This is a genomic window from Arthrobacter flavus, from assembly GCF_039526005.1.
Taxonomy (GTDB): Bacteria; Actinomycetota; Actinomycetes; order Actinomycetales; family Micrococcaceae; genus Arthrobacter_D; species Arthrobacter_D flavus.
The window spans coordinates 175,232-232,902 of record NZ_BAAAIJ010000051.1 but is presented as its reverse complement, the minus strand read 5'-3'; the positions used below and the strand labels follow the sequence as shown (position 1 = coordinate 232,902).

At 64.5% G+C, this 57,671-nt stretch carries 50 protein-coding genes and 2 tRNA genes (1 of these 52 cut by a window edge); 21 read left to right on the top strand and 31 right to left on the bottom strand.

Annotated features, from left to right (window positions below; genetic code table 11):
- The 4 genes from ABD059_RS13825 to ABD059_RS13810 form a co-directional block, all read right to left on the bottom strand.
- Nucleotides 1-619, bottom strand: partial view of a winged helix DNA-binding domain-containing protein gene (locus tag ABD059_RS13825; protein WP_343880999.1) — the 5' portion only. The gene continues 473 nt to the left of window position 1, outside the view; 619 of the gene's 1,092 nt are visible here — the first part of the coding sequence; its start codon is at nt 617-619; its stop codon lies beyond the left edge, outside the window.
- Between the two features lie 23 nt (nt 620-642).
- Complete coding sequence (heR, locus tag ABD059_RS13820) at nt 643-1,446, bottom strand: heliorhodopsin HeR (RefSeq protein ID WP_343880997.1); 804 nt, start codon at nt 1,444-1,446, stop codon at nt 643-645.
- A gap of 388 nt (nt 1,447-1,834) precedes the next feature.
- The gene (locus ABD059_RS13815) at nt 1,835-3,271 is read right to left on the bottom strand and encodes a glycosyltransferase family 2 protein (protein ID WP_343880995.1); all 1,437 of its coding nucleotides are present in this window, start codon (nt 3,269-3,271) and stop codon (nt 1,835-1,837) included.
- 47 nt (nt 3,272-3,318) lie between these two features.
- Nucleotides 3,319-4,170: a MurR/RpiR family transcriptional regulator gene (locus ABD059_RS13810; RefSeq protein WP_343880993.1), complete on the bottom strand. Its 852-nt coding sequence runs from the start codon at nt 4,168-4,170 to the stop codon at nt 3,319-3,321.
- Between the two features lie 111 nt (nt 4,171-4,281).
- On the opposite strand from ABD059_RS13810, the gene ABD059_RS13805 reads away from it, so the two are divergent.
- Together ABD059_RS13805 and ABD059_RS13800 are read left to right on the top strand one after the other, a co-directional pair.
- Nucleotides 4,282-5,307, top strand: coding sequence for an ornithine cyclodeaminase family protein (locus ABD059_RS13805; protein ID WP_343880991.1), 1,026 nt, complete (start codon nt 4,282-4,284; stop codon nt 5,305-5,307).
- A 5-nt stretch (nt 5,308-5,312) separates the two neighbouring features.
- Nucleotides 5,313-6,848, top strand: coding sequence for an aromatic amino acid lyase (locus tag ABD059_RS13800; protein ID WP_343880989.1), 1,536 nt, complete (start codon nt 5,313-5,315; stop codon nt 6,846-6,848).
- On the opposite strand, the gene ABD059_RS13795 is transcribed toward ABD059_RS13800, so the two are convergent.
- Nucleotides 6,793-7,812 carry a LacI family DNA-binding transcriptional regulator gene (locus ABD059_RS13795; protein ID WP_343880987.1) on the bottom strand — a complete coding sequence of 340 codons (1,020 nt, stop codon included), beginning with the start codon at nt 7,810-7,812 and terminating at the stop codon, nt 6,793-6,795. The genes ABD059_RS13800 and ABD059_RS13795 overlap by 56 nt on opposite strands.
- 167 nt (nt 7,813-7,979) lie before the next feature.
- Between ABD059_RS13795 and ABD059_RS13790 the strand changes: the two genes are divergently transcribed.
- Nucleotides 7,980-8,873, top strand: a complete 894-nt coding sequence (locus tag ABD059_RS13790; protein WP_343880985.1) for an amidohydrolase family protein — start codon at nt 7,980-7,982, stop codon at nt 8,871-8,873.
- Complete coding sequence (locus ABD059_RS13785; RefSeq protein WP_343880983.1) at nt 8,870-9,457, top strand: cysteine dioxygenase; 588 nt, start codon at nt 8,870-8,872, stop codon at nt 9,455-9,457. The genes ABD059_RS13790 and ABD059_RS13785 overlap by 4 nt, the downstream gene beginning before the upstream one ends.
- A 17-nt stretch (nt 9,458-9,474) precedes the next feature.
- On the opposite strand, the gene ABD059_RS13780 is transcribed toward ABD059_RS13785, so the two are convergent.
- Nucleotides 9,475-10,935 (bottom strand): aromatic amino acid lyase, encoded by a 1,461-nt coding sequence (locus ABD059_RS13780; RefSeq protein WP_343880981.1) that lies wholly within the window; start codon nt 10,933-10,935, stop codon nt 9,475-9,477.
- Nucleotides 10,936-11,076: 141 nt separating this feature from the next.
- On the opposite strand from ABD059_RS13780, the gene ABD059_RS13775 reads away from it, so the two are divergent.
- The 5 genes from ABD059_RS13775 to ABD059_RS13755 all read left to right on the top strand — a co-directional run bounded on the left by ABD059_RS13775 (nt 11,077) and on the right by ABD059_RS13755 (nt 15,577).
- A complete protein-coding gene (locus tag ABD059_RS13775; RefSeq protein WP_343880979.1) occupies nt 11,077-12,138 on the top strand; it encodes an ABC transporter ATP-binding protein in 1,062 nt (353 codons plus the stop codon).
- The gene (locus ABD059_RS13770; protein WP_343880977.1) at nt 12,135-12,782 is read left to right on the top strand and encodes an ABC transporter permease; all 648 of its coding nucleotides are present in this window, start codon (nt 12,135-12,137) and stop codon (nt 12,780-12,782) included. Before ABD059_RS13775 ends, ABD059_RS13770 begins: the two co-directional genes overlap by 4 nt.
- Nucleotides 12,782-13,507, top strand: a complete 726-nt coding sequence (locus ABD059_RS13765) for an ABC transporter permease (RefSeq protein WP_343880975.1) — start codon at nt 12,782-12,784, stop codon at nt 13,505-13,507. Before ABD059_RS13770 ends, ABD059_RS13765 begins: the two co-directional genes overlap by 1 nt.
- A gap of 31 nt (nt 13,508-13,538) precedes the next feature.
- Entirely contained in the window at nt 13,539-14,474 is a 936-nt protein-coding gene (locus ABD059_RS13760) for an ABC transporter substrate-binding protein (RefSeq protein ID WP_343880973.1), read from the top strand.
- Between the two features lie 86 nt (nt 14,475-14,560).
- Entirely contained in the window at nt 14,561-15,577 is a 1,017-nt protein-coding gene (locus ABD059_RS13755) for a YeiH family protein (RefSeq protein ID WP_343880971.1), read from the top strand.
- Between the two features lie 178 nt (nt 15,578-15,755).
- Here the strand turns inward: ABD059_RS13755 and ABD059_RS13750 are convergent, their stop codons facing one another.
- The 6 genes from ABD059_RS13750 to leuC form a co-directional block, all read right to left on the bottom strand.
- The gene (locus tag ABD059_RS13750) at nt 15,756-16,919 is read right to left on the bottom strand and encodes a D-alanine--D-alanine ligase family protein (protein WP_343880969.1); all 1,164 of its coding nucleotides are present in this window, start codon (nt 16,917-16,919) and stop codon (nt 15,756-15,758) included.
- 2 nt (nt 16,920-16,921) lie between these two features.
- Nucleotides 16,922-17,947, bottom strand: a complete 1,026-nt coding sequence (locus tag ABD059_RS13745; protein ID WP_343880967.1) for an NAD(P)H-dependent glycerol-3-phosphate dehydrogenase — start codon at nt 17,945-17,947, stop codon at nt 16,922-16,924.
- Entirely contained in the window at nt 17,944-18,699 is a 756-nt protein-coding gene (locus tag ABD059_RS13740) for a lysophospholipid acyltransferase family protein (RefSeq protein WP_343880965.1), read from the bottom strand. The genes ABD059_RS13745 and ABD059_RS13740 overlap by 4 nt, the downstream gene beginning before the upstream one ends.
- 17 nt (nt 18,700-18,716) lie before the next feature.
- Nucleotides 18,717-20,069, bottom strand: a complete 1,353-nt coding sequence (gene murA / locus ABD059_RS13735) for a UDP-N-acetylglucosamine 1-carboxyvinyltransferase (RefSeq protein WP_343880963.1) — start codon at nt 20,067-20,069, stop codon at nt 18,717-18,719.
- A 205-nt stretch (nt 20,070-20,274) separates the two neighbouring features.
- Complete coding sequence (gene leuD, locus ABD059_RS13730; protein WP_343880960.1) at nt 20,275-20,874, bottom strand: 3-isopropylmalate dehydratase small subunit; 600 nt, start codon at nt 20,872-20,874, stop codon at nt 20,275-20,277.
- Nucleotides 20,875-20,883: 9 nt separating this feature from the next.
- A complete protein-coding gene (gene leuC / locus ABD059_RS13725; RefSeq protein ID WP_343880958.1) occupies nt 20,884-22,362 on the bottom strand; it encodes a 3-isopropylmalate dehydratase large subunit in 1,479 nt (492 codons plus the stop codon).
- 120 nt (nt 22,363-22,482) lie between these two features.
- Here leuC and ABD059_RS13720 point away from each other — a divergent pair, with 120 nt between their 5' ends.
- Both ABD059_RS13720 and ABD059_RS13715 read left to right on the top strand, forming a co-directional pair.
- Complete coding sequence (locus ABD059_RS13720) at nt 22,483-23,202, top strand: IclR family transcriptional regulator (RefSeq protein WP_343880956.1); 720 nt, start codon at nt 22,483-22,485, stop codon at nt 23,200-23,202.
- 52 nt (nt 23,203-23,254) lie between these two features.
- A complete protein-coding gene (locus ABD059_RS13715; protein WP_343880954.1) occupies nt 23,255-23,785 on the top strand; it encodes a DUF1697 domain-containing protein in 531 nt (176 codons plus the stop codon).
- Nucleotides 23,786-23,999: 214 nt separating this feature from the next.
- On the opposite strand, the gene ABD059_RS13710 is transcribed toward ABD059_RS13715, so the two are convergent.
- From ABD059_RS13710 to ABD059_RS13675, 8 genes are all read right to left on the bottom strand, one after another.
- Complete coding sequence (locus tag ABD059_RS13710) at nt 24,000-25,643, bottom strand: GTPase (protein WP_343880952.1); 1,644 nt, start codon at nt 25,641-25,643, stop codon at nt 24,000-24,002.
- Nucleotides 25,640-27,451 carry a dynamin family protein gene (locus ABD059_RS13705; RefSeq protein WP_343880950.1) on the bottom strand — a complete coding sequence of 604 codons (1,812 nt, stop codon included), beginning with the start codon at nt 27,449-27,451 and terminating at the stop codon, nt 25,640-25,642. The genes ABD059_RS13710 and ABD059_RS13705 overlap by 4 nt, the downstream gene beginning before the upstream one ends.
- 83 nt (nt 27,452-27,534) lie before the next feature.
- Nucleotides 27,535-27,607: transfer RNA gene (locus ABD059_RS13700), tRNA-Glu, on the bottom strand.
- Between the two features lie 87 nt (nt 27,608-27,694).
- Nucleotides 27,695-27,766 (bottom strand) — tRNA-Gln (locus ABD059_RS13695).
- A gap of 70 nt (nt 27,767-27,836) precedes the next feature.
- Nucleotides 27,837-28,556, bottom strand: a complete 720-nt coding sequence (locus ABD059_RS13690) for an HAD family hydrolase (protein WP_343880948.1) — start codon at nt 28,554-28,556, stop codon at nt 27,837-27,839.
- 2 nt (nt 28,557-28,558) lie between these two features.
- Complete coding sequence (gltX, locus tag ABD059_RS13685) at nt 28,559-30,067, bottom strand: glutamate--tRNA ligase (protein WP_343880946.1); 1,509 nt, start codon at nt 30,065-30,067, stop codon at nt 28,559-28,561.
- Between the two features lie 164 nt (nt 30,068-30,231).
- Complete coding sequence (locus tag ABD059_RS13680; RefSeq protein WP_343880944.1) at nt 30,232-30,519, bottom strand: hypothetical protein; 288 nt, start codon at nt 30,517-30,519, stop codon at nt 30,232-30,234.
- Between the two features lie 11 nt (nt 30,520-30,530).
- Nucleotides 30,531-31,304 carry a fumarylacetoacetate hydrolase family protein gene (locus ABD059_RS13675; protein WP_343880942.1) on the bottom strand — a complete coding sequence of 258 codons (774 nt, stop codon included), beginning with the start codon at nt 31,302-31,304 and terminating at the stop codon, nt 30,531-30,533.
- Nucleotides 31,305-31,857: 553 nt separating this feature from the next.
- Here ABD059_RS13675 and ABD059_RS13670 point away from each other — a divergent pair.
- Entirely contained in the window at nt 31,858-32,904 is a 1,047-nt protein-coding gene (locus ABD059_RS13670) for a tetratricopeptide repeat protein (protein ID WP_343880940.1), read from the top strand.
- A 17-nt stretch (nt 32,905-32,921) separates the two neighbouring features.
- Here the strand turns inward: ABD059_RS13670 and ABD059_RS13665 are convergent, their stop codons facing one another.
- Nucleotides 32,922-34,496 carry a carbohydrate-binding protein gene (locus ABD059_RS13665; RefSeq protein WP_343880938.1) on the bottom strand — a complete coding sequence of 525 codons (1,575 nt, stop codon included), beginning with the start codon at nt 34,494-34,496 and terminating at the stop codon, nt 32,922-32,924.
- Nucleotides 34,497-34,802: 306 nt separating this feature from the next.
- On the opposite strand from ABD059_RS13665, the gene ABD059_RS13660 reads away from it, so the two are divergent.
- From ABD059_RS13660 to ABD059_RS13650, 3 genes are read left to right on the top strand one after another with little or no spacing between them, the layout of a single operon-like run.
- Nucleotides 34,803-37,127 carry a glycosyltransferase family 2 protein gene (locus ABD059_RS13660; RefSeq protein ID WP_343881091.1) on the top strand — a complete coding sequence of 775 codons (2,325 nt, stop codon included), beginning with the start codon at nt 34,803-34,805 and terminating at the stop codon, nt 37,125-37,127.
- Between the two features lie 53 nt (nt 37,128-37,180).
- The gene (locus ABD059_RS13655) at nt 37,181-37,558 is read left to right on the top strand and encodes a SpoIIAA family protein (RefSeq protein ID WP_343880936.1); all 378 of its coding nucleotides are present in this window, start codon (nt 37,181-37,183) and stop codon (nt 37,556-37,558) included.
- Complete coding sequence (locus ABD059_RS13650; RefSeq protein WP_343880934.1) at nt 37,551-39,089, top strand: putative bifunctional diguanylate cyclase/phosphodiesterase; 1,539 nt, start codon at nt 37,551-37,553, stop codon at nt 39,087-39,089. The genes ABD059_RS13655 and ABD059_RS13650 overlap by 8 nt, the downstream gene beginning before the upstream one ends.
- A gap of 65 nt (nt 39,090-39,154) precedes the next feature.
- Here ABD059_RS13650 and ABD059_RS13645 read toward each other — a convergent pair whose 3' ends face one another.
- Both ABD059_RS13645 and ABD059_RS13640 read right to left on the bottom strand, forming a co-directional pair.
- Nucleotides 39,155-40,261: a branched-chain amino acid aminotransferase gene (locus ABD059_RS13645; protein ID WP_343880932.1), complete on the bottom strand. Its 1,107-nt coding sequence runs from the start codon at nt 40,259-40,261 to the stop codon at nt 39,155-39,157.
- A gap of 11 nt (nt 40,262-40,272) precedes the next feature.
- Entirely contained in the window at nt 40,273-41,334 is a 1,062-nt protein-coding gene (locus ABD059_RS13640) for a 3-isopropylmalate dehydrogenase (protein WP_343880929.1), read from the bottom strand.
- Nucleotides 41,335-41,480: 146 nt separating this feature from the next.
- Between ABD059_RS13640 and ABD059_RS13635 the strand changes: the two genes are divergently transcribed.
- The 5 genes from ABD059_RS13635 to ABD059_RS13615 all read left to right on the top strand — a co-directional run bounded on the left by ABD059_RS13635 (nt 41,481) and on the right by ABD059_RS13615 (nt 47,463).
- Nucleotides 41,481-42,680 carry a sensor histidine kinase gene (locus ABD059_RS13635; RefSeq protein WP_343880927.1) on the top strand — a complete coding sequence of 400 codons (1,200 nt, stop codon included), beginning with the start codon at nt 41,481-41,483 and terminating at the stop codon, nt 42,678-42,680.
- Between the two features lie 2 nt (nt 42,681-42,682).
- Nucleotides 42,683-43,417, top strand: coding sequence for a response regulator (locus ABD059_RS13630; protein WP_377959673.1), 735 nt, complete (start codon nt 42,683-42,685; stop codon nt 43,415-43,417).
- Between the two features lie 119 nt (nt 43,418-43,536).
- Nucleotides 43,537-44,328, top strand: a complete 792-nt coding sequence (locus ABD059_RS13625; protein ID WP_343880925.1) for an ABC transporter ATP-binding protein — start codon at nt 43,537-43,539, stop codon at nt 44,326-44,328.
- A 3-nt stretch (nt 44,329-44,331) separates the two neighbouring features.
- A complete protein-coding gene (locus tag ABD059_RS13620; protein WP_343880923.1) occupies nt 44,332-46,851 on the top strand; it encodes an ABC transporter permease in 2,520 nt (839 codons plus the stop codon).
- Between the two features lie 78 nt (nt 46,852-46,929).
- Nucleotides 46,930-47,463, top strand: coding sequence for a hypothetical protein (locus ABD059_RS13615; RefSeq protein ID WP_343880921.1), 534 nt, complete (start codon nt 46,930-46,932; stop codon nt 47,461-47,463).
- 40 nt (nt 47,464-47,503) lie between these two features.
- Here the strand turns inward: ABD059_RS13615 and metG are convergent, their stop codons facing one another.
- Nucleotides 47,504-49,075: a methionine--tRNA ligase gene (gene metG, locus ABD059_RS13610; protein WP_343880919.1), complete on the bottom strand. Its 1,572-nt coding sequence runs from the start codon at nt 49,073-49,075 to the stop codon at nt 47,504-47,506.
- 72 nt (nt 49,076-49,147) lie between these two features.
- Between metG and ABD059_RS13605 the strand changes: the two genes are divergently transcribed.
- Complete coding sequence (locus ABD059_RS13605) at nt 49,148-49,903, top strand: DNA alkylation repair protein (RefSeq protein ID WP_343880917.1); 756 nt, start codon at nt 49,148-49,150, stop codon at nt 49,901-49,903.
- On the opposite strand, the gene serA is transcribed toward ABD059_RS13605, so the two are convergent.
- The 7 genes from serA to ABD059_RS13570 all read right to left on the bottom strand — a co-directional run.
- A complete protein-coding gene (serA, locus tag ABD059_RS13600) occupies nt 49,900-51,492 on the bottom strand; it encodes a phosphoglycerate dehydrogenase (protein ID WP_343880915.1) in 1,593 nt (530 codons plus the stop codon). The two genes, ABD059_RS13605 and serA, sit on opposite strands and share 4 nt — an antisense overlap.
- A gap of 189 nt (nt 51,493-51,681) precedes the next feature.
- Nucleotides 51,682-52,707 (bottom strand): ketol-acid reductoisomerase, encoded by a 1,026-nt coding sequence (gene ilvC, locus ABD059_RS13595; protein ID WP_343880913.1) that lies wholly within the window; start codon nt 52,705-52,707, stop codon nt 51,682-51,684.
- Nucleotides 52,708-52,778: 71 nt separating this feature from the next.
- Nucleotides 52,779-53,291: an acetolactate synthase small subunit gene (gene ilvN / locus ABD059_RS13590; protein WP_343880911.1), complete on the bottom strand. Its 513-nt coding sequence runs from the start codon at nt 53,289-53,291 to the stop codon at nt 52,779-52,781.
- A 1-nt stretch (nt 53,292) separates the two neighbouring features.
- Nucleotides 53,293-55,182, bottom strand: a complete 1,890-nt coding sequence (locus tag ABD059_RS13585) for an acetolactate synthase large subunit (protein WP_343880909.1) — start codon at nt 55,180-55,182, stop codon at nt 53,293-53,295.
- 306 nt (nt 55,183-55,488) lie between these two features.
- Nucleotides 55,489-56,433, bottom strand: coding sequence for a hypothetical protein (locus ABD059_RS13580; protein ID WP_343880907.1), 945 nt, complete (start codon nt 56,431-56,433; stop codon nt 55,489-55,491).
- Between the two features lie 6 nt (nt 56,434-56,439).
- Complete coding sequence (locus tag ABD059_RS13575; protein WP_343880904.1) at nt 56,440-57,111, bottom strand: DUF6318 family protein; 672 nt, start codon at nt 57,109-57,111, stop codon at nt 56,440-56,442.
- Nucleotides 57,112-57,268: 157 nt separating this feature from the next.
- On the bottom strand, nt 57,269-57,671 hold a 403-nt coding region (locus ABD059_RS13570; RefSeq protein WP_343880902.1), incomplete at its 5' end, for an HNH endonuclease signature motif containing protein.

Here is a 57,671-nt window from a genome sequence, read left to right as displayed (position 1 = left end):
GAACAAACCGGCCCAGCGCTTCGTCACGTTCCGGCTGGCCCTCATCCGGCACCCACTCGTCGAGCAGGACCAGTGCCTGCTGACCACCGACCGGCGGCCCCCAGCAGAGCGTGCCAGTCTGCGCGAGATACACGATCACGTGGTAGCCACGTTGGTTGGCCGTATCAATCCCTGCCGCACTGAGCGCCGCGAGGAACTCGTTGCGGACCATCTTCCTGCCGCCCGCCAGCACCGTCAGGGCCACAGCACGCGCACTCTCAAACGCCGTCTGGTCAAGCCCCAGCGCCCGATGCCGGGCGGCCGCGCCAGTAAGCACCCGGTGGGTGGTGAGCCCGAGCATCCAGCGAAGATCGGCTGGCAGCACAAAGTGCAGGGTCCCGCGCATGGGCCACGACCGCACAATGTCACCGCGTTGGAGCGCCGAGAACACGTCATCCCGGGTTGAGCCCGGTGACCGCAGACCGATCGCCCACAGGGCCTGGTTGAAATCCTGCGCCTGCATCGCCACCAGACGCTCGACCACGCCCCGGACGGCTGGCTTGGCGTCGTCGTCGTCCCGGATCAGCTGTGCGGCCAGGCGACACCGAAGCAGCCGCTCCCGGTCCACCGTGTTGCTCATCGTGTCCAGGGGCGGTTAGCGGGTCAGCCGGTCAGGGCCGGGATGATGGCGCCCGAGAATACCTGCCAGGCAAGGGCGGTCTTGGCAACGAGGCTGAGGGTGATGTACACCCGTTCGCCGTAGAGGTAGTTCCGCCATGGCCCCACCTGGCGGTACTGGAGCCACTGGTTGATCGCGAACGTGTTGAAGAAGACGAACAGCGAGATGATGATGCCGTAGACGAAGGCGGGCGGCTCGACCGTGCTGGTAGACCCGGGAGACAGGAAATAGATCAGGATGGCGATCCACGGCACCAGACCGACCAGGGACCCGAGGATGAAAGGCAGGAAATTGCCGCTTCCGGGTTGCTCATACTTTTCCTGCAGGGCTCCAAAGCCGATCATCGCCGCGTTGGCGGCAAACAATGAAATCAGTGCGGCGACGTCGGAGATCCCCGTCGTTTGAGCAATCAGCCAGATCATCACCGACGAACTGAGCGAGTACTCGACCCAACGGAAGTAGTTGCGGTTGGCCCTCAGCCCAGCACCGTAGCGTGGGAAGAACAGCGGCGACGCGACGGCAAAGTGGAACAGCGCGGAGAGTGCCAGGAACAGGACCACCCCGGCACCCACGTTCACGGCGAAGAGATCCACCCGTTCAGGAGGTAGCGGAAATCCGGGCGGACCTGCCAGGTAATCGGCAGTCACTCCGAAGGTGACCTGGGTATCCAGCATGAAGAGGATGACCGCGAAGGCGATGGCCTGCACCAGATGCAGGGAACCAGCCACCAGGTTGTACGGGCGAAGACGACGAATACTCTCGTCCGGTGTGCGGGTTGTGCGCGCCATGGGGATCTCCTCAACCAGTGGACGTTCACCGTCCGTGGTGATCACGGTAACACCTCTGGCTACCCGCTGGGGATGAATAGCCCTGAGGGACTAGGCGTTGCGAAGCGAGCGCAGCGCCGGGCAGGGCGCCGGCGACGACGTCGCCGCGGAGTGCAACTGGTTCACTCGAAGCCGGCAGGGTGAATACTGCGTGTTTCCGTCCGGCGGTTCCGCCCCCGAGTCCAATCTGAGGGATAGACCTTTGGCAGCACCTTAGCGGCGGCGAGCGCTGCATACATGACCGTATTGATAGCGACGAAAGCCGCCAGAACTGCGAACAACTCGGAGTGCACAACAGATTCCGGAAACAAAATTCCTGCGGGTACAACGGACATAGCCGACATGGGTGTTAGCCAACTTCCTGAGGTAGGTGAGGTTCTTCGTGGGTGACGTGCTTCCAGGTCGCCTGTCGACGGAACGCGATATCAAGAATCCCTTTGACATACACAACGTTGAGAACCATGTCGAAAAACAGCTCCGGAAACAGGGTGGCCGCCAATGCACGTGCGCGCCATCCTCCTTTCCAGACCGTGACAACCCGCTCAACCATGAAGAGCACGCCGAGGCCCAGCCAAAAAGGGAACCAGACCCACTCCTCCAGCGACAGCAACGTCACCAGGATCAGCACCAGGAAGGACCCCAGGGCGATAACGCCATACCCAATACCCAGTTGCTGCGCCCAGTACCGCATGGTTTGAGGCCTGACACCGTATGCACCCAGATTCTCCAGGGCGCCTCGCTGCCACCTCAGCCGCTGGGCCCACAGGGTTCGCCACCCTGGCATCAACTCGGTGACAACTGTGCACTGGCTGGGCGACACCATCTGGGCACCGAGTGATTTCAGCGCGATCGTCAACTCATTGTCCTCAGTCAGGGCAGCAGTGTCATACACCTTGCCCGGCTCCCCCGGGATCAGCACTCCACGGCTCTCCGCCACGGTCCGGAGGGCAAGGGGACGAAATATCGACGCCGTACCGGTCAGCACGAACACGCGACCTCGGCGTCGGCGAATCTCACGTCCGTACCTGATGTATTCGTTGCGTTGAAACTGGCCCAGCAACCCGTGGCCCTGCTCACCGTAGAAAAGGCCGCCAATAGCCATCAGCCCCCGGTCAGCGGTGAATCGCTGGATCGCTGCCTCAATAAAGCCGCCGTCCAGCCTGGTGTCGGCATCCATCACCATGACGACGTCGTTGTCCTGCTGGCCCGGAAGGAGCTGAGCCAGGGCCTGGTTTAGCGCACCGCCCTTTTTGTGCTCGTTGTCGACTGAGATGAACACCTCGACACCGGCCCCTCGGGCGACCTCGGGAGTCGAATCTGTGCAGTTGTCGGCCACCACGATCACTCGATCAGGGGGATGAGACTGTTCCAGAAGCGAAGCAATAGTAGCTGGCAACGAAACTTCCTCGTTGTGGGAGGGAATCAGAACGGTCACCGTGACCGGGCCCGCATACACTCCGCGGGTCGCCGCCATCACGATCTTCGGCGCCAGAGGACTCGCTGTCCCATCGTTTGAACGTCGTGACCTTGACGCGATACGCCGTTCCAATAACGCAACACCTACAGCGAGCAACAGCGCCATGGCAGCAGCCGTCAGGATCACGCGGAGCGACGGAGCTTCGGAATCGTAGAGGACCCGCCAGAAACCCAGGATCAGACCTTCTGTTGGCTCGTCACGTACCTGCGGATCTCCGCTGGCAACAGCAAACCAGAGAAGCGCCGCGGCGCTGCCTGCCAAAACCGCTATGAAAATGCCGACCCACCGCTGATACCAACTAGACACCATGAGGGGACGCTAACATAGCGGTCCCGAAAAATTGCTGACCACAGCCCTCATTGCTCGGCGTGGGCCCAGCGCTCGACCAGTTCCTCGTGGGATTCGAGTAGTTCCTGGGTGCGGTGCGGATCGCGGGCGGCGAGGGCATCCAGCAGCGAGATCGACAGAACGACGGCGGCGGCGTGGGAGTCGAACACGAGGTCGGTGCCGACCGGCGCGACCAGAAGGGCGTCGACGTCGTTGGCGAACGGCACCAGCGGGCTGTCGACGATCGCGACCGTAGCCATCCCGAGCGACCGGGCCTGCGCCAACGCCCGCACCGTCGCCGCGGGATACCGGGGCATCACGAACGCCAACACCGCGGTGGCGCCGTTCCGGTGCAACTGGAGGATCGCATCATCCATCGACGCCGCGTCCGACAGGACGTGGACATCCGGCAACACCCGGCGGGCAAAGTAGCCGAGATACTCTGCGAGCGCCGCCGAGACCCGCAGGCCGATGATTCCGAGCGGCTGGGTGCCGGCCAGGAGGTCAAGGGCACGCTCCATCTGCTTACTGGCCACCGTGCGTTCCAGTGCGCCGAGATTTTGCTGCTCGAATTCGAAAATGGTGGGCCGTTCCACCCCCTGGCCGTTCAGCGGAGCGGACGTGCCGCGGACGACGTCGCGAATGGCGCTGCGAAATTCGGGATAGCCGGGATAGCCGAGGGCGGTGGCCAGACGGGTGACAGTGGGCTGGCTGACTCCGGCCGCCTCAGCGACGTCGATGGTCGAGGCGAACGCCACATCCGGCAGTGAGGCAAGCATGTACTGGATCACGCGCCGCTGGGTAGGTGAGACCCGGTGCCGATGGGCCAGGTCCACCAGCCAGTCATGGGCGCGGTCCGCCGACGACTGGTCACTCAGCACGATCGGCCCCCGGTCTCGGTAACATCCTTGTTTGGTGATCCCGCTCACCATGAATAGCATGATACACAGTCGAATCATGTGCATGAAGCAATTCACTTGGGAGAGGTTTGAATGTCTCAGCAGGCTCAGCGCGAGATCTGGTTGAGGTTCCTCTCCGGCCCGGATATTGATTCGCTGCAGCTGACGCGCCCGGAGATCATCTCGGCCGTGGACGACGTCGTCGCCGCGCACGGCAGGGGTGAAACCGTCTTCGAGCCACGGATGCACCTGGTGCCCAACAACGGCGGCGTCGGCCACTTCAATGTGCTGCGCGGCCACGTGTCCAACCTGGGCGCCCACGGCGTCAGCGGCGTCAAGGTGGTGGGTGACTTTGTCCCGAACTACCTGCAGGGCCTGCCGAGCGAACTCGCGATGGCCACCCTGTATGACCCGACGACCGGCGTCCCACTCTGCGTCATGGACGCCACCCTGGTGACCGAGGTACGGACCGGTGCGATGACCGCCGTCGGCGCCAAACACCTCGCCCGGAAAGACTCGAAAATCCTCGGGCATGTAGGAGCCCGCGGCACCGCATTCTCCAACGTGACGATGCTGGACAGCCTGTTCGACTTCGACGAAATCCGGGTCACCAGCAAGCGACCCGAATCCCGCGAAGCATTCGCTGAGCAATTACGCGCCGAGATCAGCACCCCGGTACGGGTGGTGGACACCGCCGAGGAGGCCTTCGATAATGCCGACATCCTCATCGAGGCTTCCCGTTTGAACGAACCCACCCCGCTGTTGCGCACCGCCGCCGTCAAGCCGGGCGCCTTCGTGGTCCCCTATGGCACGGTGAGCGCCGTCGAACTCGACCTGCTGGATGTGATGGACAAGGTGGTGGTGGACGACTGGCGTGAAGCGCAATCGGGCAGGTTCGGCGCGCTGCGACCCCATGTGGATACCGGCCGACTCTCCCCCGAAACGCTGTACGCGCAGCTCGGTGAGATTGTCAGCGGCCAGAAGCCCGGCCGCGAGTCGGACGACGAGCGGATCCTGCTCTGGCACCGCGGTCTGTCGATCCTCGACGTCGCCGTGGCGCACCTGATCCTCACCAAGGCGGAGCAGACCGATACTGGAACCATGCTGAGGTACCGGTAACCCTCATGGATCTCACACAGACCACCGCCGCCAATTTCCCGGTGCTGCGGCTCGCCACCCCCGAAGAGCTCGACGCCGTCGCCATCGCCGAAGTCTCCGCCGGCCGATCCCTCCGGCTTGAGCAGGACCTGCTGGACCGGGTCTCACTGCGCCGCCGCGAGGTACTTGAGCTGCTGACCGACGGCGACCCTGTCTACGGGGTCAACACCGGGATGGGCGCGGCGAGCGAGGTGCGTCTCGACGTCGTCGCCCAGTCCAGGCACCAAAACAACCTCATGCTCGGCCGTGCCGTGGGATCGGCCCCCTGGTTGACCGATCCGGAAACCCGCGCGGTCCTGGCGGTGCGGCTCCGCACCTTCCTGACCGGGGACGCCGGGGTATCGGAGCACCTCTGCGTCCGTCTGGTCGAGCTCCTGGCTGCCGATATGCTCCCCGCCATCCCCCGGACCCGGATCGGTGCCGCCGGGGAGATCATTCCCCTCGCCCATCTGGGTGGGGCGCTCACCGGATCGGGAGAGTTCCTGGTGGACGGTGCGGCTGTCGACGCCGTCGACGTGCTCTCGGCGGCCGGCATGGAGCCGTACTCGTTGGAGACCAAGGAAGGGGTGGCGCTGATTGAGGGGATTCCCGTCACCACGGCCCTCGCCATCCTTCGAGCGAACGATGCCCGGTTGCTGGCCGCCCAGGTGGTGGCCCTCACCGCCGCAGAGGTGTGCCTAGTGGGGGCCAGCCGCGACCCCTTCGACCCGGCGCTGGCCCGCGCCGACGTCGAGCTCGGCACAGTACTGGGCGCTATCCGGCAGCTCGCCGGCGACGACCCCCACCCCCGTACCCTGCAATCCCCGCTCTCCGTCAGGGTGCTCGGAGCAGCGGTGGCTCAGCTGCTGCGGTCCATCGACGCGGTGGAGGCGGCTGTTGAGCGGGCGTTGAACGGTGTCACCGATTCGCCTGCCTACCTGGATGGGCGGTTCATCGGGACGGCCGGGTTCGATGGGTTTGATCTTGCCGCGGCGCTGGACGGGCTGCGGCTGTCGATGATTCATGTCGCCGAGACCTCTGCGGCGCGCGTGCACCGCCTCCTGGACGAGAAGTTCACTGGACTTCCCCGGCAGCTCTCCGGGCAGCCTGGCCTGCACGCGGGAATGGTGGCGGTGCACAAACGGACGGTCGGCGTCGTCCACGAACTGGTGGCGGTCGCTCGGCCCTCCAGCCTGGGGGCCATCGAAACGTCCTTCGGCCAGGAGGATGTGCAGAGTTTCTCGTCCGAAGCGGCGGAAGCGTGCCACCACGCTGCCACCGGGCTCCGCGACGTGCTCGCCTGTGAGTTGCTGACCGTCATCCAGGGGGTGAGGCTGTCCGAACGCCCGCTGACCGCCGTCGACCCCCGCCTGAGAACCCTGGTGGAGGACGCCTCGGATCTCCTGCCCGATGGCACAGACGACCGCGCGTTCGGCCGGGACATCACTGTGCTGAACGACCTGCTGGCTAGTGGCTGGGGGCGTTGGGCCGCGACGGACGGGTTGTCGACGCCCGGGCGATAAAGACCGGCCTGAACATCACCCGGCCACTGGCGGTTCCGGTGCCCTCAGGCGAGGTCAGGGCGCCGACTGCGGCGTCGACAATCGCCTGCTCGTCCCAGCCGAAGGTGGTGAGTTCCGGGCTGACCAGTGACGCTAGCTCGCTGTCATCGAACCCCAGAATCGACAGGTCCTCCGGCACCGACAGGCCGAGGTCCCGGGCGGCGCGGTAGGCGCCGAAAGCGATCGAATCGCCCAGGCAGAACAGGGCCGTGGGGCGGTGGTCCCCCACCAGCAGTTGGGCCGCGGCCTGCGCCGCGCCGTGGACCGATGATGGCGACGACGACACGGTGACGGTCAGACCCATGGAATCCCCGAGGCTTTGGGCAAGCAGTTCGGCGGGCCGGCCCGGGGTGGACGGCAGCGTCGGTGCGAGCAGGCCGACCGTGCGGTGCCCGAGGTCGGCGAGGTGCTGCAGCGCGGTGCCCACCCCGTATTCGTTGTCGAAGAGAACACTTTCCGAGTCAGGACGGGCCGTGAGCGCGTCGCCGATCGAGACGATGCGGGTCTGGGCGGGCACATCGGCCCAGTAGCTCGCCGACGGATCCACCGGCAACGCGATCACCCCGTCGACGCGCTGGGCCGCCAGGGAGCGGAGCACTTCCTCTTCGCGCTGGGGCGAGCCGTCGACGTCGGCAATGATTGAGGACAGTTTCTGCGCCCTGAGGGCCTCGGACAGCATCACGGCCAGGCCCTGACGCCACAAATCGCGAAGCGATCCGACGATGGCGACGTTGCCGCTACGCCCGCTCGCGAGGGCCCGGGCAATGGGATCGGCCGAATAGCCGAGCTCCTCGGCAATGGCACGGACCCGCGCCTGGGTGGCCTCTGAACCCCGCAGGCCGCGCAGCGCATAGGACGTTGCGGCCTTCGACAACCCCGCGGCGTCGGCAATGTCCTGGAGTGTTTTGCGCTGGGCCCCGGTCATCAGACCAGCATACGGGTGAGCAGGCCGGCTCTGCCCCGGTGGCCCTTTCCACGATCGGTTGACAAAGCGTCGTGTGAGCCGGTTCAATTGATGGTGTGAACCGGTTCACTTCGACAGGTTGCTTAGCAGTTTCCCACCTCATCCGATCATTTCCCTCGAAAGGCATCATGCGCACCGATTGCCACCAGCACCTGTGGCCAGCTGCGTTGATCGAGGCACTCCGCAACCGCGTTCAGACCCCCCGACTGAACGGCTGGGAGCTGCTCATCGACGGTGAGGCACCCTACGCCGTCGACCCCCTTGCCCATGACACCGCCGTCCGCCGGACCCAGGAAACCCGCGAGGGGAAGGACCAGGTGCTGCTGTCGCTCTCAAGTCCCCTGGGCATCGAGCATCTCCCATTCGAGGAATCGCGAGAGCTGATCGAGATCTGGCATCGGTCGGCACTGGAACTGGGTGACCCGTTCCTGGTCTGGGCGGCGACGCCGGTAAGCGAGTTCGACCTCGACGGCCTGGCCCACATCCTGGATCATGACCGGGTGGTGGGGCTGCAGTTGCCCGCCACCGCACTGGCCGACCCTGACGCAATCCGGCGGATGAGGCCGGTCCTCGACGTAGTGCAGGCGGCCAACAAGCCGCTCCTGATCCACCCCGGGCCCGCCCCGGCCACCACCGGAACCCCGTCCTGGTGGCCAGCACTGGTGCCGTATGTTGCCCAGCTGCATGCCTCCTGGCTGGCCTGGCACGCAGTGGGACGCGCCCAGCACTCCACCCTGCGGGTGGCCTTCGTGGCCCTGGCCGGGCTCGCACCCCTGCACCACGAACGTCTCGCGGCGCGCGGCGGCACGTTTGGCGCCGTTGACCCGCTGGTCTATTACGAAACCTCCTCGTACGACACCCGGGCGATTGATGCGACCATCCGGGTGGTCGGCGTCGACCCGATTATTCACGGCTCTGACCGGCCCTACGCCGAGCCACGCGACCCCGGCCTAGGGCATGCCTTCACCCACGCGCTCTTTTCCGCCAATCCACAGCATCTCCTGAAAGGAACTCCACGATGACCACTGCACCTCCCCAGGGCCTCGCCCTCACTGAATCAGACGTTCCTGCCCTGCCGGGGCGCACCCTCAGCCAGAAGGAGCTCCAGGACTGGGTCACCACCCTCGCCGCGTGCCCCGAGCTGTGGGAACACCACATCAACCATGAGGGCGGCGAACGCCACTACGCCTCGCTGTACCGGGACTCGAACATCGACGTCTGGTTGCTGTGCTGGAATACCCAGGACGACACCGGCTGGCACGATCACGACATCTCCTCCGGCGCCGTCGTCGTCACCCAGGGCGCCGTCACTGAAGCCAACCCGCGGATGAACGGCGAACCCGTCCGTCGCGTGGTGGAGGCTGGCCGGTCCTTCTCCTTCGGACCCGATCATGTGCACCGGATGGGTGGGTCCGTGGACGGGTCCGTCTCCATCCACGCCTACTCCCCACCGCTCTGGCGGATGGGGCAGTACGCGATCGGCCGCAACGGAGTGATCCGCCGCATGTCCGTAAGCTACGCCGATGAGCTGCGGCCCATGGACGACGAAAGCGTGATTGAGAAATTCAAGCAACTCCAGTCGGTCACTGACGAGCTGGGGCGCTAGACGCACTCGCTTTTGGTTTAGAACTCAGCGAGGCCCGGCAGGAGCGCCTGTGCTGCGGCCAGGTCCTCCCCCAGCGGCCGGTCATCCTGGTCCGGGTCCAGCCCCGCGGCAAGATACTCAAAGGCTGCCCTCGCCGGAGCGGTCCCGAGCCGGTGAGGTGCCATCCGCAGCGCCCTGACAGCGGCAACCGCTTCGAGAGCAACGATGGCGGGCGCCTCCGCTGCGAGGTGGCGCAGCTGACGCGCACCCTGGGTGGCGAACCCGGCATGCTCCTCAAGGCCCAGCGAGACGTTGATCCCCGGCCCGTTCGCCGGCGTCGCAGCGGTCCGCAGGATCGACAGCACATCCTGGGCGACGTACTCGGCGATCATCAGGCCAGAGCTTCCCCGGGTCGAAAGGAAGGACGGGAGACTGCTCAGCTCCGGGCGGAACAGGTGGGACAGCCGGGCTGCGGACAGTGAGATCACCGGGTAGACAGCCGTTCGGGTACCGTCCAGTGCCGCCGCCAGCGTGGCCAGATGGAATTGGCCGTGATGGAACAGGCCATCGGTGGTCATCAGCGGGTTCTCCGCCGCCCCGTTGAGCTCGGTTTCCAGGATGGAACGCAGCCGTTGGAGAGCATCGAGGGCCGGGGCGTGCACCTGGGGCAACGCCCTGAGGGCGAAAGGATCCTGCAGCCGGGCCGGCACAGCCGGGGTATCGGGTCCGGTCAGCCGGCGCATCGCCGCGGCCACCGCCGCCTGGTGAGGGTGCACCCTCGCCCGGTGAACCGCCTCGGCATACGGTTCGGGTGAGCCCTCCAGCGCCAGCAGGGTCAGCGACGCCACCACCAGCGCACTCTTCATCAGCTGCTCCATGGCAACGGCACCCTGCGTCGCGGTGGCGAGGGTCAGAGCGCTGGAGCTCATGAACGGCAGCGAGTCGGTGTCCTCGAACCGTACCGGGGCGATTCCCCCCACCTGCCACGGCCGGTCCCCACTCAGGGTCAGGGCCAGCTCAGCCATGGCCGCCAGATCCCCGGTGCCCAGGCCGCCCAGGCTATGAATGGCGGCGACCGATCCATTGTTGATCGCTTCCAGCAACCCCTGCACCACACCGGGGCTGATGCCGGACCCGCCGGCGAGAAACTGGTTGAGCCGGACGGCCATGGCAGCGCGCACTGTGGTCGCCTCATCGACACGACCAGCCCCAGCGCAGTGGCTCAGCAGAAGGCGCTTCGCATGGGCCGCCCGTCGTTCAGCCAGCGACCCACCCGGCTCCACATTCAGGGCACGATTGGCGCCGACGCCGGTGTTGGCGCCGTAGACCCGCCCCGCTTCACGGGCCTGGACCAATTGGTCCTTGGACCGCTGCAGCCGAGCGATCACGCCGTCGGGAACCTTTACCCGGGAAGATCCAGTTGAAATAGTAATAAGATCGTCAAGTGTCAGCGAGGCGCCGTCGAGCATTACCCGGTTGATGTTGTCCTCGGAAGTCATGGGTGAACCGTTGTCCTTGATCTGTCGATAGGTAAGTCATCTCACACATCGGGGTGACTGTCTATTCATTCGCTGAAACTATGAATCAACTTATTCACTGCCCGCTATTGAGGCTGGTGCCAAGGAACCTGGAGAGCCACCGTGATTACGTTTGACAAGGTAAGCAAGACTTTTCCGGATGGCACCCTTGCCGTCGACAACCTGAACTTTGAATTGCCGACTGGCAAGATCACCGTGTTCGTAGGCCCCTCGGGCTGTGGCAAAACCACTTCACTGCGCATGATCAACCGCATGATCGAGCCGACCGGCGGCCGCATCATGATCGATGGACAGGACGTCACGCAGCAGGACGCCGCCCTGCTACGCCGGTCAATCGGGTATGTCATCCAGCACGCGGGCCTCTTCCCGCACCGCACAGTGATCGAGAACGTCATGACGGTGCCCAATCTGATCGGCACCGACAAGAAGAAGTCGCGGGCCACTGCCATGGAACTGCTGCTCCGGGTGGGCCTCACCGAAAGCATGGCCGACAAATACCCGGTACAGCTCTCCGGTGGTCAGGAACAGCGCGTGGGAGTTGCCCGCGCCCTTGCCGCCGATCCCCCCGTCATGTTGATGGACGAGCCGTTCAGCGCCGTCGACCCCATTGTCCGCGCCGGCCTGCAGACCGAATTCCTGCGACTGCAGGGCGAGCTGGGCAAGACGATTGCGTTCGTCACGCACGACATCGACGAGGCCATCAAGCTCGGTGACATGGTCGCCGTCTTCAAAGAGGGCGGGCATCTTGCCCAGTATGCCTCCCCGCAGGAGCTGCTGGAGAACCCAGCGAATGACTTCGTCGCCGACTTTGTGGGCCGCGACCGCGGCTTCCGCAGCCTCTCCTTCGACTCCTCCGAGGTGCTTGAGCTTGACCCCCTGGATTCGGTCCGGGTGGGCAATGAAAGGCTGGTCCTCGACAGCGCTGGTCGCCCCCGCGGCTGGGCTGGTCCGGGGATCGCCGACGAGAATTCGCCCCTCTCGGTCGCTGGCACCTTCACCGTTGCGGATTCCCTGCGGGTGGTGACCGACCTAGCGATCAGCTCTCCCGTCGGCATCGCGGTCCGGGTCAACGCATCGGGCGTGGCCGACGGCGTCATCCGGCACCCGAGCCTGGTACGGCAGCTGGATGAGCGACGCCGACTGCGCGCGGGGACCACCGCATGATCGACTACATCTCCGGCAACCGTGACATCATCTGGACAGCGTTCCAGGAGCACCTGTATCTGGCGTTGATCCCCGTCATCCTGGCGATCATCATCTCGCTGCCGCTGGGGTATCTGGCGGTCCGCTACAAGAAGCTGTACTACCCGCTGGTGAACATCAGCAGCATTCTCTACGCGATCCCCTCGCTGGCCCTGTTCCTCCTGTTGCCACCGATCATCGGCACCGGCGTCCTCTCCCCCCTGAACATCATCATCGCGCTCACCGTCTACAGTGTTGCGCTGATGGTCAGGGTGGTGGCCGACGGCCTGAACTCGGTTGATCCGGCCATCACCCAGGCGGCTACCGCCATGGGGTACCGCCGGGTCAGCCGCCTGCTGCGGGTGGAACTGCCGATCGCCCTGCCGGTCATGCTGGCCGGACTCCGGGTTGCGACGGTTGCGAACGTGTCCATCGTCAGCGTTGGTGCCCTGATCGGCGTCGGCGGACTGGGCGCCCTGTTCCTCCGCGGGCTGCAGCTCGATTACCTGGCACCGATTTGGGTGGGAATTATCCTCTCAGTGCTGCTGGCGGCAACCTGCGACATCATCATTGTGCTGGTTCAACGACGATTCACGCCCTGGGTGCGTGCGGGAGGACGAGCCTGATGGATTATCTCGAATATCTGTTGGATCCCGAGCACTGGGATCTCGCCGTGAACGGGAACATCCCGTCACTCGTCGTCGAACACCTCTATTACACGGTCCTGACGCTGGTCATTGCCGCCCTGATCGCTATCCCGGTGGGGCTGTACATCGGCCACACCGGCAAGTTCTCGTTTGTGGCGATCAACGCCGGGAACGCCGGCCGGTCGCTGCCGACCCTGGGCCTCATCATCCTGCTGGTGACGGTGATCGGCTTCGGACTGCTGCCGGTAGTGATCGCCCTGGTGGTCCTCGCCATCCCGCCCATTCTCACGTCCACCTATGCGGGGCTCCGGGCGATCAACCCCGCGTCGGTGGACGCCGCGAAGGGAATGGGCATGCGGCCCATCCAGATCCTGTTCCGGGTGGAAATTCCGATGGCGTTGCCGCTGATCCTCAGCGGGCTGCGCAGCGCCACCCTTCAGGTGGTCTCGACCGCCACCGTCGCCTCCTATGTTGGTCTCGGCGGACTGGGCAGGCTGCTGGTTGACGGTCTCGCACTGAATCAGTACGACCGGGTGATTGCCGGCGCCGTCGTCGTCGCCCTGTTGGCCATCATTCTTGACCTGATCGCATCCGGTCTGCAGCGGCTGGTGGTGTCCCCCGGCGTATCCGGGCGCGCGCTGACCCGGACGTCGAACAAACCCCCATCACCTTCCGTCGGGCCGGCAACGGCCACGGCGGGATAAGCTTGAGAAACCTGACCGAAAGGCACGACCCATGAATAAGAAACGCTCAACCAGACTGATGAGTAGCGTTGCGCTCTTCGGCGCTGCGGCCCTCGCTCTGTCCGCTTGTGGCGGCGATCCGCTTGAGTCCGACGCCGGCGGCGAGTCAGTGGACGCAGAGACCATCGCGATTGGCTCAGCAAACTTCCCCGAAAGCGAACTTCTCGCCGAGATGTATGCGCAGGTTCTGGAAGCCGAAGGCATCGAGGTGGAGCGTAGCTTCAACATCGGCGCCCGCGACCTGTACCTGGCAGCACTTGAGGACGGGTCAATCGACCTGCTCCCCGAGTACAACGGCGCACTGTACGCATCCCTCGTGGAGGGTGGCGCCCCCGAGGGTGTGACCAGCCCCGACGAAGTGTACGACGCCATGGTGGAGGTGCTGCCTGAGGGCATCATCGCACTGGAACAGTCCGAGGCTGAGGATAAGGACACCCTTGCGGTTCTCCCGGAGACCGCCGAGGAGCTTGGCCTGGAGACGATGGACGATCTGACCGATATTGCTGGTGAGCTCACGCTCGCAGCCGGTCCTGAATTTGTTGAGCGCTATCAGGGCCTGATCGGCCTTGAAGAGGTGTACGGCATCGTGTTCTCCGAGTTCCGTCCCCTGGACGCCGGTGGACCGCTGACCCGCGAAGCACTGCTGAGCGGCGAAATTGATGTAGCCAACATTTTCAGCACCGACTCGACGATTGAGACCGAGTCTCTGGTGGTCCTCGAGGACACCCAGAACCTGTTCCTGTCCCAGAACATCGTGCCGATCGTGCGCGAAGCGAAGGTAACCGATGCGGTCACCGAATCGCTCAACGCGGTGTCAGCTGCCCTTACCACCGATAACCTCACCGAGTATCTCGCACGGGTTCAGGTGGACAGGGAGTCCAGCGCGTCTGTCGCCACGGCCTTCCTTGAAGAGTACGACCTGCTGTAAGTAGCGGGTGCCCATCCCGGCTTCGGCCGGGATGGGCACTGCCCGTTCTGTAAGCCCCTTTACCCGAGCGCCCTGAAAGTAAACCAGTGACCACACAGCGCTCGGCCGCCATCGCGGCAATCCTCACCCTGCTCCCCGGAGTATTGGTCATGGCCGCCGCCGTCGCCCTCTCCCTCTTCATTGCCAGCCTCCAGGGCTTCATCGGCGCCCTGGTGGTTGCCCTCGCCCTCGGCCTGCTGGTCCGCAACACCGGGCTGTTCCACCCGCGAATCCGGCCCGGCATCCAACGGGCCACCAAACGATTCCTGCGGCTCGGCGTCGTCGTCCTGGGCCTGCAACTCTCCCTTCCCGAGATCCTGAGCCTCGGGTTTCCCGTCCTTGCCCTGATCATTGCGTCAGTGTTTATCAGCTTCCTGTTCACGCGGTACATCGGTGAACGGCTGGGACTCAGCCGGGCCGCGTCGACCCTGATGGCTGCGGGGTTCTCCATTTGCGGCGCGTCAGCGATCGCTGGCATGCAGAGCATTGTGAACGCCGACGACGACGAAGTGGCCAGTGCCATCGCCATGGTCACCCTGTATGGGTCGGCCGTCATCCTGGGACTGCCGCTCATCGGCAACCTGCTGGGGCTCTCCCCCGAAACGTTTGGTATCTGGTCCGGGCTCGCCGTCCATGAGGTGGCCCAGGTGGTGGCGACCGCCAGCACGGCGGGGGCTGTGGCGCTCGCCGTCGCGACCGTGGTGAAACTGGGCCGGGTGGTGCTGCTGGCTCCCGTCGCCGCGTTCGTCTCCATCGGTATCCGGCGGGCCGAGGGCGCCCAGCCGTCAGTTCCGGGGCGGGTGGCGCCGATCGTGCCGCTGTTCGTCGTCGGCTTCCTGGCGCTGGTGCTCCTGCGCTCCACCGGGGTGGTCCCTGATCCGGTTCTCGACGCCGCCTCCCTGACAGCCACCTTGCTGCTGGCCGCCGCGATGTTTGGCCTCGGCACCGGGATCGACATCCCACACCTGGCACGCACCGGCGGGAAAAACCTCGCTCTGGGTGGCATCTCGACCGTGTTCCTCGGTGGTATCACCCTCGCCGGTGCGGTACTCGTCACCGCCTAGGTCCTGGCCCGTCCTGCCTGGGGTCCTGCCTGTCGATACCTCGGTTTTGGTGAGGAACCTGGACATCGGAGGCCAAGATGTCACTCACCGATGTCCAGGTTGACCCGGCCTGTCCAGGTTGCTCACCATAACGACGGCGGCGCGAGCCATCCAGCGCATTCCGCGCCGGTCATCTGACCTAGCGGAGGCCCGTCTTCCGGCTCAGGGCCAGCTCAATCAGCTCGTCGATCAGCTCCGTATAGGTGAGCCCGGACTTGGCCCACATCTGCGGATACATGCTGATCGGAGTGAAGCCCGGCATGGTGTTGATCTCGTTGATGATCAGATCGCCGGACGGGGTGTAAAAGAAGTCGACCCGGGACAAGCCCTCGGCGCCGACGGCGTCGAACGCTGCAGCGGCAAGCGCCCGGACCTGCTCGCTGGCGGTGGGCGGCAGGTCAGCCGGGCAGCTCAGCTCGGCTGCGGCGCCGTCGACGTACTTCGCCTCAAAGTCATACCAGTCGTGTTCCCCCGGTTGGACGGCGATTTCGCCGGGCAGCGACGTGCGTGGTTCGCCGGTGCCGCGCCCCTGCAGCACAGCAACCTCGATCTCCCGACCCTCGATGCCAGCCTCGACGAGCACCTTGGGATCAAACCCCCTGGCGGTCTCGATGGCGGCGGCAAGCTCAGACTTCGAAGCGACCCGCGTGATCCCCATCGAGGATCCGGCGCGGGCAGGCTTGACGAAGGAAGGAAACCCGAGGGCAGCCGCGCGCTCGAGGCACCCGTCCTGGTCATTGGCCCATTGCCGGTCGGTGAGGACCTCGTAGGGTCCTACCGTCAGGCCGGCAGCAGCGAACACCACCTTCATGTAGTGCTTGTCCATACCCACCGCCGACGCCAGCACGCCAGCACCCACATAGCGGATGTCAGCCATCTCGAGCAGACCCTGCAGCGTGCCGTCCTCACCGAAGGGGCCGTGCAGCAGCGGCACGACGACGTCGATCCCGCCCAGGCTGCGCGGCATCTGTTCGGTAGCGGTCACCATCAGCTCAGTGGAGGCCAGGTCCTGGCTGGCCCCTGACGCTGCCAGCACCAGGGACTCATCTGAGGCGGCGACCTCGGGAAGTGTTGCCGACCGGAGGGACCACTCGGACGGGTCACCGGATGCCTGAACCCACTGGCCATTCTTGGCGATCCCGACCGGAATGACCTCGTACTTGTCCCGGTCGATCGCGTTAAGCACACCTGCCGCAGTAATGCAGCTGACCGCGTGTTCGCTGGATCGCCCACCAAAAAGGACGAGCACCCGCGGCCGCTGCGTCGGATCAGGACGGGCGGTGTCAGGGGGAACAACAGTCACAGTCAGCCTTCGGATTTCAGTTCGCGGGACAGCAGACGCGCCCCCAGGTCATGGACGGAGACGGTGCCCTGAAGCACCGCCACCACGTTCTCGGTGATGGGCATATCGACTCCCAGCTGGCCCGCAAGATCGAGGACGGCCTGAGCCGATTTGATGCCCTCGGCAGTCTGGTTCATCTTTCCGGTGACCTCATCAAGGGTCAACCCATGACCCAGCAACCGGCCAGCAGTGTGGTTTCGGGACAGCGGCGAGGAGCAGGTGGCGATCAGGTCGCCCATCCCGGCGAGGCCAGCCATCGTCTCAGCCTCACCACCCAGAGCCACCGCGAGCCGGGTGGTCTCCGCGAGCCCCCGGGTAATCACCGAAGCCTTGGTGTTATCGCCCATCTGTTTGCCTTCGCAGATCCCAACGGCGAGGGCGATCACGTTCTTGACGATTCCGCCGATCTCCACGCCCACCACATCGGGGTTGGTATAGGGCCTGAAGTACCTGGCGGTGCAGGCGGCGGCGATCCACGCGGCCACTTGCTCATCCGGGCAGGCGACCACCGATGCGGTGGGTTCCTGACGCGCGATTTCCAGCGCCAGGTTGGGCCCCGAAACGACTGCAACGCGGTGTGCTGGCAGCTCCAGTTCGGCAGCGATGACTTGGCTCATCCGGGCATCGGAGCCCACCTCCAGCCCCTTCATCAGCGAGACCACCACCGCGTCCTCGTGCAGCAGCTGTTTCCATGCCTGAAGCTGGGGTCTCAGTGACTGGGCGGGAACGGCGACGGCGACCAGTTCAGCGCCGTCGAGCACCTCCGCAACATCGGTGGAGCAGGTGATGTTCTCGGGCAGCACCGTGTCGGCGAGATACCTGCTGTTGCGCCGGGTCGTGTTGATCTCCTCGGCCACGTCCTCGCGCCGGGCCCACAGGCGCACCTGCGTGCCATACGGCGCACCGGCGTCGGCCAGGATCTTCGCGAAGGTGGTCCCCCAACTGCCGGCGCCCAGGACTGCAACGATGTTGGGTGGGCGACGGGTCATTGATCAAAATCCCTGTTCTCGAAGTTCCTGCCGGTGCTTTTCTGGTGTTTGTCCGCCGGGTTCCAGCGCTCGGTGGGCGGTGCTTCCTGGCGCAAGTCAGCGACCAGCGTGGTCAGCGCGTCGAGAATCCGTTCGGTGCCGGTGTCCAGCACCGTCTTGGTGATGGGCTTGCCCATGAGGTCGGAGAAGTCCACCGGATCCCCCACCACCACCCGGGAGGTCTTCCGGGGGAAAAGGTAGAAGCGTTTGGCATACCGGGGAAACACCTCGTGGGCTCCCCAGTGGGCAATCGGCACGATCGGAGCGCCGGTCTGCAGTGCGAGCCGCGCGGCACCCGTCCGACCCTTCATGGGCCACAGGTCTGGATCGCGCGTCAGGGTGCCCTCGGGGTACACCACGATGCCACCGCCGGAGCTGATGGCCTCACGCGCTGCCTCCAGCGATCTGTTGGCGCCCGCCGTGGTCCGATCCACCGGCACCTGTCCCGTAGCACGGAGGATCCATCCCATGACCGGCACCTTGAACAGCGACGCCTTGGCAAGGAAATGCGGTGTCACCTTCTGATTGAACAGAAAATGCCCGATCACCACCGGGTCGATCTCGGTGATGTGGTTGGGGCACACAATGAACCCGGTGTCCCGCGGCAGTTTCCCCGCGTCCGACCATTGCTTCGACATCAACAGGTTCATGATGGGACGCACGGTGACGGCGAGCACGGCGAACGTGGCGCGGGACCTTCTGGATTCAGTCATCAATGAGTGCCGCGAGCCTAGCGGCCGCCCTCCGCAACAGCGGGTTCAGCATCGCGGGAGACATCGAAATCTGCTCCCAGGCCTTCGAGCTTGTCCTGGAAACGCTCGTAGCCGCGGTTGATCAGCTCGATGCCGGTCACCCGTGACGTGCCCTTCGCCGCCAGGGCGGCGATGAGGTGGCTGAAGCCGCCGCGCAGGTCGGGGATGTCGATGTCCGCGCCATGCAACTGCGCCGGGCCGGAAATGACCGCCGAGTGGAGGAAGTTCCGCTGCCCAAACCGGCACGGGACACTGCCCAGGCATTCACGATGCACCTGGATGTTGGCTCCCATCCGGATCAGCGCATCGGTGAAGCCGAAACGGTTCTCGTAGACGGTCTCGTGCACGATCGACACGCCCTCCGCCTGGGTGAGCGCGACGACGAGCGGCTGCTGCCAGTCGGTCATGAACCCGGGATGCACGTCAGTTTCAAGGACCAGAGGGGAGAGCTTTCCGCCGGGATGGTAGAAACGGATGCCGTCGTCGTCGACGTCGAACGCTCCACCGATCTTTCGGTAGGTGTTCAGGAAGGCGGTCAGGTCGAGCTGGCGCGCACCCTCAACGTAGATGTCGCCCTGCGTGACGAGCGCCGCTGATGCCCAGGATGCTGTTTCGTTGCGGTCGGAGATGGCCTTGTGGTTGAAGCCACTCAGCTCACTGACGCCCTCGATGCGGATGGTGCGGTCAGTCTGCACCGTGATGATCGCGCCCATTTTCTGGAGGACGGCGATCAGGTCCATGATTTCGGGCTCGACGGCGGCACCCTTGAGTTCGGTGATGCCCTCGGCCCGGGTGGCAGTGAGCAGGACCTGTTCGGTGGCGCCGACGCTGGGGTACGGCAGTTCGAGCTTCGCGCCGTGCAGACCCTTGGGCGCCGAGATGGAGATCCCACCGGGACGCTTGTCCACGACGGCGCCGAAGTTGCGCAGCACCTGCATGTGATAGTCGATCGGGCGGTCGCCGATCTTGCAGCCGCCCAGGTCGGGGATGAAGGCTTCGCCGATGCTGTGCATCAGGGGGCCGCAGAAGAGGATGGGGATGCGTGAGTCACCGGCGTGGGCGTCAATATCCTTGGACTGGGCCATCTTTGCGCCCTTGGGATCCATGCTCAGGTCACCGGTGACTGGGTCCTTGGTCACCTCAACGCCGTGGAGCTTCAGGAGGCTGGTGACAACCTCGACGTCCTTGATTTCGGGGACATTCCTCAGGACCGAGGGAGCATTACCCAGCAGGGTCGCCACCATCGCTTTGGGCACCAGGTTTTTGGCTCCTCGAACGGAGACCTTACCGGTCAGAGGGACTCCACCACGAATGGTCAGAACGCTTCCCATGAACACCTAATTTCCTTGATTTGCACACAACAGAGATTGCCCCCAAAGCAGCAATTGCCTCCCGCTAAGCATAGGAGCATGTCTAGAAAGACTGAAATAGGCTCCCCGGGGGTACTGTCGAAAACTATCGATCGGCCCCGTTCATTCCCCGCCATTCCGCAGGAAAGATTCGAGGCCGATGACTTTGCTCACCGTCGGGCGTGGCTCAGGAGCGCACGGGGAGTGTTTTGGGCTTCCACGCCGGGCGGGAGGCCTCATAGGTGGTGATGGATTCCTCGTGGGTCAGCGTCAGACCGATGTCATCGAGGCCCTCCAGCAACCGCCAGCGGGTGTAGTCATCGATCTGGAACGGAGCCGTCACGCTGCCACAGCTGACGGTACGTTCCTCCAGGTTCACGGTGACCTCGGTGCCGGGATGGTTCTCAAGGACCTTCCAGATCAGCTCAATGTCATCCTGGGCCAGTTGCGCCGCGACCAGACCCTGTTTACCGGAGTTGCCACGGAAAATGTCCGCGAACCGGGACGCCAGCACGGCCTTGAACCCGTAGTCCTTCAAGGCCCAGACCGCGTGTTCCCGCGAGGAGCCCGTCCCGAAGTCCGGGCCTGCGACCAGTACCGAACCGGCACTGAACGGGGGCTGGTTGAGGATGAAGTTCGGGTCCTTCCGCCATTCGGCGAACAGGGCGTCCTCGAACCCGGTCCTGGTGATGCGCTTCAGGTACACCGCGGGGATGATCTGGTCGGTGTCGATGTTGCTCTGGCGCAGCGGCACGCCAATTCCGGTGTGGGTGATGATTTTTTCCATGGGAAGCTCCTAGGCGGCGTTCGAGGCTGAGGCCACGACGTCGTCGTGCTGGCCTGTGATGGCGGGCGGCAATGGCTCGAGATCGGACGGCGAGCTGAGGGTTCCGCGGACCGCGGTAGCGGCGGCGACAACCGGTGAGACCAGGTGAGTGCGCCCGCCCTTGCCTTGCCGGCCCTCGAAGTTGCGGTTCGACGTCGAGGCGCAGCGCTCCCCCGGCGCCAGCTGGTCCGGGTTCATGCCCAGGCACATGGAGCAGCCGGCGAACCGCCACTCAGCGCCGAAGTCCTTGAACACCTGGTCCAGGCCTTCCGCCTCGGCCTCAAGGCGGACCCGCGCCGAGCCGGGAACCACCATCATGCGGATGTCGGGGTCCTTGGCGCGGCCGCGGATGATGTCGGCGGCGATCCGCAGGTCCTCGATCCGGCTGTTGGTGCAGGAGCCCAGGAACACGGTGTCCACCCGGATCTCCTTCATCGGGGTGCCGGCGTCCAGGGCCATGTACTCGAGGGCCCGCTCGCATGCTGCCTTGTCATTCTCGTCGGCGAAGTCGTCGGGTGAGGGCACCGCCTGGGACAGGGAGACGCCCTGTCCGGGGTTGGTACCCCAGGTGACGAACGGCTCCAGCTCGTTGGCGTCCAGGAACACCTCGGCGTCGAACACGGCGTCGTCGTCGGTGACCAGCGTCCTCCAGTTCTCGACGGCGGCGTCCCAGTCTTCGCCCTGCGGAGCGTGGGGCTTGTCTTTCAGATACTCAAAGGTGGTGTCGTCCGGGGCCACCATGCCGGCACGGGCGCCGGCCTCAATGGACATGTTGCAGATGGTCATCCGCGCTTCCATGGACAGCGCGCGGATGGCCGATCCTCGGTACTCAAGCACATAGCCCTGCCCACCGCCGGTGCCGATCTTGGCGATGACCGCGAGGATGATGTCCTTGGAGGTCACACCGGGCTTCAGGGTGCCCTCGACGGTGATGGCCATGGTCTTGAAGGGCTTGAGCGAGAGGGTCTGGGTGGCCATCACGTGCTCCACCTCCGACGTCCCGATGCCGAGCGCGAGGGCGCCGAACGCGCCGTGGGTGGAGGTGTGCGAATCGCCACAGACCACCGTCAGGCCCGGCTGGGTCAGGCCGAGCTGCGGGCCGATGATGTGAACGATGCCCTGCTCGGCGTCGCCCAGTGAATGCAACCGCACGCCGAACTCCTTGCAGTTGGCGCGGAGGGTCTCGATCTGGGTGCGGCTGGTAAGGTCGGCGATCGGCTTGTCGATGTCCCAGGTGGGGGTGTTGTGGTCCTCGGTGGCAATGGTGAGGTCCGGGCGGCGCAGCGGGCGGCCCGCCAGCCGGAGTCCCTCAAAGGCCTGCGGCGAGGTGACCTCGTGGACCAGGTGAAGGTCGATGTAGAGCAGATCGGGCTGCGATTCGGCACCCTGCACCTCGCCTTTGCGCACAACGTGTGCGTCCCAGACCTTCTCTGCGAGCGTGTTGCCCATGACCGGTTCCCTTCGGAGCTCTTCTACTGACGTCTCGGACGGATGCATCCCAGAAGAGTTACATCCCAGACAGTTGCCCAGACAGTTGCATCTCAAATGCTGAGACGGCAATATCATCCTATGGACAATATTAGCGGTGTAGGTGTGATCGACAAAGCGGCGACCGTGCTCAACGCCCTCGAAGCGGGTCCCACTACCCTGGCGCAGCTGGTGGCAGCAACGAGGCTGGCCCGTCCCACTGTGCACCGCCTGGCGCAGGCTCTGGTTCATCACCGGCTGGTCAGCCGCGATATCCAGGGCCGCTTTGTGCTCGGCAGCCGTCTGGTTGAACTGGCCGCCGCTGCCGGCGAGGACCGGTTGATTGCGTCGGCCTCCCCCGTTCTGCTGCATCTGCGGGACGCGACCGGTGAGAGCGCGCAGCTGTTCCGTCGGCAGGGCGAATGGCGGGTGTGCGTCGCATCGGCCGAACGCCCAATCGGCCTTCGCGACACCATCCCGGTGGGCACCCAGCTCTCCATGAAGGCCGGGTCCGCAGCCCAGTGCCTGCTCGCCTGGGAGGACCACGACCGCCTCCTCAAAGGACTCCAGGAAGCCCGGTTCACTCCAACGGTGCTGGCCGGAGTACGACGCCGGGGCTGGGCCCAGAGCCTCGGCGAACGGGAGGCGGGGGTTGCCTCGGTGTCGGCGCCGGTCAGGGGGCCCTCCGGACGGGTGATCGCAGCGGTGTCCATCTCGGGGCCAATGGAGCGGCTGACCCGTCAGCCCGGACGCATCCACGCCGAAGTGGTCCTCAGCGCTGCCCAGCAGCTCACCCAGGCCGTCGGCAAAACCGCCGACTGATCGCCTCGCAGCCCGCACCTCGCTAGGGTGTGGCTATGACTGAGGGTATGACGTGACTGAATATGCAATCTTTCTCCGTGGGGTCAACGTCGGCGGGATCAACCTCACCATGGCTGACCTACGTGCCGCAGTTGCGACGCTCACGGTCAGCAGGGTGACAACGCTCCTCGCGTCAGGCAACGTCATCTGTAGCACCGACCTGTCAGCTGCTGAGCTCAAGGAGTCGGTTGAGACGCTGCTGCGCGTTACCTTCGGGTACGACGCGTGGGTGGTGATCATCGAGGCTGACAGGCTGCGCGAGCTGGTGGAGGCCTGCCCTTTTCCCGCCGACGACCCCACGACCCACACCTATCTCACCCTGTTCTCGGATCCGTCAGCGCTTGCCGATCTACTGGAGGCGAGCACGGGACTCGAACCGGGGCTGATCGTCCTCGGGCCGGAGGCCGCCGCCTGGTGTGCGCCCCGTGGTGGAACCCTTGAGTCTCCGCTGAGCAAACTGACCGCCAAGCCACGCTTCAAGAGCTCGACCACCACCCGGAATCTGCGGACCCTGCAGAAGGTAGTTGCGGCGTTCAAGACTTAGCTGCGGCAGGTGGGCAAATGCTGGACCATTCCCCGCGACTTGGCGCCGGGCCGTGCAAGTCTCCCCAGGTCCTCAGCACCAAAGCGCGAGTCCACCCACAACACCCCGGTGATTGACGACGTCGGGCACCAGAACCTGGGAAAACCTGCACAGCAACGGTCTGCCAACGGTGATTGGGCCCCGGTCTATCTGGACCCGGTCTAGCTGGACCCGGTCAGCTCCGGCCGCGGGCTGCTGTGACAGCCTTCCGGAACCCGTTGTACCTGGCGATCTCGGCCTCGACCGGAGCCACCACGTCCCGCGCGGCCACCTCCGCCACCGCGGCGCGGAGCCGCCGTCGCGCACGGCGTCCCCGCGAACCCGCCGACACTTTGGCCGCAACAGCAGAGAGTATCGACACAACTATTCCCAGCACCGCTCCCCCGACGGCCAGCAGTGTGGGCAGCGGGAAGCCCTCAACCATGGGCGTCTCGGGTGCCGGCAGCTGCAGGAAGCCCAGCGCGGCCAGCACGCCGAGCCATCCCAGCCCGGCGACAGCGGCAGCAAACAGCAGCCACTGCAGCCCGCCGATCACCGGCCACCACCAGGACCGCGTGCCCCAGCGGAGGTCGGTTTGCGCGATGGCCTGGTCCAGCCCGTCGGCGAGCGACTCGTTGGACCCGTGGAGTCCATCGCGGATCTGCTCGCGCCAGGGTCCGCTGACCGACTGGGCCGCAGCGTCGGTGTACTCCCGCAAGGCTCCGTCCATGGCGGCCCGCTGCGCCGGCCCCGGGGTGGGCAGCGAGGTGCGGTTGACCGCTGCGTTGACATCCGACCGGCGCAGGTTCAGGCGACGCAGCGGGTCGGGCCGAAGCTTGCCGAGCCAGCGGGTAACCGGCCACCCCGTCGCGGCATGGGCGTCACGACGATAGGAACCAACGACCGCGTCGACCACCGTCTCGGTACCGACTGCTCCAGCCAGCCGGTCCACCAGCCGTGACCGTGCCGCCTTGGGAGGCACGGTGGCGTCGGTGGGTCCGGCATGCCCGGCCAGCTGCGTAGCGGCCGCCGTGACATCGGCCGTGAGCCGCGCGGTGGCAGCCTGCCGACGTTTCACCGTCTGCCCGATCTCTTTCACCAGCTGGTCCAGCCCGGCGCCGGTGGCAGCCGAGACCGGGTGCACTGCCACGGAAGGCAGTCCCTCGTCCGCGAGGATGCCGCGCAGCGACGCCGTCACCTGCTCGACGTCGTCCCCGATCAGGCGATCGGTCTGGTTCAGCGCCACCATCGTGACGGCGCCGTGGGTGGACATGCGTCGGAGAAAGCCGTGGTGCAGGGCGGCGTCGGCGTACTTCTGCGGGTCGACCACCCAGAGCAGGACGTCGACCTGCCCGGCCAGGCGCTCCACCACCTCGCGATGGCTTGCAGCGGTTGAGTCAAAATCGGGCAGATCCAGCAGGATCAATCCGTCGCCGTTGTCGGTGGAGGTTCGACCTCCGAAGGCCAGGCGCGAGTGATCGGGGAGTTCGTGCCGCTGGGCCACTTGCAGCCAGTCGAGAAGTGGGCCGCTGTCCTCGGTTTTCCAGAGCACGGCGAGGGGTTCGGAGGTGGTGGGCCGCCGCGCAGCCACCCGCGCAACCTCGGCCCCGGTGAGCGCGTTCAGCAGCGAGGACTTGCCGCTGCCCGTGGGGCCAAAAATGCCGACGACGGTGTGGGCTGCGGACAAGGATCGGCGGGTGCTGGCGCGGTCCAACACCTCGTAGGCGGCCTCCAGGTCCTGCTCGGGGAGGCGCCCGGCAGCCAGGTCCCGTGCGGTATCCAGGGCTTCGAGCTGGTTCTGGACTGCTGATTCGGCCAGCTTGCCCTTGTGCCGGCTCACTGGCGGTGTCCTTCATCAGGGCGGGCGGCGTCGTCGTTGCCACGGTCAGCGGCATCCTCGCCGGTCAGTTCAGGGTTCTCCGAACCGTGTGATTCAAGATCACGGGCATAGGCCCGCAGAGTGTCGGCCGGCAGCTGCCGGGCGACCGGTTCCAGCAGGGTGAGGTAGCGCTGCTGCTCCGCGCGAAGGAGCGACTCGCACCGGCGCTGCAGGTTGTCGCGGGCGGATTTCGCCAGCCGTCGGACCGCGTCCTCGCCGAAAACTGCTTCGAGGAGTTTCTGCCCGACGACGGCGGAGCCACCTGCCACCCCGACCTCCAGTCCGCTCAACCCTGCGGTGGAGGCGAACACCACCACCATGAGAGCCACAGCTACACCGTTCACGCCGAAGGACAGCATCCGGGCCGTGAATCGTTTGTTCGCGCCCTCGGAACTGACCAGGTCCAGCAGGTCCTTCTGCCAGGCTCGGATCTCCCGCGCCACCGTGGCCGGGAAGTCGTCGCCGCGTGCCGGCAGACCAGTGAGCAGTTCCCGGCCGGCGTCGCCGTCCCGCCAGGCATGTTCAGTCTTCTGCGCTGCCTGCGCCGCCTGTTCCACGATGACAGCGTGGAGCCCGGTCTCGATGGCCGTCTCCACGGTGACGGCACGCGTGGGCCGACCGGTGAGGAACGACCCCATGGCGTCACGCACCCGGCCGACCCGCGATTCGAGGCCGCGCATGAACTCCCCCGTACCGACGAAGTCCTGCCAGCGCGCCAAGACCTCACCGCGGAGCAGGGTCCCATCCTGGGTGGATTCGAGGATCCCCTGGAGGGCGTCGTCGTACGCGCGGGTCGCCGCGTCCCGCAGCCGAGAATATTCGGTGTGCTGCTCGTCCTGAGCGCTGGCCGCGTCGTGGACCCGGCCCGCCACGGAGCGGACCGCACCGTAGAGGGTGCGGCGCGCGATTTCCTGGCGGCCGGTGGCGTCGGTCGCCAGGGCCCGCAGCCACCGGCGGATGGGGTCAACCGCCTCTGCCGGGAGCATTCCCGCCGGGTCGAGCGGCAACTCCGGGATGATGAAGATTGGCGCGTGAGCGAGGTCGGCGTTCGCCAGTAAGGTGTGCAGGTCGCTGCGGACTTCCTCCTCCACCCCGGCGGGCACCCGGTCCAGGACTACTGCAAGCAGGATGTCGCGTGCCGCAGCGTCGGCCAACAGCTTCCACGGCACAGCATCGGCATAACGGTTGGCGGTGGTGACGAAGAGCCATAGATCAGCCGCGGCGAGAAGCTGGCCGGAAAGCCGCCGGTTCTCGTCGGCGATCGAGTCGAGGTCCGGTGCGTCCAGCAGCGCGAGGCCCAACGGAATCATCGGATCAGGGCGGACGAGTAAGGCCCCTGCACCTGCGGCCGCGGTGTCGGTGGGCTGTTCGGTACCGGGGTCGACGGCGCGTACCCGGCTCAGTGTGGGCAGGACCCGCTGGTCTGAGAACCAGTGACCGTCGGCCGGGTGATGCAGCAGGACTGGTTGCCGGGTGGTGGGGCGGATGGCCCCGGAGCGGGTGACCGGGTGACCCACGATGGCGTTGACCAGGGTGGATTTTCCGGCTCCGGTGGATCCGCCGACGACGGCCAGCAGCGGGGCGTCAAGGCTGAGCAACCGCGGAAGTACATAGTCCTCAAGCTGGTCCGCGGTGGCCGACGCGTTGAGCCGAGCGCTGTCCGCGCCATGCACCGCCAGCGGAAAGGACAAACCACGCAATGCCTCCCCTGTCTGGCGTAGCGTCGCCAGAAGCGGCTGGGCATCGGCGGCAGGAAGGGTGTCAGTCACCACCCCATTCTGCCGTACGCCTCAGGGTGCCTGCGGTAGGGCAAAGAAAAACCCCCGGAACCCATAGGATTCCGGGGGAATTGTGACCCCAGCGGGATTCGAACCCGCGTTACCGCCGTGAGAGGGCAGCGTACTAGGCCGCTATACGATGGGGCCAGTACTGTGTGCTGTTTGACTTGCGCCAAACGAGCTAGATGATTGTTTCACATCTGATAGATCCGGCCAAATTGTCCGTATCTAACGCTGGGGTACCAGGACTCGAACCTAGAATGTTGGTACCAGAAACCAGTGTGTTGCCAATTACACCATACCCCAATGGCACATACCGGAGCACTCCTGACGGAGCATCCGGGCCGCGGAAACCGCCCTGCGCCGAGAGATTACTTTACCGGACATGCGGCAGTAACTGCAAAACGTCCGTCAGCGAGGTGATCCGGCGACCGGTGAAGTCCGCGGGGCCGGCATCGCGTCGGTCCAGCCACACCCCCACCAACCCTGCAGCGTCGGCCCCCTCGGCGTCGACCATTCTGTTGTCACCGATATAGAGGGTGCGTTCCGGCTGAGTGCCCAGCTGCCGTGCACCCTCCAGATAGATCGCCGGATCCGGCTTTGCCACGCCAACCGTGTCGATCCCGACGAGGACCTCGAACCGGGACAACCCCGACCGGTTGAGCTTCGCGCGCTGGTAATCGTGCACGTTGTTGCTGACCGCCCCATAGGGAATGCTTCGGTGATCCAACGCGTCCAGGAGGGGGACGACGTCGTCGTAGGGCGCAAAGTGCAGGGGCAGCGTCGCCTCATATGCGGTATTCCAGTGGCGGGCAGCCTCGCCCTCCAGCGGTTCCTCAACGAAGGATGCCTGCGCATGCCGGGCCCGATGCAGTCTTTGCTCGGTGAAGGTCAACTCCCCCGCGAGGAACCGGTCATACCAGCCCAGCGGGTCGTGGGCATACAACCGCTTGTACTCGGTCCAGTCGTCGTCACTGAGATGCGCGAGGGTGTCGGCCCCCACCTGGTGGAGGGTCCTTCCCATCGCGGTCTCCAGATCCACCAGGGTGTCGTCAATATCGAACAGCACCCCGGTGATCTCCGGGAGGTACTCCACGATCAGCCGGCCGTGCTGCGGAAGGCGGTGATCCGGGCCAGCGAGGATGCCTTGCCCAGAATGACCATCGACTCAAACAGCGGCGGCGAAATCCGCTTGCCGGAGACGGCTGTCCGGACCGGACCGAATGCCAGGCGCGGCTTCATGCCCAGGTCTTCGACGAGGGCCTGACGGAGCGCGTCCTGAATGGTCTCGGTGGTCCACTCGTCAAGTGGCTGCAGCGCGGCGTGCGCGGCGTCGAGGACATCCCCGAAGTTGGCGGGCAGACCCTTCCGGGCGTCGTCGGCAATCTCGATGCTGGCGTCGGCGGTGAAGAGGAACCCCAGCATGTCTGGCGCTTCGCCGAGGAGCGTGATGCGCTCCTGGATCAGAGGAGCGGCCTCGATCAGGATCTGGCGTTCGCGATCACTCAGAGTCTCGCCGAGCAGGCCCGCACCCTGGAGGTAGGGAATGATTCGCTGCCGGAAGTCTTCGGCCTCGAGCAGGCGCACATGGGTGCCGTTGATTGCCTCGGCTTTCTTGAGGTCGAAGCGGGCCGGGTTCGCCAGCACGTCGTGGACGTCGAACTTCTCCACCAGGGTGTCGACAGTGAAAATGTCCTCATCAGCCGACAGGCTCCAGCCCAGGAGCGAAAGGTAATTGAGCAGGCCTTCAGGGATAAAGCCGCGTTCCCGGTGCAGAAACAGGTTCGATTCCGGGTCGCGCTTGGAAAGTTTCTTGTTGCCCTGACCCATCACATAGGGCAGGTGCCCAAACAGCGGCATATAGCTGGCGACGCCAATGTCGATCAGCGCCCGATACAGCGCGATCTGCCGAGGGGTGGAGGAAAGGAGATCCTCGCCCCGCAGCACATGGGTGATACCCATCAGTGCGTCATCCACCGGGTTGACCAGGGTATAGAGGGGCGCGCCGTTGGCGCGGACCACTGCGAAGTCGGGGATGCTACCGGCACGGAAGGTAATCTCACCGCGCACCAGGTCGGTGAAGGTGATGTCGTCGTCGGGCATCCGCAGCCGCAACACGGCACCACGGCCCTCGGCCCTGAAGGCCTCCTGCTGGTCCTCGGTGAGGGTGCGATCGTGGTTGTCGTAGCCCAGTTTCACGTCCCGGCCCGCCGCGCGATGGCGTTCCTCAACTTCTTCCGGTGTTGAAAAGGACTCGTAGAGGTGACCGGCGGCCCGCAGCTTGGCGATGACGTCCTGATAGAGGTCGCTGCGCTGCGACTGCCGGTACGGGGCGTGGGGTCCGCCCATCTCGACGCCTTCATCCCAGTCGATTCCAAGCCACTTCAGAGCGTCCAACAACTGGGTGTAGCTTTCCTCGCTGTCGCGGGCCGCGTCAGTGTCCTCAATCCGGAACACCATGGTGCCCCCGGTATGACGGGCGTACGCCCAGTTGAAGAGGGCGGTGCGGATCAGCCCGACGTGCGGGGTGCCCGTGGGCGACGGGCAAAACCGCACACGCACAGGGGTCTGATCGGTGACAAAGGGGATCTCAGCAGCATTAGTCATGATGGGTCCAAGTCTACGGGGCTTTGGTCCCCGACCCCGAGCGAAGCGAGGAGTTGGGAGCCACGTAGACGCTACGGGGCTTTGGTCCCCGACCCCGAGCGAAGCGAGGAGTTGGGAGCCACGTAGACGCTACGGGGCTTTGGTCCCCGGCCCCGAGCGAAGGGCTAGCCCGCGACGAACCACCAGGCGCCGAAGATCAGCGCCGCAACAACGACTCCAACACCCACCTGAACCCGAAGCGGTGTCTTCGGGCGGAAATAGCGAATGGGCAACACAGCTGCTGCGCCGAACCCCAGCGAGGCAAGGGCGGATATCCAGACTTGGGGCGCACCACCGAGGGAGGCTGCCCGGGCCAGCACCAGTGGCAGTGCACAGGCCGCAATGGCAAGGTACCGCCCCAGCCGGCGTCGCTCAGCGCTCGGGCTACCCTTTCTTACCGGACCCCGCGGCACCCGCCGCATGGTCAGCGACGCGCCGGGTTGGACAGGCGCCCGATGCCTTCGATCTCGACCTCGTAGGTCTGGCCTTCGCTGATGAGTCCGACACCGGCTGGCGTGCCGGTCAGGATCAGGTCACCTGGCAGCAGCGTGAAAGCCTGGGATACGTAGGACACCAGCTCCCGGACACCCCAGATCATCTGGCTGGTAGAACCGTCCTGCTTGAGTTCGCCGTCGAGCCGGCCGCTGACTCGCAGATTCTCGGTGTCCAGTTCTGTTTCAATCCAGGGGCCCACGGGGCAGGAGGTGTCGAAACCCTTGGCACGCGCCCACTGGTTGTCGGTCTTCTGGGCGTCCCTCGCGGTGAGATCGTTGGCGCAGGTGTACCCGAAGACCACTTCGTCCACGCGATCCAGCGGTACGTCCTTGCAGATCCGCCCGATCACGACGGCAAGCTCGGATTCGAAGGAGATTTCGTCGGAGAAGGCCGGCAACGCAATTGGATCGCCGGGGCCGATGACTGAAGTGTTGGGCTTGAAGAACATTAGTGGTGCTGGCGGCACCTCGTTGCCGAGTTCCTTGGCATGCTCCGCGTAGTTGCGGCCGATCCCCACGATCTTGCTGCGCGGGATTACCGGCGCGAGCAGCCGGACATCAGCCAGCTGGTGACGGACGCCGGTGAGCTGAACGCCTGAGTAGAACGGGTCGCCAGCCATGACTGCGATCTCTTCCTGACCTTCTTCCCCCTCTACCACTCCGAATGCTGGGTCACTGTCAACGACAAATCGGGCTATACGCATGAAACCCACGTTACCGTGACCCCGGGCCTGCGCAGGAATCAGGCGCTCAGCACGTAAGCAATTACTAGTGAATTACTCCAGACAGGCAAATGACCGTGAACCTGTCCCCAGCGGGCAAGTTCACGGTCATCCCCCAACCATCTAGCGCAGGTGTGCGCTAAAAATTATCGTCGGGGATTAGTGGGGCCAGTTTCCGATGTGAGGCCAGTTTCCAATTTTGGTAATGGTGCTCTTGGAACCGGTGGAAGCGTCGGCAGCGGCCGCTGTTGAGACACCACCGATTGTCAGCACTGATACCACCAGAAGGGAGGCGAATAGTCTTTTCATACGAGAGTCCTTTGCTTATACGAGAAAGCGCGAGGCACCGAACCTCACGCAGTTTCATTAGTATACGAACTAATAACGAAAAACCAAGCGTTTGGAAAGATGAACTTTTAGGAGCATTACCCGGTGAATATCCCCTAAACTTAGGCAGTCGGGCCTTTTCTCAACGAGAGGGCTCCGCTGCACGACGCGAGGTCCATTAGAAACTGTACGAAGGGGCTACCCACCCATGGCAACAAATCAGCCCGGCGACCAGCTGTTGTACGAACTGCGGGCAAGAGAAGCGTGGAGCCAACGGGATTATGAAAGAGCCCGTGTCATCGCCAGCCAGGCTGTTGACCTCGCGCTGGAAGACAACAATGAGGTGGCCTGGTGGAATATGGCATTCCTGCAGGCCGAGTGTTTGCGTGAAGAAGGCGCAGTCCAGGAATCAGTGTTGGTGGCGCAAAAACTGCGCGACCATCCCCTCACCAGCCAGTCCCCGTCACTGGCGGTCCGGGTACTCACCCTGCTTGCTGTCGGTCTTCAGGGATTGGGTCAACTCCCCGAAGCAGTCCGCCAAGCCACTGCCGCGGTAGAAGTGGCAACCGACGCGGTCGATGCTCCTGAACTTCGCGTCGAAGCCCACCAGGCGTTGATTGCCTCACTCGCCGAGAGCGACAGGCTGGACGAGGCCTGGGCCCAGTGCCTTGCCCTGTCGGTGCTGCTCTCCACCGAGATGCGGTCCCAGACCGCGGGGAAAGCACACTGGGCTATTGGCAACGTAGCGTTCATGCGTCACGAGGTAGCGGACGGCACAAAATTCCACTCGTTGGCCGCGGGCAACCTTTCACCCAATAATGACCTCGACCTGTGGGCCCGTTTCAATAAAGCGTCGGCTGCGCTCAGGCTTGCCGCCGGCGTCGTTGACGCTGAAACTCTCGAGTGCATCGAACGCGCTGAGACCGCCAGCTCAATTGTGGGTGGAAATGACCGTGATCAGCTGGAGCTGTCCCTGACCAGGGCGCACTGGCTGGTCCTGACGGGTCAGCTCAACGCAGCAGTCAAACGCCTCAAACCGATCTGCGCCGACAGCACCATCCTGGCTTCACAGACCGCCGGTGAAGCAAACCTGCTGCTTGGACGGGCTTTGGCCGGACGCGGCGACGACATTGAGGCAATGAACTACCTCGACGCAGCCAAAGCGAATTTCGTCCAGTCCGGAGCGCACGATCGGGCGGCTCACGTCGCGGGACTCATCGAATCCCTCATGCAGCCCGAATCAGCCTCTCCATAAGAGCCGGGCCGCACCCTTTACGGGGATTCGCTGCGAGTTGCCGTCGGAGTTGGTGTTGCAGACGGCGTGGACTCTGAGGAGCTGCCATCCTCAAGACCCTCTAGGAGCTTGAGGACGTCGTCGTTCGTCAGACGATCCCATGGAGACCCAGCCGAACCCTGCAGGGCAGCTTCCGGGCTGTCGCCCTGGCTCCACCATTTGCATTCGAACACGTGGTTGTCGAGCTTGACGAGGTCGCCGCTCTCGTAAACTTCTTCCGGGTCCCACTCGTCGACGGTTCCTGCGGGAACAGTTGGCGCTGCGACTGGTCTTTCACCCGGCAAAACCGGCCCGATCAGCGTCCACGGCGTCTCGTCGGCCTGCAGTACTGGGTTATCTGGAGTCGAATCTTCGTTCCACCACTTGGCCACATACACGTTGCCATTCCAGACCACTCGCTGCTCAGCCACATAGGTGGCGTCCTCAGACCAGATGGGGTACGGGCTGGTTTCGGGATTGTCCTCAACCAGCTCCGGGGTCGGCTCGGGCGAGGCTGACGTGGTGGAAATGGTCTCGGACGTCCCCTCGAACTCCTGACCGAGGATCTGCGCGAAGCTCTGGCCGTCCTGGTCGATTCCACTACACCCCACGGAAACCACCGTCACATCGGCGTAGTTGTCGCTGCAGGTGGCATCGCGGTTCAGAGACCACATGGACATCCGGCCAATACCCTTTTCGACGGCAAAGGCATTCAGGCCAGCAGCATGATCCAGCGAGAACACTTCGCTGACGACGTCGTTCTGTCCAATCATCGGGGTGAGGCCGAGCTTGGTCCAGAGCGCCTGGGGACCCAGCGGCAGATCAGCGCGGCTGTACAAAGTGGACAACTGCGAGTGGGTGGCTTCGGCCGCGGCAATCGACGCTTCAAGCATGCTCATGCTTGTGGGCCGACTTTCGCCGAAGTCCATGGTCATGATGTTGACACCGGCGAGGTCCACTCCGCCGTCGAGCATTTGGGTGACCGCGGTAGTCCCCGGCTCGGTCAGTCCAGTCGGAGCAACCGGCAACGTCAGCCAGACGTTCAGGGCTTCGTCGGCAGCCAACCGTTCCTCCTGGAGCAGCGCGATAGCCTCAGCCCGCCGCTCCCCTGCTGCAGTGTCAAGAAGGTTTTCGCCCTCGATGTCGAGGTCGATGGTGGTGAGGTTGTACCGCTCGACGACTGAGGCGTACGCGTCTTTCAGATCGTTGACGTCGGTGCAGGAGGTAGCCAGCTCGTCATTGAGCAGACCACCGAAGGACACTGCCACTTCCCCGCCACTCTGCAGCAGCCGGGCAATCCGACGGTCCAGGTCCATGGTGGACTCGGCTTCATCAAAGGAGTACGCCGCACCCCAGGACGGTTCACAGGGGCTTTCCGGGTCGGCGACGACGAACGACAGGACGACGCTGCCGCCCTCTTCGGTCTGCGGGCGTTCAAAAGCATAGAACGGGGTGGCGGTCGCATCGACGTAGCCGGCGAACCAGGATCCACTGTCTTCGGCGGCCCGGGCGTCCTCAAACCGGCTCCAGCCAGTGACAGATCCGGCGACCACCGCTGCCACGACACCGACCACCAGAACTAGTCGAACAAACGAGAGTTTCCTACCCGGAAAGTGCCTTGACAATGTGAACCCCCAGGATCGTGGCCCCCGCCGACCGAGGGAAAGTTGAACTATAAACTGTTACGTTAGTAATACACTATAGTGCCGGATCCTAGTGCTATTGTTGCACCGTCATAGAACGGCTGCATCCGGCGAACCGCCGCTGCGTGAGGCCGCTCAATGATCGCAGATTCTCCCACTCGTCGGGTGGAATGGCTGAAGCCATCTGCGATGGGAGCGGCAACGTCCGGTCCCGCAATCGAGTCGCTGGGGAGCGAGATGAAGGATCACAAAGTGGCTGCTGCCTCTGAACAAAAAAACAAGGAATCAGTACCGGCCGCTCGTAAGCGCCAGTGGGGTGCCGAGAAGCGGTCCGAGCCGCTCTCCATCGTCCATCCCACGCCGTCGCGTCGAAAGATCGCACTAGGCCGCCTGGCCATTGTGGCAACGATGCTTGGCTGGGGCTCCTACGTTGTCACCACCATTCTGCGGCAGCTCATCGACAACCCCACCGCTGGCTTCCGCTTCCAGTTCGAAGCGGTGTCGTACCTGATTGTCGTCACCTTCCTCACGTTCTCCGCCCTGCTGTACCTGGTGGCTCGCCAGGGGGCCCTGTACCGGTTCCGGGACCACAAGCGGGTGCCGCGCGGCGAGCTTGACCGCCACTTCGCCCACTACGACGAGGGCATCACTGTCCTGGTGCCGTCCTATGCCGAAGAACCACAGGTGGTGCGGGCAACACTCTGGTCAGCTGCGCTCCAGGAGTTTCCCGACCTGCGCGTTGTCCTGCTCCTGGACGACCCCCCACATCCCACCGACCCGGCGGTGGCAGAGCGCCTGAAAATTACCCGGGAGCTGTCGGAAGGCATCGAGTCCCAGCTGCTTGAGCCCTCCACCCGTTTCAACGACGCGTTGACCAGCTACCGTGAACGCCTCACCTCGGGCAGTGCCAGCGGAGTGGACGAGATTGAAGTCCTCACCAATGAATACATTGCAGCGGCCACCTGGCTGGAAGACATGGCGGCTCTCGAGCGGGTTGAAGACCACGTGGACGAGTTCTTCGTGGACCTGGTGCTGATGGGCCTCGCCCGGGAGCTCCGCCTGACCGTGCTCGGCCTCACCGCAGCACGGGCGCAGGGCGAGCAACCCAACGAGGACCGGATCACCGAGCTGTACCTCCGGCTGTGCCGCATCTTCACCGCCCGGCTGGAAACGTTTGAACGCAAGATGTTTGCCTCGTTGTCCCACGAAGCCAACAAGGCGATGAACCTGAACTCCTACATTTCCCTGATGGGGAAGCGCTGGCACCGCGAGGAGTCTCCGAGCGGGACCATCCTGCGCCCCGCCGAGGGCCCGGCCCAGGTGGACCTGGACGTACCAGACTCCACCTACCTGCTGACCCTGGACGCTGATTCACTGCTCCTGCGGGACTACTGTCTCCGCCTGGTCTATCTGCTGGAATCCCCTGGAAACGAGCGGGTCGCTGTGACGCAGACCCCCTACTCCTCCTTCCGCGGAGCCCCGACCCGAATTGAACGAGTCGCCGGCGCGACCACCGATATCCAGCACATCCTGCACCAGGGCATGTCCTACTACGGCGCCACTTTCTGGGTGGGTGCCAACGCCGTGATCCGTAAGGAAGCGCTGATAGACATCCTCGAAGTCGAGGATGTCGGCGGGTTCGAGATCCACACCTATATCCAGGACCGCACCGTCATTGAGGACACCGAGTCCAGTGTTGACCTCGGTGCCCACGGGTGGACACTGGTCAATTATCCTGAACGTCTCAGCTACAGCGCGACTCCCCCGGACTTCGGCTCCCTGGTGGTCCAACGACGCCGCTGGGCCAACGGCGGGCTCCTTATCCTTCCGAAGCTATGGAACCAGCTGCAGGACCGGCGCTACCGCCGGGACCGGATCCTGGTCCGCGAGGTACTGCTCCGGGTCAACTACATGGCGTCGATCGCCTGGGCGAGCTTTGGCCTGCTGTTCCTCCTGGGCTACCCCTACGACAGCCGGCTCCTCAGCCCATTGGTCTTCATGACCGCCTTGCCGTATTTCCTCGCGATGGGCAGCGATCTGCGCGACTGCGGGCACCGCTTCAGCGACATCTTCAGGATCTACGGTTTCAATATTGTGTTGCTTCCCGTGAACCTCGCCGGTGTACTGAAGTCCATCCAGCAGGCGTTCACTGGGGAAAAGATCCCCTTTGTCCGCACACCCAAGGTCAAGGACCGCACCGCCGCCCCTGCCCTCTATGTGTTCATCCCCTACGCGATTGTCGCGTTCTCCCTCCTCACCCTGTGGCGCGATGCGCAGCAAGGAAACTGGGGCAACGCTGCATTCGCTGCACTGAACGCGGTGTTGGCGGCTGGCGCGATTCGCGCCTACATTGGGGTAAACAATTCAATTGTGGACATGGTTCTCGGCGTCCTAAACTGGCTCTACGTACCGCCTCGCAAGAAGCGCGAGACCAAGTCACCGGTTATCGAAAAGTCAGCTGAAGAAGCAGATTGGGCCTCCATCCTGTACCACGGAGACCGCCGCCTCAACCGTGACCTCCGGGGATCAAATGACCGCCGCCGACGGATCTCGTCGAAGTAGCTGTTAGTCCGCTACCTGGCTGGAAGGCAGTGGCAGTCGAAGTGAAGGGGAACATGTCGGCTACTAATAGGCAGAGCGATCAGGCAGACGGAGGCCACCCGGCCAACGTGATCCGGCTCGTCATGCCGCAAGGCGTGGACATCACTGGTGACATCGCTGAAACGCATGCTGCTCGAGCGCGGTCCATTGCCAACGGCAGTCTACGACCGGTGCTGCTGGACATTTCAGGGGTTGGTTCGATCAGTCGCGATGCACGGGCGGTCTTCAGTAACTCACGCACCTCCTCAGCGATCGCCGTGCTGGGCGCCTCCCCCGTCGACCGCGTGATGGCAAACTTCTTACTGGGCGGTGACCCACCGCCCTGCCCCACCCGTTTTTTCACCACTGAGTCCGAGGCGATGGCCTGGTTAGGTAGTTACCCGCATGCCTGACAAGGAACCCGATCCCCGACTGGCGATGCTGGTCGATGGGATCGTCCGGCTCTCCCGAGGCGATCTCAGCAGCCGGATGGAGCCCTCCGCGGCGCGGGACGACGTCGACGCCGTGATCACCGGTTTCAACCTCCTCGCAGAAGAGCTCGAACTGGTGCACCGTGACTTCGAGGATCGGGTGGAGAGCCGCACGGCGATGCTCCACCAGGCGCACCTGGACATGCGCGCCATGGCCATGACCGACGCCCTGACGCAACTGGACAACCGGATCGCCCTCCTCGCCAAACTGGAGGATGAGCTGGCGGCTGACGGTGACACTACGACGCCCGCCCTGATCCTGCTGGACCTTGACTCCTTCAAGGACGTCAATGACAGTTTTGGGCACGACGCCGGCGACCGGGTACTGCAGGAGGTCGCCCACCGTCTGGTCGGCGCCGTCCGGGACACCGACACGGTCGCGCGCCTGGGCGGGGACGAATTTGCCATCCTGGTCCCCGAGGCGACCCTGGAAATCGCCCTCCGCATCGCCAACCGCGCGCTGGCTGCCCTCGGCGACCGCATCTCGCTGGACGAGCTGCATGTCTTTTCACGTGCCAGCATCGGGGTCAGGCTGGCCGAGCCTGGCCAGAGTCCCGAGAGCATCCTGATGGACGCGGACACCGCGATGTACGTGGCCAAGAGGGAGGGCCGCAGCACCATCAAGGTCTTCGAACCAGTGATGTTGCTGCAGCGCCAGCTCAGAAGCCAAATTGCCTCCGAGCTCCGTGACGCCATCCGGACGGATCAGCTGAGCCTGCACTACCAACCGGTGGTCGACCTGCGCGACGGCAGGGTGCTCGGTCTGGAAGCCCTGGTTCGCTGGAACCACCCAACCCGCGGTTTCATCATGCCTGACGAGTTCATCCCGCTGGCCGAAGAAATCGGCGCGGTGATCGAGCTGGACCGGTGGGTGATGGCTTCGGCGATCCGCCAGTACTCACTGTGGCGCGCGGAAATGGAGCTCGACGTCGATTTCCAGCTACGCCTGAACCTTTCGGCTGTTGAACTCCAGCAACTCGACCTGGTGGACTATGTTCGCGGGCTCTTGCGCCGATTCGACATCCCGCCCGTCGCCCTAGTGTTGGAGATCACCGAAACAGCTCTGGTCACGGGTGGCGAGGTGGAGACGTATTCGCTGCTCAGCCTGAAGCAGTTGGGCGTGTGCATTGAGATCGACGACTTCGGCACCGGCTACTCGTCGATCAGCTACCTGCGGAAACTCCCCGTCAGCATGGTGAAGGTTGATCGTTCACTACTCAGCGAGCTATCCACCGGTTCCATCCAGTTCGGCTTCATCGCGGCGATTCTGCAACTCATTCGGGCAGCGGGCCTGGAGGCGGTGTTCGAGGGAATCGAGACCCTCGAGCAGGCCGAGAAGCTGAAGGAAATGGGCTGCGTGGGGGGCCAGGGCTACTACTTCAGTAAACCGTTGACCGTCGAGGACACCTCAGCGCTCCTGCGCTCTTCGGCCAAGCTGCCGCTCACCTCCTGATGGTCGGCTGACCACCATGGCCCCCACCCCGGCTCTGCGGGGTGAGGCCATGGGATGGTCGCGTCCTAGACCAGGCGGGTCAACCAGCCGTGGGTGTCAGGCGAGGTACCCGTCTGGATGCCAAGCAGCTGTTCCCTGATGGACATCGTGACCGGTCCGGCCTTGGAATCGGGGGCACCGATCACTTCCGAACCGTCCTTGAGCTGACCGATCGGGGTGATAACCGCGGCAGTACCGCAGGCGAACACCTCAGTGATGTCTCCTGACGCCACCCCATCGCGCCATTCATCGAGGGTGATCTTCCGCTCGGTGACCGTGAGTCCGCGGTCTTTGCCCAACTGGATCACCGATGAGCGGGTGACACCTTCGAGGATGGTCCCGGATAGCGCGGGCGTGACCAGAGAGCCGTCCTTGAAGACGAAAAAGACATTCATTCCGCCAAGTTCCTCGACGGCGTTGTCATTGAACTGGTCAAGGAACAGGACCTGCTTGCAGCCCTGGGCCTCAGCCTCCAGCTGCGCCGCGAGGGAGGCGGCATAGTTGCCGCCACACTTCGCGTTGCCGGTGCCGCCACGACCTGCGCGGGCATAGTTGCGTGAGACCCAGATGTCGACCGGCGCCAGTTCACCGCCGAAGTAGTTCCCAGCCGGTGAGGCAATCACGCGGAAGGACACCTCCCGTGCCGGCCGGACCCCCAGGAAGGCCTCGGTGGCGATCATGAAGGGTCGCAGGTACAGGCTCTCCCCCTCGCGGGTGGGGATCCAGTTCTGGTCTGCTGTCACCAGCTGGCGGAGGGATTCGAGGAAGATGTTCTCGGGCAGCTGCGGCAGGGCCAGGCGTGCTGCTGAGCGGTTGAGCCGCGCAGCGTTCTGGTCCGCCCGGAACGTCCAGACCGAGCCGTCCTCGTGACGGTAGGCCTTCATCCCCTCGAAGATCTCCTGGCCATAGTGCAGCACTGCTGCCGCAGGGTCGAGGGCAATGGGCCCGTAGGCCTCGAGGCGTGCGTTGCCCCAGCCTCCGGCTCCGGTGGTGTCCGCCGTGAAATCGACCACAACAGTGTGATCGGTGAAGTGATTTCCAAACCCGGGATCCGCGAGAATCTCGGTCCGTTCCTGATCGGATTTCGGGTTGGCAGAGGGGTGCTGGCTAAATTCCAGGTCGGTGGCTGTCATGGTTAACCAGCTTAGGACACCAAAGCGGCGATCGCATCGCCGATTTGGGCCGTGGTGCGGGGTGTACCGGTGCGGCCAGCGACGTCGTCGTCCACTGCGCGCTCGACCCGCGCGGCGGCGTCGTCGAACCCGAGGTGGCGGAGCATCAGGGCAACGGACAGGATGGCCGCTGTGGGATCCGCCTTCTGCTGCCCGGCAATGTCAGGTGCCGACCCATGAACCGGCTCGAACATGGACGGAGCGGTGCGGTCCATGTTGATGTTGCCCGAGGCTGCCAGCCCGATTCCGCCAGTGATCGCCGCGGCGAGGTCGGTGATGATGTCGCCGAAGAGGTTGTCGGTGACGATCACATCGAACCGCGCCGGGTCAGTGACCAGGAAGATCATGGCGGCGTCGACGTGCAGGTAGTCGTGGGTGACCTCGGGGAATTCCGCGGCCACCGCCTCGACCGTCCGGCGCCACAGGTGACCCGAGTAGACCAGAACATTGTGCTTGTGAACGAGGGTCAGGTGGCGGCGGGGGCGATCATTGGCCCGGCGGAACGCGTCGCGGACCACCCGCTCCACCCCGTGGGCGGTGTTGAGGGAGACCTCGGTGGCAATCTCGTGGGGGGTGCCGCCGCGGAGAGTACCGCCGTTGCCTGCGTAGGGTCCCTCGGTACCTTCGCGGACGACGATGAAGTCGACATCGCCGGGTGAAGCGAGAGGGCTCGCGATGCCTGGATAGAGCCGGGAGGGTCGCAGGTTCACGAAGTGGTCGAGGGAGAACCGGAGTTTCAGCAGCATCTCGCGTTCGATCAGCCCCGAGGGGATGCGGGTATCGCCCGGGGCAGCACCGACTGCACCAAAGAGGATCGCGTCATGGTCGCGGAGCTTTGCGAGGGTCTCATCGGGAAGAGTCTCACCCGATGCGAGCCAGTGTTCGGCACCAAGCTGGTATTCGGTCAGGGCGAAGGTGGTGTCGAGGTCCGAGGTGACACTGTGGAGCACCTTGACCGCTTCTGCGATGACCTCGGGGCCGATTCCGTCGCCCGGGATGACGGCCAGCTGGACTGTTGAAGATGGTTCGCTCATAGGAACAGGCTAGGGATAGCGACCACATGATGGACAACCTGTCTCACTTTTTGAGACGACGCCACCATGCGGTGATCTGCGTCCGACTCGGATCTCCACCCGCGGGTTGATGTTCCAGCCGCTTTCCGGCCCTAGAGTGGGGTTTCATGGACCTCCATCATCGCCTCGCACGATTGCTGCGCGCCCATCCGGGCCGCGTGGACTGCGTGATCATGGTGGTGCTGTTCCTGCTACTGGTGACCCCCACGGTCCTCTCGGGTGTCGGCCCCCTTGAACTGCTGGCGGCAGTCGGGCTGATTCTTCCGCTCGCCTGGCGGCGATCACGGCCCGTTCTTGCTGCAGGACTGATCGCAACCGTCTCTGTGCTGCAGATCATTTTCTATGTATGGCCGTTGCCTGGCCAGGTGGCAGTACTGATTGCCCTGTATGCCCTGGCTGCGTATGCGCCCCGATGGGCCAGTCTTGGCGGGCTTGCGGTCGCTTCGGTTGGGTGTTTCGCCGGCCTGCTGAGGTACAGCCGCGAGTATGGCATCAGCCCGCTCGAGATGAGGGACGCCTCCCTGCCGTTGTTCGTTGTCATCGCTGTCCTGATTCAGGCTCTGATCCTGTTGTGCTGGACGTTCGGTGACCTGGCCCGAAACCGCCGGCTCACCCTCCAGGCCCTTGAAGACCGGGCCCGGCGCCTGGAGGTGGAACGCCAGCAGGAGCGGGATCTGGCGGCCGCCGACGAACGCAGCCACATTGCCCGCGAAATGCACGACATCGTCGCCCACTCCCTTTCGGTCATCATCACCCAGGCCGACGGTGCCAGGTACGCGAGCGCGCACGACGCCGAGGTGGCTCCCGCAACGCTCGGCACGATCGCTGACACCGGCAGGGCATCGCTGCGCGAGATGCGCCGCCTGCTGGGCGTCCTGCGCGGAGATGAGGAAACCTCCACCCGTCCGCTCCCGGTGCTCGCCGACATCCCCACGCTGATTGAGACAGTTCAGCACGCCGGGCTCAGCACCGGCTACACAGTCAAAGGCACCGGCCGGCGGGAGCTTCCTGCCGGAGCCGAGCTGACCGCCTACCGCGTGGTGCAGGAGTCCCTCACCAACGTGCTGAAGCATGCGGGACCCAACGCTCGCGCCGTCGTCGCCCTCGCCTGGACGCCCCGCGGCCTGAACCTCACCATCGACGACGACGGTCGCGGCGCAGGTGCCGACCCCTCCTCCACGGGGGCGGAGCAAGGCATCAAGGGGATGCGCGAAAGACTCAGACTTTACGATGGGGATCTGGCCGCCGCAGCGCAAGCCGGCGGCGGGTACCGCATCACAGCATTCATCCCCTACACGGAAGCCTGACAGTGCCCATCAACCCAGCGCCCACTAATACCGCTCCACAGAGCCCCGTCATCCGGGTGGCTCTGGTGGATGACCAGCGGCTGGTCCGCAGTGGCTTCACCATGCTCATCAACTCCCAGCCTGACCTGCGGGTCGTGTGCGAGGCGGGAAATGGGACCGAAGCAGTCGCCGCGTTGAACACCACCCGTGCCGACGTGGTGCTGATGGACGTCCGGATGCCCGGCATGGACGGCATCGAGGCAACCCGTCGTATCCTGGAGCAAGGGTCGGGCCGGGCCGGATCGGAGCAACGAACCGGGCCGAAGATTGTGGTGCTGACCACCTTTGATCTGGATGAATATGCCCTGGCAGCCATCCAGGCGGGCGCGAGCGGCTTCCTGCTCAAGGATGCGCCGCCGGAGGAACTGCTTGAGGCGATCCGCACCGTATACCGGGGGGACGCAGTGATAGCGCCGTCCACCACCCGGCGGCTGCTTGACCATGTGGCTCCGATGCTGCGCCGGTCCTCCCCCGCTGCGGGCTCCAATGCCGAGTCGGTCAAGTCCCTGACGGTGCGTGAGCGGGAGGTCTTCGGGCTGATTGCCCGTGGACTGTCGAACCCAGAGATCGCGGGCAGCCTTTACCTGTCCGAGGCGACGGTGAAAACCCACGTGGGCCATATTCTGGCGAAGCTGCAGGCCCGGGACCGGGTTCAGGCTGTGCTGATCGCCTATGAAACCGGTGTGGTGCACCCCTAGTCCTGAACCCCCTCCCCCCAGCGCGCTGGTGTGGCTCATCCCACGGGATGAGGAAAGTGTCAGAGGAGACCGGACCGTAGGCTGATCCGCCACGAAGCCCGCCGCCCTAGCGTTGAAGCATGAGAACTTCTGCAAACACTGCCGACCATTTGTCGACGCCGTCCGCCGCCCCTGGACCCTCCGGAACAGGACCCGCGGCGTCCGCCGACTCACTCTCCAAGACCTACGGGCGCGCGGATACCAGGGTGCACGCACTGAAGGAGGTCAGCGTCACCTTCGAGCGGGCCACGTTCACCGCCATCATGGGCCCGTCCGGATCGGGCAAATCCACGCTGATGCATTGCCTGGCAGGCCTGGACACCGCCGACTCCGGCCGCGTCTGGATCGGCGGGACTGAGATCACCGGGCTGTCGGACAATGAGCTGACCCGCCTGCGGCGCGACCGGATCGGTTTCGTCTTCCAGGCCTACAATCTGATCCCCACGCTGACCGCCGAACAAAACATCACCCTGCCGGTGGCGCTCGCCGGCGGTACTGTCGACGCCGACTGGCTGTCCCAGATCTGCACCACCCTTGGGCTGACGGACCGGCTCACGCACCGGCCACATGAGCTGTCCGGTGGCCAGCAGCAGCGCGTGGCAGTTGCCCGTGCGCTGCTGACCCGCCCCGATGTCCTGTTCGGTGATGAGCCCACCGGTAACCTCGACTCGCGCTCCGGCGCGGAGGTGCTTTCCCTGCTGCGGCGCAGCACGCGGGAAATGGGGCAAAGCATCATCATGGTGACCCACGATCCCGTGGCCGCTTCCTATGCTGACAGGGTCCTGCTGATGAACGACGGCGAACTGGTGGGCCAGCTGGACCGCAGTACACCTGACGTCATCTCCAAGGCTCTCGCCGGACTGGGAGCATAGGCCGTGCTGCAGGTGGCACTTGCCCAACTCCGGATTAATGCCCGACGGTTTGTTGCGGTGGCGCTGGCGGTCATGCTCGGCGTCGGATTCCTCTCAACAACCCTGATGGTCTCAGGCACCACGCAGGCGACCCTTCAGCAAAGCCTCGGCGCCACCTATGCGAAGGCCGACCTGGTGGTCTCCCTCGAGGAGGGCGCCGGATCGGCGATGGAAACCGAGCGACTCCTCTCAGCTATCGACGCCGTATCAGCCGTACATGCCGCACAACGAACCATCTCTACCCTGCGTCTCCCGACGGGACCGGCGGACGTCTTCGTCCTGAGCACCGCCCCCGATGAGCTTCAGTCCCTGATCCTCGCTGACGGTCGCCTACCAGTCGATGGCACTGGAATCACCATCGACAAGGCGGCGGCCTCCCAACTGGGACTGGGTGTCGGCGACAGCTTCGCGCTGGAGCAGACCCAGTATTCCCCGGCCGGCGAACCGCTGCCCCCGAAGATCATGACTGTCACGCTGACGGGGATCACCGAGAACTCTGCCGATCCCTATCTCGCCGGGTTGCCGCAGGTGTACGCCGCACCGGAGCTGGTGGAGTCGCTCAGCATCTTCTCCCCCGGTGAGGCTCCACCCCAGGCCACCACTGCCCAGCTGGCCCTCGACGGATCAGCCACCGTGGCGGACGTCCGCACTGCTACGGCGTCAGCTCTTTCGTCTGCGGGAGTGTCCGCCGAGGTCCGCACCAGCGCCGAACAGGTGACGGCCGACGTCGCCGCCCTCTCGGGAGGCACCGACCAGTTGACGGTGATCCTGCTGGCCTTCGCCGTCGTCGCGGTCCTGGTGACCGCGCTGGTCATCTCCAACACGTTCTCCGTGCTCGTCGCGCAGCGGACCCGTGACCTGGCGTTGCTACGCTGCATCGGTGCATCCCGGGCACAGATTCGTCGTTCGGTCCTGATCGAGGCGGGCATTGTGGGCCTGGTGTCGTCAGTCCTCGGCGTGCTGTTGGCCGCTGGCGTGATGTGGGCACTGGTCAGTCTTGCCGCCGCGCAGGATGGCACCGAGTTCGCCACCCTTGCCATTCCGGCGTCGTCGGTCATGGTCGGTCTCATCGTCGGCGTCGTGATGACCCTGGTGGCCGCGTTCGTGCCGGCCCGGGCTGCCACCGCCGTCGCACCGCTCGAGGCGCTGCGACCAGCTGAGGAGGCCACGACCGAAACCCGCAGGGGCAAGGCACGGCTGTTCCTCGGACTGGTGCTGGTTCTGCTCGGGGCGGGCTTGCTCGGGGCGGGCGCCGCCACATCAACGCTGCTGATCGCGCTGCCGGGTGGAGTGTTGTCCTTCGTGGGCGTGCTCCTGTGCGCGTCACTGTTCCTCCCCGCGCTGGTGACCGCCGTCGGGAAGCTTGCCACCCCCTTGGGTGTACCAGGTCGGCTGGCGGCGATCAACGCAGTCCGCAATCCCGCCAGGACCACTGCCACTGCCAGCGCACTGCTGGTGGGAGTCACCCTGGTCACCATGATGATGGCCGGCGCGCAAACCTCGCGGACAGCGTTCGAAGCCGAGCTGGGAGCCAACTATCCGGTGGACCTTGCGGTGCAGGAAGTCGGGAATGTCGCCACGGCTGACGCTGCTGTGACGACGGTTGAACGGCTGGACGGTGTTGATGCGGCGCTGGCCCTGTCGGTCGCCGCTGTCTCCGACGACGCAGCCGGTGCCATGCCGGTCTACGCGATTTCCGCCAGCGAAGCCGAGGCGGTCCTCCGCAGTAAGGACCTCGAACTGGTGGACGACGTAGTGTTCATGCCCCAGGACTCCGGGCTCACCGAGGTGACCCTGATGGGTGCGGACGGTCCGGTGACCCTGCCGGTTCAGGAGGTACAGACCCAGATTTTCGTACCAACGATCACCGCCACCACAGCTGCGGAGCTGGGGACGGCACCCCTGCCTGGTGTCGCAGCACTCGGCGACGAGACTGGGATCCTGTGGCTGAAACTTGATGACTCGCTCGACGCTGCGGGAGTGACCGGGCTTCGGTCAGAGATTGTCGAGGCGCTGAATGTCTCCGAGTACCAGGTCAACGGAGCTGCCATTGAACGGGTGTCGTTCAACGAGATCATCGATGTCATTCTCCTCGTGGTGACAGCACTACTCGCCGTCGCTGTGCTGATTGCGCTGATCGGTGTTGCCAATACGCTGTCGCTGTCTGTCCTTGAACGCACCAGGGAGTCCTCCCTGCTGCGGGCGCTGGGCCTGACCCGTGGTCAGCTGCGGGGGATGCTCGCCGTCGAGGCTGTGCTCATCGCCGGTGTCGCTGCCGCTTTCGGCTGCCTGCTCGGGGTGGTGTATGGGTGGCTGGGCGTGCAGTCGGCGCTGGGTGCAATCACCCCGGTCACGCCGTCGATCCCCTGGCTACAGCTGCTGGGGGTGGTCGCCGTCGCCGTCGTCGCCGCACTGTTGGCATCGGTGCTGCCGGCCCGCCGGGCTGCACGTCTGTCGCCCGTCGAGGGACTCGCGATGGCGTAAGCCCTCAAGCCGCTGGAGGCGGAATCTGCGAAGATGAAGGTCATCATTCTTTGCAGATTCCGCCCGAAAGGTATACCCATGGATCGTTCCCCGGCCCCCCGCAGCAACTCGAATCCTGCCGATTCCAGCAGGCTGTCCGCCTACCTGGATGACCATCTGGTGGCAGCGGCTTCCGGAGTGAAACTGTTCTCAACCGCCCAGGTGTCCTGGCGTGGCACCAAGCACGAGCAGACCTTCGCCTCGCTGACCAGGGAGATCTCGGCCGACCGCGACGAACTCGCGCAGATCATCAGTTCCCTCGGCTACACACCGAGCAGGGTCAAGATGGTCATCGCCCAGGTTGGGGCGCAGCTGAGCCGGATCAATCCCCTGAACCTTCGCCGCTCGGCCAAGGGCAGTGGCGCCCAGCTAGAGCTGGAAGCCCTGCAGAGCGCCGTCCGCGGCAAGGAATGTATGTGGGAAACGCTGGATGCCCTCACCGAGGCTGGGTCAACCGAACTGGACGCCGAGCAACTGCGCCGCCTGACCGATCGGGCCCGCAAACAGCAGGAACAGCTCGCGCAGGTGATGCGGGAGACGGCGGCCGAGCGTTTCCTCTCCGGCGACCACTAACCCGCCGGGCACCTCCGCCGGGGTTGCCGTGCAACAGCGGCTAGCCCTCGGCGGGCTCCTCGTACTTCGGGAAGATCGGCGCTGGTGCCGGCAACGCGGTACCGGCCACCAGCGGCGTGGCGATGGCGCTGAACTGGCGGGCGGCGTCGTCGGGCCCGGTGCCCTGACCCAGGGCGGTGAGGAGCCGGCCGGCGCCCTCAGGCATCACCGGCTGCGCGAGGATCGACACGATCCGCAGCACCTCCAGCGTCGCGTACAGCACCGTGTTCATCCGCTCGGTGTCGGTTTTCCTTAGCACCCAGGGCTGCTGGTCCGCGAAGTAGGCGTTGGTGTCGCCCAGCACTCCCCAGATCAGTTCCAGTGCACGGGAGAATTCCTGCCGGTCGAACGCGGCACGGGACGACTCCAGGAGTCCGTTGGCCTGGGCCAGGATCGCCTCATCGGCCGGCGCGAACGACGACGGCGAGGGCACCTGCGCGTCGCAGTTCTTGGCCACCATCGACAGCGATCGCTGGGCGAGGTTGCCCAGGTTGTTCGCCAGGTCGGAGTTCATCCGGCCCACGATCGCCTCATGGCTGTAGGACCCGTCAGCACCGAAGGGCACCTCACGCAGCAGGAAGAACCGGATCTGGTCCAGACCGTACTGGTCCACCCAGTCCTTCGGCGCAACCGTGTTGCCGAGCGACTTGGACATCTTCACGCCCTTGTTGAACAGGAACCCGTGGATCATGATCCGCTGTGGCAGTTCGAGTCCGGCCGACATCAGGAACGCTGGCCAGTAGATGGCGTGGAACCGCGAGATGTCCTTGCCGATGACATGGACGTCGGCCGGCCAGTACTTTTTGAACCGTTCCGACTCGGTGTCGGGGAAGCCGACGCCGGTGAGGTAGTTGGTGAGCGCGTCCACCCACACATACATCACGTGGTCCTTGTTCCCGGGGACGGGTACTCCCCAGTCGAAGGTGGTGCGGCTGATCGACAGGTCCTCGAGGCCGCGCTTGACGAAGCTGATCACCTCGTTGAACCGGGATTGGGGCGCGCCGAACTCGGGCTGGTCGGAGTACAGGGCAAGGAGCCTGTCCTGATAGGCGGAGAGCCGGAAGAAGTAGCTCTCCTCCTCGGTCCAGGTCACCTCGGTGTCGGTCTCCGTGGCGTAGCGGACGCCATCCTCGCGGACGTCGGTGTCGTCCTCACTGTGGAACGCCTCGTCCCGCACCGAATACCAGCCGGCGTACTTGTCCAGGTAGATGTCCCCCCGGGCTTCCATCAGCTTCCAGATGGCGGAGGCAGCCGCATAATGGTCGGCGTCGGTGGTGCGGATGAACCGGTTGTAGGAGCTGCCGACGTCGTCGTTCATGGCCTGGAATGCCTGCGCGTTGCGGGTGGCCAGGTCGCGGACGGGGATGCCTTCCTTGTCCGCGGTCTGCTGCATCTTCAGCCCGTGCTCGTCAGTTCCGGTCAGGAACATCACGTCGTAGCCGTCGAGCCGTTTGAACCTGGCCAGCGCGTCGGTGGCGATCGCCTCGTAGGCGTGGCCGATGTGCGGGGTCCCGTTGGGGTACGAGATGGCGGTGGTGAGGTAATACGGGGGCAGCTGCTCTGTGGATGTCACCCTTCGAAATTACCCTGTTTTCATGTCGGTTGTCGCTTCGTGACCGGGCGTCCCACTGGTAACGTCCCTGGCATGGCCCCTGATCCGGCGCACGACGACGGCGAGCCCGCAGCCACGCGGGGCTCTGCAGCAGCACAGCTGGTGGCTGCCCTGAGGGCTGAGCTGCGAGCCGTTGCTGACCCGGCGAAGGCACCCCAGATGCAGGCCTACATGAAATCGGCGATGCCGTACCTGGGGGTTCAGTCCCCACCGTTCAAGCGGGTGTGTCGGACGGTTCTCGCTGGGCACCCGCTCGCTGACCGGGCCCAGTGGGACTGGGCCGTCCACCAGTTGTGGGACGGGGCGACTTTCCGGGAGGAACGGTACGCCGCCGTCGCCCTCGCGACGCACCGGCTGTACAGCGGATACCAGGATCAGGAGACGCTGAACCTGTACCGGCATCTGGTGGAGACCGGCGCCTGGTGGGACTTCATCGACGTGATTGCCAGTCACGGGGTGGGACCGATCCTGCGGGCATCACCGGAAACCGTGGCGCCGCAGATGCAGTCCTGGGCCCGGGACGGTCACCTCTGGGTCCGCCGCACCGCGATCCTGTGCCAGCTTTCCAGGAAGGCGGCCACGGACACTGATCTACTGGCCTACGTCGTCGCAATGAACCTCGAGGACAGCCTCTACGGCAAGGAGTTCTTCATCCGCAAGGCCATCGGGTGGGCGCTGAGGGAGTATGCGAAGACGGATCCCGACTGGGTGATGGCCTTTGTTCAGGACAACGAACAGGGCCTCTCACCGCTGTCGCGGAGAGAGGCCCTGAAGCACCTCGGTGGCTAGCTCTGCAGATCCACTTCGCGTGCCACCGTCGCGCCGATCGCTTCCTTGAGGGCGTCAAGCACGTCCTGTGGAACCGCGCTGTCGACGGTGAGGAGGGACAGGGCCTGGCCACCCTCGGTGTTGCGGGCCACCTGCATGCCGGCAATGTTGATGTCCTTCTCCCCCAGCAACCGGCCGAGGGTACCAATCACGCCGGGACGGTCCTGGTAAAGGAGGACCAGCAGGTGCTCGCTGATCGGGATTTCAAGGTCGTAGCCGTTGACGCCCACCAGCTTCTCGATCTGCTTGGGGCCGGTCAGGGTGCCTGCCACCGAGATCTGCGATCCGTCCGACAACGCGCCCCGGATGGTGAGCACGTTGCGGTACTCCTCCGATTCGGGGGTGGTGACCAGCCGGGTGTTGATGCCCCGCTGCTCGGCGAGGATGGGGGCATTCACGTAGGAAACCTGCTCGGAGACAATGTCGGTGAAGACCCCCTTGAGGGCTGCGAGTTCCAGCGCCTTCACGTCCAGGGAGGCAATTTCTCCGGCGACCTCGACCTCGATCTGGGTGAGTGAGTCGTGGGTCAGGGCGGTGAAGATCCGGCCAAGCTTTTCGATCAGCGGGATTCCGGGGCGCACCTCGGGTGCGATGACGCCGCCGGCCACGTTGACGGCGTCGGGCACCAGTTCACCAGCCAGGGCGAGGCGGACCGATTTGGCAACAGACACCCCGGCTTTTTCCTGCGCCTCGTCGGTGGATGCACCGAGATGCGGGGTGACCACCACGTTGTCGAGGGTAAAGAACGGCAGGTCGGTGCTGGGCTCGGTGACGAAAACGTCGACACCGGCGCCGGCAATCTCGTTGGCCTGCAACGCCGTGAACAGCGCTGCCTCATCCACGAGGCCGCCGCGGGCCACGTTGACGACGTAGGCCGAGGACTTCATTTTCTTGAAGGCGGCTTCGCCAAGCATGCCCAGCGTCTCGGGGGTTTTCGGCATGTGGATGGTGATGAAGTCTGACTGTTCGAGGAGCTCGTCCAGGGTGACCAGGTGGACGCCGAGCTGGGCGGCACGGGCCGAGGTGATGTACGGATCGTAGGCGAGGATCTCGGTGTCAAAGCCCTGCAGGCGGGCCGCGACGAGGGCGCCGATGCGCCCGAGACCGATGATGCCGATCTTCTTCTCGTACAGTTCGATACCCGAGTACTTGGAACGCTTCCACTCGCCGCCTTTGAGTGCGGCGCTGGCCTGCGGAATGTGGCGGGCGAGGCTCAGGATGTGGCCGACGGTCAACTCGGCGGCGGAAATGATGTTGGAGGTCGGAGCATTGACCACCATGACACCGGCCTGCGTGGCGGCCTTGATGTCGACGTTGTCCAGGCCGACGCCGGCGCGGGCTATGACCTTCAGGTTCGGTGCTGCGGCGATGGCTTCGGCGTCCACCTGGGTGGCGGAGCGCACCAGGATGGCGTCGACGTCGACAATCGCGGCGAGCAGCTGGGCCCGATCCGAACCGTCGGTCTGCCGGATCTCAAAGTCGGGGCCCAAGGCCTCAACAGTGGCTGGGGACAGCTCCTCGGCAAGGAGAACTACGGGTTTGCTGGTCACGGGGGTGATCCTTCGCTGCTGTGCTGTGTGAGTTAGACAATTCGAGGGGATGTGGCAAGTCTAAATGGGCGGTGCGCCCGGGCCCGCTTTGTTACTCACCGGGCCGGACGACGCCACAGCGCAGCACTCGGCCAGGACTCCGAAGGGCCCTGGCCGAGTGCTGGTGCTGTGTCGGTCAGACGACGGTATCTAGCGGGCTACTGAACCCTCGTTGTAGTCGTCGTTCGTCTTGATCCAGGAGAAGAGCTTCCGCAGTTCGCGGCCAGTGGCCTCGATCGGGTGGTCCTCGCCCTTCTTGCGCAGCTCGGCGAATTCCTTGCCGCCGTTGTCCTGGTCGTCGATGAAGCGCTTGGCGAAGGCCCCGTTCTGGATGTCCGCGAGGACAGCCTTCATGTTCTCCTTCACCGAGGGATCGATGACGCGGGGGCCGGAGACGTAGTCGCCGTACTCAGCCGTGTCGGAAACGCTCCAGCGCTGCTTGGCGATGCCGCCTTCCACCATCAGGTCAACGATCAGTTTCAGCTCGTGGAGCACCTCGAAGTAGGCGACCTCCGGCTTGTAGCCGGCCTCGGTCAGGGTTTCGAAACCGTACTGGATGAGCTGCGATGCTCCACCGCAGAGGACTGCCTGCTCGCCGAAGAGATCGGTTTCGGTCTCCTCGGTGAAGGTGGTCTCGATGACCCCGGCGCGGGTGCCGCCGATGGCCTTGGCGTAGGACAGCGCGAGTTCGCGGGCCTTGCCGGATGGGTTCTGCTCGACGGCGATCAGATCGGGGACGCCGCGGCCGGCCTCAAATTCGCGGCGCACAATGTGGCCGGGGCCCTTGGGCGCAACCAGGGCGACGTCGACGTCGGCCGGTGCCTTGATGTAGCCGTAGCGGATATTGAAACCGTGACCGAAGAACAGTGCGTCACCGGCCTGCAGATTGGGGGCAATGTCCTCCGCGTACACGTGGCGCTGCACCTGGTCCGGGGTGAGCACCATGATGAGGTCGGCCTCGGCGGTGGCGTCAGCGACGCTCAGCACGCGAAGCCCTTCGGCCTCCGCCTTGGCACGGGACTTCGAACCCTCTTTGAGGCCAACACGGACGTCGACGCCTGAGTCGCGGAGGCTCAGCGCGTGCGCGTGCCCCTGGCTGCCATAGCCAATAACAGCCACGGTGCGGCCCTGGATGATTGAAAGGTCTGCATCGTCGTCGTAGAACAACTCAGTCACTTGGTTTTCTCCTGTGTGTTTTCTTGCTGGAGTCCAGCTTGTGGTCTTTTGGGTAGAACTGCCGTTAGGTGTCAGGCGCTGCGCAGGGCGCGGTCGCTCATGGACTTTGCCCCGCGGCCAACAGCCAGGGTTCCGGACTGTACAATTTCGCGGATCCCGAACGGCTCCAGCACTGACAGGAGTGCTGTGAGCTTTTCGGCGGTGCCGGTGGCTTCGATGATCAGGGCGTCGGTTGAGACGTCGACCACCGATGCGCGGAACAGGTCGGCTGCCTGGGTTACCTGCAGCCGTGTTGCGGCATCTGCCCGTACCTTGACCAGGATGTGGTCTCGCTGCACGGAGGAGTCGGGAACCAGCTCAACAATCTTGATCACGTTGATGAGCTTGTTCAGCTGTTTGGTGACCTGCTCCAGCAGGTCACCCTCGGCCTCGACCACCACCGTGATCCGGGACATACCCGGGACCTCGGTGGGGCCAACTGCCAAAGAATTGATGTTGAACGCGCGGCGCGCAAAGAGACTGGCGACGCGGGTCAGGACGCCGGGGACGTCCTCCACCAGAACGGAAAGCGTGTGACGAGCCATGTTAGTCCTCCTGCTCCCAGTCTGGGGTCATATTGCGGGCGATCTGGATGAGGTCGTTGCTGACTCCCGAGGGGACCATCGGCCACACCATTGAGTCGCGGCTGACAACGAAGTCGATGACCACAGGACGGTCATTGATTTCCAGTGCCTGGGCGATGGTGGAATCGATGTCTTCGTCCCGTTCGCAGCGCAGACCCGCGCACCCGTAGGCGTCGGCCAGCTTCACGAAGTCGGGGACGCGGGCCGTGTCGTGACCCGTGTTCAGGTCAGTGTTCGAATACCGGCCCTCGTAGAAAAGAGTCTGCCACTGGCGGACCATCCCGAGGGACGAGTTGTTGATGACTGCCACCTTGATGGGGATGTTGTTGATCACACAGGTGGCCAGTTCCTGGTTGGTCATCTGGAAGCAGCCGTCGCCGTCGATCGCCCAGACCACACGGTCCGGGTTACCCACCTTGGCACCCATCGCTGCGGGCACCGCGTATCCCATCGTGCCGAGGCCACCGGAGTTCAGCCAGGCGTGAGGGCGCTCATACTTGATGAACTGTGCAGCCCACATCTGGTGCTGGCCCACGCCTGCGGCGTAGACCCCCTCAGGTCCGGTCATCTCGCCGATCCGCTTGATCACATGCTGTGGTGCTGACAGGCCGTCGTCAGGCTGGGTGTAGCCCATGGGGTACGTCTCGCGGAGCCGGTTGATCATGGTCCACCAGGCGTCGATATTCGGCGCGCCGGTGGCGGCGAACTGCTCGCGCAGGGCGTTGGTGAGCTCGGGCATGATCTCTTTGACCGAGCCGACAATGGGAACGTCTGCGGTGCGGTTCTTGGAGATTTCGGCGGGATCGATGTCCGCGTGGATCACCTTCGCGCCGGGCGCGAAGGTGGACAGGACACCGGTGACCCGGTCATCGAACCGGGCGCCCAGGGTGATGAGCAGGTCGGACTGCTGCAGCGCGGTTACGGCTGACACTGAGCCGTGCATGCCCGGCATGCCGACGTGCTGCTGGTGCGAATCCGGAAACACGCCGCGCGCCATCAGTGTGGTGACTACGGGTGCGCCAACCAGCTCAGCGAGTTCCAGCAGTTCCGCGGCACCATGGGCCTTGATGACCCCGCCGCCCACGTAGAACACGGGACGCTGGGACTCGCCGATCAGCCGGGCTGCCTCACGAACCTGCTTCGAGTGACCGCGCACCACTGTCCGGTAGCCGGGCAGGTCGATCTTGGGCGGCCACGAGAACGTCGTCATCGCCTGCTGTGCGTCTTTGGAGATGTCGACGAGTACCGGGCCGGGACGGCCGGTCGATGCGATATGGAAGGCCTCGGCAATGATTCGAGGGATGTCGGCGGCCTTGGTGACCAGGTAGGAGTGCTTGGTGATGGGCATAGTGATGCCCACGATGTCGGCTTCCTGGAAGGCATCCGAGCCGATCACAGCGCTGTTGACCTGGCCGGTGATGATGACCATCGGGACGGAATCCATGTGGGCGTCGGCGATGGCAGTGACCAGGTTGGTAGCGCCGGGACCGGAAGTGACGATGCAGACACCCGGCCGGCCGGTCACCATGGCATAGCCCTGGGCCGCATGCCCGGCGCCCTGTTCGTGGCGCACCAGGATATGCCTGAGCTTTGTGGAGGCGAGCAACGGATCGTAGGTCGGAAGAATGGCTCCGCCAGGAAGGCCGAAGATGTCGTCGACGCCGAGCTCCTCAAGAGAGCGGACGATCGCTGCCGATCCGAGCATCTCTGTAGGCGGAACTACGGTGTTTGGGCCTCGGACGGCAGTGGGCTGGACGGCTTGCACTGAGTCACGGGTGTGGCTACGCGCCGGGGCCGCCGGAGCGGTTGGTTTGGCCATCAGCGAGGGGCTGGAGGGCGATCCCTTGGACATTGGTGACTTCCTTGATGAATCGATACTGCTCGTGTACTGCGGGTGTCGTGCGCTTTGCGTCCGGTGGGAACAAAAAAACCCCTCAGCCTGGTTGGCTCCGTGAGGGGTTGCGCGTGACGTAGTGTTACCAGTCGGGCTTTAGGCCACGCGCTTGGTAAGAAGGACTACTACGGATTCGAACTGCATATCTGTAGTTTCCCCTCACCTTTTGGGGGTGTCAAACGGCGAGAGCCGGCGTCTCACTATATGGACACTTCGTCCAGTTAGTGGACACTAACTGGATTGGGCTTTGGGCCGCCCCGTGGGTCAGCAGCCGATGCCCTGGGGGTTCTCGAGACAGGTCTCCGCGACGCTGTGCCGCTCGCTACGCCAGATACTCATCAAATGCGGCTCCGAGGAAACCCTTGCCTGACCAGCAACCGGCAACCACGGACCTCCATCCACCGAATAATCTCCGGCGAAAAGGGTATCCAGCCCGACGAAGTAGTCGCCCGTTTCCGAATACCTATGACTGGTCAAGGTCTCAATGTCGAAGCCGTCACCGGGGAGCACCGAGCCCGGGTTTGTCGTGAGAAGACGTGAACCGTCACCATACGACCACTCATATGAGACCGGCCACGCCCGAAGCCGAATCTGGGCATTTTGGAACTCGAACGTGAACTCCTGCTCCTCTGCCACCGCATAAAAATTGCTGTGCGCATTCCGCAACCCAAAGTGATCCGGCTGGGAAAACACCCCGGCGGCGATAATCGGTTGGCTCTCGAACTCGGTCAGCGTAATGACGATAGGTGCTTCTTCCAGCGTCCCCGCCGTTGGGGCGGTCGGCGGCTGACCCGGATACAAACACCCACTGCGACCCGTCGCCGTCCGAGTCGGCGGACTAACATTGCGATTCACCTCGATCCACTGCACTAACACCCCATCCGCCTGCGCATCACACTGGGCATTCAACTGCACGCAATACGCAGGGTCCATAAAGTCCTGCGCGCCAGCAGTACACACCCGCTCATACGTGTAATCCACCCCGTCGTCCACCGGAAGTTGAGCGGGCTCAACAGCCTGCGTCCCTCCTGGGGTGGTTCCAGTCAGATTTCCCTCATTCCTGACGGATTTGGTCTGGTTGTCAGCAACGAAGTTACTGTCGCGGGCAGATACTGAAGGTTTTTCGGTGGCAGATGCAAATTGTGCGGGTAGGTGCATTGTGAACGCGGAGATGAATACGAGAAGCATGGCAAGGCGATCAGATTTCATGGCAACTCATGTGCCTTCCGGACGCCCGTAATCAAGGAGAAGCCAGGAATCCACATCCCATACAGCGATAACCACGTCCAGGGATGGCTCAAACTGCTTCGGGTCCATGCCCAACTCGGTCCCATCGGATTCGTAGTAGATGATCTTGGCCTGCTGATTCTCGACGTAGGAGTTGATTGATCCCGCCGTATTTGCCTCAAAATTGGAGGCGAACCTAAGCACTTCAATTTCAGCCCCAGCAATCCATTGCCCGCCATCGTAAACTTCCTCGACAGAAGATCTAATTGCCGCGCAGGTGTCGCAGCCGGGATCAGTTACTTCTTCAAGCGGTGCCCAATCGTTAGTGACGTACGCATAGTTGAGGAGCTCGAACCAGTACTCCGTGAAGGCTTCAAGTCCCTCGACCGAATTCTCATCGGCCAGGGGTGGTTTCTCCGGCACCGGGAGGTTTGCCGCCGGGCCATCAGACGAGGCGGGGCTCGGCTGGGGCGTAGTGGGTACCGTGAGGGTGGGGCCTTCGGACGGGCTCTGCGACGTGGTGGCCGGAGCTGAGACGACCGGAATCGTCGGGCCCGGCACGTCGGGATCACCCTGACACCCCGCTGTCAGGAGACCAAGGATTATGACCACCGCGGCGGTCGCACTCCGCGAACGGTGGGTGCTGCGAAGCTGTGACACTGTGACTCCCGGGAAGATCGGGCCGAGTCGAAGCAATCGAAGACACCAGAATAACCGAATCCAAAGATTTGCAAACGGTTATCCACAGCCCAAAATGACGTCGATCTCAGCCGAGGAGCTTCACCCTCCTGGGCAGCACCGGGGAGAACCGAGTTGGCTAGAAGGGCGGGGGTATGTCGGGTGGTGGTGCTGGTGGTGGGTCGGGTCGGGTGAGGTAGGTTTCACCGGCAGGCGAGATCGCGATGATCGTCCCGGGGTCGGGTTGTCGGTAGTGCCAGTAGCCGTCGGTTTTGAACATGTGGTGGCGTTTACACAACGACGCCAGATTCCCGTAGCTGGTTTTGCCGCCGTGTGACCAGGGGGTGGTGTGGTCGAGTTCGCAGAACACCGCCAACCGGTTACATCCGGGATGCCGGCAGGTCCCGTCCCTGACCCGGACCGCATCCTTCAGGTCCTGCGGGACCCGATACGTTCTCGCATCGGCGCCAAGCCTGGCACCGGTAAAGGGGTGGGTGAGGATCCTGGTGAACGAGGGTGCGTGACCCGCGAGCTTCCGTGCC

Excerpts from the sequence above, each read along its gene's own strand:
- ABD059_RS13770 (WP_343880977.1), top strand. The coding sequence starts at position 12,135 with ATGATCGACTACATCTCCGGCAACCGTGACATCATCTGGACAGCGTTC.
- ABD059_RS13720 (WP_343880956.1), top strand. The coding sequence starts at position 22,483 with ATGGACAATATTAGCGGTGTAGGTGTGATCGACAAAGCGGCGACCGTG.
- ABD059_RS13815 (WP_343880995.1), bottom strand. The coding sequence starts at position 3,271 with ATGGTGTCTAGTTGGTATCAGCGGTGGGTCGGCATTTTCATAGCGGTT.
- ABD059_RS13640 (WP_343880929.1), bottom strand. The coding sequence starts at position 41,334 with ATGAGCGAACCATCTTCAACAGTCCAGCTGGCCGTCATCCCGGGCGAC.
- ABD059_RS13670 (WP_343880940.1), top strand. The coding sequence starts at position 31,858 with ATGGCAACAAATCAGCCCGGCGACCAGCTGTTGTACGAACTGCGGGCA.
- ABD059_RS13635 (WP_343880927.1), top strand. The coding sequence starts at position 41,481 with ATGGACCTCCATCATCGCCTCGCACGATTGCTGCGCGCCCATCCGGGC.
- ABD059_RS13580 (WP_343880907.1), bottom strand. The coding sequence starts at position 56,433 with ATGAAATCTGATCGCCTTGCCATGCTTCTCGTATTCATCTCCGCGTTC.
- ABD059_RS13645 (WP_343880932.1), bottom strand. The coding sequence starts at position 40,261 with ATGACAGCCACCGACCTGGAATTTAGCCAGCACCCCTCTGCCAACCCG.
- ABD059_RS13625 (WP_343880925.1), top strand. The coding sequence starts at position 43,537 with ATGAGAACTTCTGCAAACACTGCCGACCATTTGTCGACGCCGTCCGCC.
- gltX (WP_343880946.1), bottom strand. The coding sequence starts at position 30,067 with ATGACTAATGCTGCTGAGATCCCCTTTGTCACCGATCAGACCCCTGTG.
- ilvN (WP_343880911.1), bottom strand. The coding sequence starts at position 53,291 with ATGGCTCGTCACACGCTTTCCGTTCTGGTGGAGGACGTCCCCGGCGTC.
- ABD059_RS13745 (WP_343880967.1), bottom strand. The coding sequence starts at position 17,947 with ATGACCCGTCGCCCACCCAACATCGTTGCAGTCCTGGGCGCCGGCAGT.
- ABD059_RS13785 (WP_343880983.1), top strand. The coding sequence starts at position 8,870 with ATGACCACTGCACCTCCCCAGGGCCTCGCCCTCACTGAATCAGACGTT.
- ABD059_RS13780 (WP_343880981.1), bottom strand. The coding sequence starts at position 10,935 with ATGACTTCCGAGGACAACATCAACCGGGTAATGCTCGACGGCGCCTCG.
- ABD059_RS13765 (WP_343880975.1), top strand. The coding sequence starts at position 12,782 with ATGGATTATCTCGAATATCTGTTGGATCCCGAGCACTGGGATCTCGCC.
- ABD059_RS13740 (WP_343880965.1), bottom strand. The coding sequence starts at position 18,699 with ATGACTGAATCCAGAAGGTCCCGCGCCACGTTCGCCGTGCTCGCCGTC.
- leuC (WP_343880958.1), bottom strand. The coding sequence starts at position 22,362 with ATGGGCAACACGCTCGCAGAGAAGGTCTGGGACGCACACGTTGTGCGC.
- ABD059_RS13790 (WP_343880985.1), top strand. The coding sequence starts at position 7,980 with ATGCGCACCGATTGCCACCAGCACCTGTGGCCAGCTGCGTTGATCGAG.
- heR (WP_343880997.1), bottom strand. The coding sequence starts at position 1,446 with ATGGCGCGCACAACCCGCACACCGGACGAGAGTATTCGTCGTCTTCGC.
- ABD059_RS13675 (WP_343880942.1), bottom strand. The coding sequence starts at position 31,304 with ATGCGTATAGCCCGATTTGTCGTTGACAGTGACCCAGCATTCGGAGTG.
- ABD059_RS13615 (WP_343880921.1), top strand. The coding sequence starts at position 46,930 with ATGGATCGTTCCCCGGCCCCCCGCAGCAACTCGAATCCTGCCGATTCC.
- ABD059_RS13585 (WP_343880909.1), bottom strand. The coding sequence starts at position 55,182 with ATGTCCAAGGGATCGCCCTCCAGCCCCTCGCTGATGGCCAAACCAACC.
- ABD059_RS13655 (WP_343880936.1), top strand. The coding sequence starts at position 37,181 with ATGTCGGCTACTAATAGGCAGAGCGATCAGGCAGACGGAGGCCACCCG.
- murA (WP_343880963.1), bottom strand. The coding sequence starts at position 20,069 with ATGGGAAGCGTTCTGACCATTCGTGGTGGAGTCCCTCTGACCGGTAAG.
- ABD059_RS13760 (WP_343880973.1), top strand. The coding sequence starts at position 13,539 with ATGAATAAGAAACGCTCAACCAGACTGATGAGTAGCGTTGCGCTCTTC.
- ABD059_RS13650 (WP_343880934.1), top strand. The coding sequence starts at position 37,551 with ATGCCTGACAAGGAACCCGATCCCCGACTGGCGATGCTGGTCGATGGG.
- ABD059_RS13795 (WP_343880987.1), bottom strand. The coding sequence starts at position 7,812 with ATGACCGGGGCCCAGCGCAAAACACTCCAGGACATTGCCGACGCCGCG.
- leuD (WP_343880960.1), bottom strand. The coding sequence starts at position 20,874 with ATGGAAAAAATCATCACCCACACCGGAATTGGCGTGCCGCTGCGCCAG.
- ABD059_RS13800 (WP_343880989.1), top strand. The coding sequence starts at position 5,313 with ATGGATCTCACACAGACCACCGCCGCCAATTTCCCGGTGCTGCGGCTC.
- ABD059_RS13660 (WP_343881091.1), top strand. The coding sequence starts at position 34,803 with ATGAAGGATCACAAAGTGGCTGCTGCCTCTGAACAAAAAAACAAGGAA.
- ABD059_RS13805 (WP_343880991.1), top strand. The coding sequence starts at position 4,282 with ATGTCTCAGCAGGCTCAGCGCGAGATCTGGTTGAGGTTCCTCTCCGGC.
- ABD059_RS13605 (WP_343880917.1), top strand. The coding sequence starts at position 49,148 with ATGGCCCCTGATCCGGCGCACGACGACGGCGAGCCCGCAGCCACGCGG.